Source organism: Acetobacter cerevisiae (assembly GCF_001580535.1).
Taxonomy (GTDB): domain Bacteria; phylum Pseudomonadota; class Alphaproteobacteria; order Acetobacterales; family Acetobacteraceae; genus Acetobacter; species Acetobacter cerevisiae.
In genome coordinates, this window is the sequence record NZ_LHZA01000157.1 from 1 (window position 1) to 57,671 (window position 57,671).

Consider the following 57,671-nt stretch of genomic DNA (forward strand, 5'->3'; position numbering starts at 1 on the left):
GGCCGGAGGTTTTGCAGGGGCTGGCGGCGGTGCGGGAAGGGGGGCAACCAGCATGCTGACGGGCACCAACGTAATCCCGACATTAGCCAGATGCGGAATCCACGCCTTGAGGCAGGAAAGGGCCACGGGGCGCAATGGGCCGATAACGCCAATGGCGCGCCCGTTTTTGCGGGCAAGCTGCTGGAGCCTGAGAAGCTGAATGTCGATCGTGACGATATCGGCATCAGTATTAATGGCGACATCAGCCGTGCCAATCAGCCCCGGCCCGTCGGACGTGGTTGCGGGTGTGGCGTTCAGATAGAACAGGCCGCGCTGATGCACGGCTGAGAGAATGGGTTTGAACGCTGGAGAATGCGGATATTCCCCGCCATTCTGGCCGGAAAACGCATTTGTCACCCCGGCATAGCCCGCGAGATGAGAGAGCGTTTCGTTCAGGTTCTCAATGTTTTTTCGCTCAGGCAGAGAGGCTTGCAGGGCATTCGGCAAAGCCTCTTCACCCGCGGCCTTGCCATCGGCAGGGCTGTCCTGCATCGGCAGAGAAAGTAGTGTTTCATGGTTATGCGTTCTGGCGCGGTCCATCAGGCTGCTCGGGTCCGACGCATACGGGGAAATAGCCAGAGAAACCGGGCCGGGTAGATTATCGATGGCCTGATTACTCAGTTCATCATCCGACTGCCCGATGCCATCAATCAGTAGGGCGACCTGTGCATTGCCTGCGGGAACCGGCACTTCCGGTGCTGCATACACCTGCCGGGGTAGGAGGCCATGCGGACCGACTTTGGGCAGGGCAAAGCCCCCGGGGCCAAGGTCGCTTGTCAGCAGATCCCCCATGGGGGCGGGAATGTCCGTTTTGCTGGCTAATGCTGCAATGGCGGCGGGGGAGGTGGTGCCAACATCAATATCGTCCCCGCTTACCTCAGCATAAGGCGGCCCCATGATCTGCAGGGTGAGGGCAACAACCCCCGCCAGCGCCGTGCATCCGCCCCAGAAGTAGATAAAAGCGCGGCCAGATGCAGGCATCTTCTGCCACAGAGAAGCCCCGGAGGGCTTCCCGGGCGTGCCAGGAGATGGGCTGGACATAAGGGCGTTGGCTCCGGTTCGGGTTAGTGGTGCGCGTGGTCATCCTTAGCCGCCGGGGCCGGAGGCTTGGCGGCGGGCAGGGAGGCTGACGGGTCCGGCGCAGGCAGCCCGGCCATGGAGCGCACAACGCGCAGGCCCTGCTGGAGCTGGAAGTCCGTTGCAGGCTTGGTGTAGTCAAACTCCGGCCAGTTTGCCGGCGGTTCGCCCGGAATATCCTTGGCAATGGCGGGCAGGTCCGTGCGCGGAGAGGACTTGGTCTGGTTCCCGCCCTGATTTTTCAGGATATGTTCAAGGTCTGCTTCATGCAGGCTGAAGCCGGGGTCTTCCCGCGTTTCCTTCACGGCGATATCGGGCGTGATGCCCAGCCCCTGAATGGAACGGCCGGAGGGGGTGTAATACCGCGCTGTTGTCAGGCGGATGGCCCCGTTCCCCGGAATAGGCATGATGGACTGCACAGACCCCTTACCAAAGGATTTGGTGCCCAGCAGCACGGCGCGGTGATGGTCCTGCAGGGCGCCGGAGACAATTTCAGACGCGGAGGCAGAGCCACCGTTGATCAGCACCACAACCGGCAGACCATCGGTAATGTCCGTGCCGTGCGCATCCCAGCGCTGGCTGTCCTTAGGGTGGCGGGCGCGAGTGGAAACAATCTCGCCCGAGCGGATGAAGCTGGAGGAGACATCAATAGCCTGATTCAGCAGGCCGCCGGGGTCATTCCGCAGGTCCACCACCAGCCCGGCCAGCTTGCCGCCAGCCTGCTGCTTGAGCTGGTTATAGGCCTTGAGCAGACCTTTTTCCGTTTCCTCATTAAACTGGGCAATGCGGATATAGCCAATCCGGTCATACAGTGCGGATTTGATGACCTCGATATGGATGTTCTCACGCGTCAGCGTCAGGATAATCGGCTTGGGGGTTTTCTCGCGCACCAGCGTGAGGGTGATTTTGGTGTTCGGCTTGCCGCGCATTTTCTTCACGGCTTCATCCAGCGGGGTGCCGTCTACCGGATGGCCGTCCACGGCAATAATGTAATCACCCGGCTTGATGCCTGCGCGGAAGCCCGGCGTGCCATCGACGGGGGAAACCACGCGGATGTGCCCGTCCTGCTGCTGGAGCTCCAGACCAAGGCCGCCGAATTCGCCCTTCATCTGCACCATCATGTCCGCATACTGTTTTTCGGTCATGTAGGAGCTGTGGGGGTCAAGGCCTGTCAGCATGCCGTTGAGGGCATTGGTGATGAGGTCTTTATCAGAAACCGGCTCAACATAATCCGCCCGCACAAGGTCCAGCACGGTGCCGAACAGGGTGAGCAGGCGATAGGTTTCGGCATGGTTGCTGGTGGGAGAGGCGTCTGGAGCCTTTTCCGCCATGGCGGGGGAGGCGAGCATGCCTGCGCCGGGCAGCACTCCGGGGTGGGAGGCCAGGGCAAGGCCTGCCAGGAAAGTGGCGCCAAGCATCAGACCTGTGCGGAACTTCATGCGATCTCGTCTCCTGTCGCCGGGTGCAAAACCCGTGCGGTCGTGTCCTGTCGAATGTTACAGCGTATGGCTAACTTTGCCTTGTAGCGCAAAGCCCTGCCTGTGTCCGCCATGCAGTTGGGCGAGATTAGCCGCTTCCGCCGGGCAGGCAAACTGTCTGTCCGCTTTTCCTTACAGGAAAGGTGCCGGATTGACGGGTTTTTGCCCATGCCGGAGCTGAATGAACAGCGTGCCCGAACTGCCGGAAGAGCCCATATGCCCGATGGGCGCGCCTTTGGATAAGCCTTGCCCGGTCGCCACATCCAGCCCGGAAAACCCTGCCATTACAAAGCGATAATGCTGCCCGCAATTCAGAATGACCATCTGCCCGTAGGTGCGGAACGGCCCTGCAAAATCAACGCGGCCGGAACAGGGGGTGCGCACGCTGGCGCCGGGCGCGGTGCGATAGGTGATGCCCGTGGCTGGGCCAGATTCGGTCGCGGAGCCCCATGTGCTGACCAGTGTTCCGACCACCGGGCGCGTGCCGCCGCCTGCGGGCGGATGGTCTGACAGGCCGGGGCCTGCGGCAGAGGCCATGGCGGCCATTTTGCGCCGGGCGGCGTCGGCCCGTTCCTGCGCACGGCGTCTGGCGGCTTCATCCCGCGCGGCCTGATGGGCTTTTTCTGCTGCGGCAATTTCTTTTTGCAGGGCAGATTCTGCATCAGCTTGCAGGGCATCCAGTCGGGAGACGGCATCCTGCAGGCTGGAGGCCTTCTGTGTAGCACTTTGCAGGCGCACGGCAGCGGCACGGGCAGCGGCATTGGCCTGCTGCTGGGCTGCGCGGGCTTTTAAAGCCTGCTGTCGGACCTGATCGCGCTGGCGGCTCTGAGTTTCCTGCAACTGGCCGAGTGCTGCGAGTTTCGCGGTAAGGTCAGCATCCAGTGCGGTCAGCTTTTCCTGCCGGGCGCGCATGTCCTCCGCCTGATGTTCCAGCCCGCGAGACAGCCCGCGCAGCACCAGAAAGCCGGTGACGGCCTCACCCTGCGGCACGGGGGCGGCCAGCAGGGTATCGGATGGATACAGGGACAGCCGTTCGGCCAGCGGCAGAACCGGGGCGAGGGCTTTGGCATCTTCCGTCAGGGCTTCGCGCAGGCTGGCTTGCTCCTTACGGAGATCGGCAATGCGGGAATCGAGATCCGCGACCTGCTGTTCCGTGGTCTGAAGCTCAGCGGTAGCGGAGACGGTGGCAGCGGACAGAGCTGAGGCCTTGGCAGCACTCTGCACGGCGACGGCCTGAGCGGCCTCATTTTTAGCGCGGGAGGCCGTGACGGCGGCGGCCTGCTCAGCTTTCTGCTTATCCATGGCGGCTCGCTGGGCCTGCGTGGCAGCGAGGGCGGCCTGTGCCTGCTTGACGGAGCGTTCAGCCTCGGCCTCCGCGCGGGTGGAGGCTGCGCGGGCTGCGGCTGAAGAGGACCGGGTGCCGGAAGAGGACGAGCGCACACGACTTGTGTGACCGGAGGCGCGATGGCTCGTGCTTTTTGTTGCACTATGTGTGGCGTGTGTTGTGTTTTTCTTAGCGCTGGCGGCCTGTGCAGGCGGAACGCAGGCCAGCAAGACGAAGATCCCGACAGGCAGCAGGCGCAAACCCCGCGCCCCATAGCCCCGGTCTCCCCACTCGCATTTTGCGGGCAGGGAATGAGGCAGCAGGGTGGGAGGCGGGGAGAAAAGCATTCAGTCCGTTAGCAGGGAAGTCCCGGTCATGTCATCAGGTTTGGGTAAACCCATCATGTCCAGCAGGGTGGGGGCGAGGTCGGCCAGTCTTCCGTCTTTCAGCGTCTTGTTGCCAACCCCAAAGGCTACCAGCGGAACCACGTTCAGCGTATGGGCTGTGTGCGGCACGCCGGTCTCCGGGTCTTTCATGGTCTCACAATTGCCGTGGTCGGCGGTGACCAGCAGAGAGCCGTCCTGTTTTTTGAGGGCCTCGATAATGCGGCCCGTGCCCGCATCCACCGTTTCAACCGCTTTGATGGCGGCTTTCAGGACCCCGGTATGGCCCACCATATCCGGGTTGGCGAAGTTCAGGACAATCAGGTCGTACTGCCCGCTTTCAATGGCGGCAACGGCTTTGTCTGTCAGTTCCGGTGCAGACATTTCCGGCTGAAGATCATAGGTGGCGACCTTGGGGGACGGCACCATGATGCGGTCTTCACCTTCAAATAGCTTTTCGCGCCCGCCATTGAGGAAGTAGGTGACGTGCGGGTATTTTTCCGTCTCGGCCATGCGCAGCTGGGTGCGGCCTGCGCGGGAGACGACTTCCCCCAGAATGTTTTCCAGCGAGTCCGGCGGGAACAGCACCGTCAGGCGCTCGGCCAGCGTGTCGCTATAATGCGTCATGCCCAGAACGGTGGAGAATTTCACAATTTTATGGCGGGCAAAGCCGTCAAAGTCCGGCTCCAGCATGGCGTCCAGAAGCTGGCGGATGCGGTCGGCCCGGAAGTTGAAGGAGAGCAGGCCGTCTCCATCTTTCATGCCGGTATAGCCGTTCAGCACGGTCGGTTCGATAAATTCGTCCGAGATATCGGCCTGATAGGCTTTGGTGATGACATCCTGCGCCGTCGCGGCTTTCGGGCCTTCTGCGCTGACCATCACGTTGTAGGCTTTTTCCACCCGGTCCCAGCGTTTGTCGCGGTCCATGGCGTAATAGCGACCAGAAACGGTGGCGATCTTCATGCTGTCCGGCAGGGCGGCGCGGAGGGTTTCCAGATAGCCCTGTGCGGAACGGGGCGGGGTATCACGCCCATCGGTGAACACATGGAACGCCACCGGCACGCCAGCCTCTGCCACCATGCGGGCGAGGGCTGCGGCATGATCCTGATGCGCATGCACGCCACCGGGAGAGACAAGGCCAAGCAGATGGCAGGTGCCGCCGGTTTTTTTCAGGGTGTTGATAAAGCTGGTCATGGCGGAACTGCGGGCCACGCTGCCATCCTGAATGGCGGTGGTGATGCGTGGCAGTTCCTGCATGACGACGCGGCCTGCGCCGATATTCAGGTGGCCGACTTCGGAATTGCCCATCTGGCCATTGGGGAGACCAACGTCTTCCCCGCTGGTGCGCAGGAAGCTGCGGGGACCATTTTTCCAAAGCGCATCAAAAACCGGGGTGTGGGCCTGCCGGACTGCGTTATCTGACGAGTCTTCTCTCCAGCCGAAGCCATCAAGAATAACCAGCATAACAGGGCGTTTCGTCTGGGAAGGTGCTGAAGCACTCATAGAACCATGCCTTCTTATTGTTTTATGGCGTGACTATGCCACTAAAACAGCTGGACACAAAATGCCCGGCAGGCATGGTTCCTAAGTGTTAGGCGCGGCGAACGATGTAGTGTTCGCCCAGTGCTTTGGTAATCAGGGCTGCGTGTTCCGGGTCCCGCGCTTCAATCATCACTTCAAGTTCAGCCGCCTGCACGGAGGGGGCTGCAAACAGGCGCTGATGAGAGACTTCGATGATGTTGCCGCCTGCTTCCCCAATGCTTCTGGAAATATCAGCCAGCACGCCGGGGCGGTCGGGAATTTCCATAATCAGGCGCAGGATACGGCCATCCCGCAGCATGGCGCGCAGAAGGGTGTTGGCCAGAATGCGGCTGTCGATATTCCCGCCAGAGATGGGCAGGGCGACCTTCTTGTCCCGGAACAGTTCCGGGTAGGTCATGACGGCAGCAAGACCGGCAGCGCCAGCCCCTTCGCTCACCTGCTTGGCGCCTTCAGCCAGCAGGGTAATGGCGGTTTCCACTGCGCATTCCGGCACCACCAGCACTTTGGAAACCAGCTTGCGGATAATTTCATCCGGGCGCTGGCCGATCTGCATGACGGCAATGCCCTCGGCAATGGTCGAACCACCCGAAGGATGCGTGGCCGGGCCGGGGAAGGCGGAGAGCGAATTGTAGCTTTCCACCTGCACGCCAATCAGTTCCACCTCCGGACGCATGGCTTTGGCTGCAACAGAGCAGCCGCCCAGCAGGCCGCCGCCGCCAATGGGGGCAACCAGCATGTCCAGCGGGCCTGCATCTTCAAACAGTTCCAGCGCACAGGTGCCCTGACCGGCCATGATCGCGGGATCATCATACGGATGGATGAAGGTGCGGCCTTCACGCGCCTGAAGGTCCTGCGCAAACAGCAGGGCTTCCGCAAAGCTTTCGCCTTCCAGAATAACCCGCGCGCCCCAGTTGCGGGTGCGCACCACTTTGGCGGCTGGCGTGAATTTAGGCATGACGATAACAGCATCAATACCCAGCAGGCTGGCATGGCGGGCAACGCCCTGCGCATGGTTGCCAGCCGAGACGGCAATCACGCCGCGCTTGCGCTCATCTTCGGAGAGCAGCGCGAGTTTGTTGGCCGCTCCGCGCTCCTTGAACGAGCCGACAGCCTGAAGATTTTCCAGCTTCAGGGTAATGTCGGCGCCGGTCGCTTTCGAGAGAGACTGAGAGGAAATCGTGGGGGTGCGGAGTACATTGCCGTTGATCCGCGCCGCCGCGGCGGTGATATCCTCAAACTTCAGCATCTCAGATGAATTTCACAGACAGGATCTCATACGTCCGGTCACCACCGGGGGCGGGGACGGAAACGGTATCGCCTTCGTGCTTGCCAATCAGGGATTTGGCGAGCGGGGAGGAGATGGACAGCAGGTTCAGTTTGATGTCCGCTTCATGCACACCAACAATCTGGTAGGTGGCTTCCTTGTCTGTATCTTCATCAACTACGGTGACAGTTGCACCGAACTTGACCTGATCACCAGACAGGGTTGTGGGGTCAATCACCTCAGCCGTGGAGATGATGCTCTCCAGCTCAAGAACGCGGCCTTCGGTAAAGGACTGCCGTTCACGCGCGGCGTGATATTCCGCGTTTTCCGAAAGATCGCCGTGGCTGCGGGCTTCCGCAATGGCGCGGATGATGGCCGGACGCTCTACAGATTTCAGATTACGCAGTTCGTCTTCGAGCCGCCGTAAACCTTTTTCCGTCATCGGAGTTTTCTGCAAGACATGTCCCCAGAATAAATCTGCCGGACGATCTGGCCGGCATGGAAGTTATAAAAAAACACGGGTACAGGCGGCCATGCCCTCAGGCAGGCCGCTTGCCCCGCGGAACGTGGAAGGCAGGCCCGAAGGCCCGCCCTCCTGTTCAGAACGATCCACTAAAGTATGACTGAAGCGGCGCAACTTCAAGCGGTCCTTCACGCATTGCCGCAATTGCATAGGTTGCAGCCCGTGCGCCGGCCATGGTGGTGTAGTGCGGAATGCCCAGCACAAGGGCAGAGCGGCGGATGTCAAAACTGTCCGCCACGGACTGTGCGCCACGGGCAGTGTTGATGACCATCTGCACTTCACCCGAGCGGATGGCGTCCACACAATGCGGGCGGCCTTCCAGCACCTTGTTCACCACATCGACCTCAATCCCGGCATCACGCAGCTTTTTGGCTGTGCCGCGTGTGGCCAGAATTTTCAGGCCCATGCTGGCGAGCTGGCGGCCAAGAGCGGGCAGATGCGGCTTGTCACTTTCCCGCACGGACAGAAAGACCGTGCCGGAGGTGGGCAGGCGCACCCCGGCACCCAGCTGAGACTTGGCAAAAGCGCGCTCAAAGGACGTATCCAGCCCCATGACTTCACCCGTGGAGCGCATTTCCGGCCCCAGAATGATGTCCACTTCCGCAAAGCGGTTGAAGGGGAAGACAGCTTCCTTCACGGCCACATGTGGCACCACGGCGCGGTCATCCAGATTAAAGCTGCTCAGCTTGGCGCCAGCCATGACGCGGGCACCAATCTTGGCCACCGGAACGCCCGTTGCTTTCGCCACGAACGGCACGGTGCGGGAGGCACGCGGGTTGACCTCAAGGACAAAAATTTCCTGATCCTTGATGGCGTACTGCACGTTCATCAGCCCGACGATACCCAGCTCACGCGCCATGGCTTCGGTCTGTGCTTTCAGTTCCGTCACAATGGCAGGGGAGAGGGTGTAGGGCGGCAGGGCGCAGGCGCTGTCACCGGAATGAATGCCAGCTTCTTCAATATGCTCCATCACGCCAGCCACATACACGTCCGTGCCGTCTGCAATGCAGTCCACGTCGGCTTCAATGGCTTCGTTCAGGTAGTGGTCAATCAGCACCGGGCCGGAGGCAATGTCATGCCCGGCAAGCTGAAGGGCACCGCGCATATAGCGCTGGAGGCCTGCACGGTCATACACGATTTCCATGGCCCGACCGCCCAGCACGTAGGACGGACGTACTACAACCGGGTAGCCAATGCGTTCTGCAATATCCTCAGCTTCTGCCGGGGAGCGGGCAATGCCGTTGGCAGGCTGAAGCAGGCCGAGCTTGTGCAGCAGCGCCTGGAAGCGTTCGCGGTCTTCCGCACGGTCAATGGCGTCTGCCGGGGTGCCCAGCAGGGGGATGCCCGCTTTTTCCAGCGCGTGAGACAGCTTGAGCGGCGTCTGACCGCCATACTGCACAATGCAGCCTTTAACGGTGCCGTTCTGCTGTTCCTTGCGGATCAGCGCGACCACATCTTCTGCCGTCAGCGGCTCGAAATACAGACGGTCGGATGTGTCATAGTCGGTGGAGACCGTCTCCGGGTTGCAGTTGACCATAATGGTCTCAAACCCGGCTTCACGCAGCGCATAGGCGGCGTGCACACAGCAGTAATCGAACTCGATGCCCTGACCAATCCGGTTCGGGCCGCCGCCGAGAATGACAATCTTCTCGCGGTCGGTCGGCTCGGATTCACAGGCGGGAGGGGCAAACACGCCTTCATACGTGGAATACATATAGGGCGTGCTGGAAGCGAACTCACCGGCACAGGTATCAATGCGCTTGTAGACGGCATTGACGCCGACCTGATCCCGTAGGGCGGACACTTCATCTTCCTGCAGGCCGGACAGGCGGGCCAGCTGGATATCGGAAAAGCCCATGGCTTTCAGGCGGCGCAGGCCCTGTGCATCACGCGGCAGTCCGTGGTTCTGGATAGCGCGTTCAGCGTGGACGATTTTTTCCAGCTCACGCAGGAACCACGGCTCAAAGCGGCAGGCTTCGTTAATGGCTTCAACAGACAGGCCAGCACGCAGAGCCTGAGCGGCCATCAGAATACGTTCCGGGCGCGGCTGGGAGAGTGCTGCGCGGAAGGCGTCTTCGCCGCCATCGCCGGGTATCTCCACCGGGTCCAGCCCATGCAGGCCGGTTTCCATGGAGCGCAGGCCCTTTTGCAGAGCTTCCGTGAAGGAGCGGCCAATGGCCATAGCTTCACCAACGGACTTCATGGAGGTTGAGAGCAGGGCCGGTGCGCCGGGGAACTTCTCGAACGTAAAGCGCGGGATTTTGACGACCACATAGTCAATGGTCGGCTCGAAGGACGCCGGGGTGGACCCGGTAATGTCGTTCTTCAGTTCATCCAGCGTGTAGCCTACAGCCAGCTTGGCGGCGATCTTGGCGATCGGGAAGCCGGTGGCTTTGGACGCCAGTGCGGAAGAACGGGACACGCGGGGGTTCATTTCAATGACCACCATGCGCCCGTCTTTCGGGTTCACGCCGAACTGCACGTTCGAGCCACCCGTTTCCACGCCAATGGCGCGCAGGCAGGCAATGGAGGCGTCACGCATCCGCTGGAACTCTTTGTCCGTCAGCGTCAGGGACGGGGCGACGGTAATGGAGTCCCCGGTGTGCACACCCATCGGGTCGATGTTTTCAATGGAGCAGACGATGATGCAGTTGTCCGCTTTGTCGCGCACAACTTCCATTTCGTACTCTTTCCACCCCAGCAGAGATTCTTCAATCAGCACTTCCGTGGTGGGGGAGGCATCCAGACCGGAGGCGACAATCTGCTCAAACTCTTCACGGTTGTAAGCAATACCGCCGCCGGAACCGCCCATGGTGAAGGACGGACGGATGATGGTGGGGAAGCCGATTTTTTTGAAGGCTTCCCGGGCTTCTTCCATGCTGTGAGCAATGAAGCTGCGGGGGCTTTCAATGCCGATGGCATCCATGGCTTCACGGAATTTCTGACGGTCTTCCGCGCGGTCGATCACGTCGGCCTTGGCACCAATCAGTTCCACGCCATGCTTCTGCAGGAAGCCGGAAGCATCCAGCGCCATGGCGGTGTTCAGCGCCGTCTGGCCGCCCATGGTGGGCAGAATGGCGTCCGGCTTTTCTTTCAGAATAATGCGTTCAACGCAGTCCGGCGTGATGGGCTCCACATAGGTGGCGTCCGCAAGGCCGGGGTCCGTCATGATGGTGGCGGGGTTGGAGTTCACCAGAATGACCCGGTAGCCTTCTTCCCGCAGGGCCTTACAGGCCTGTGCGCCGGAATAGTCGAACTCGCAGGCCTGCCCGATGACAATGGGACCAGCGCCAATAATGAGGATGGAGCGGATATCTGTCCGTTTTGGCATGATGCGTTAGTCCTTGCTGCCGTGCGCATCAATCAGCGCGACAAACCGTTCAAAAAGATAAAAGCTGTCAGACGGGCCGGGGCTGGCTTCCGGGTGATACTGCACGGAAAAAGCCGGGAAGCGGTCAGACGCCAGACCTTCGTTTGAGCCATCAAACAGGCTGACATGCGTGACGTGGGCGTCGCCCGGGAGGCTGTCCGCATCCACCGCAAAACCGTGGTTCTGGCTGGTGATTTCCACGCGGCCTGTTCCCAGGTCCTTCACCGGCTGGTTCGCGCCGCGGTGGCCACGGGCCAGCTTGTAGGTCTTGCCCCCCAGAGCGCGGGCCAGAAGCTGATGCCCAAGACAGATGCCAAACAGCGGCAGGCCAGCATTCAGAACACCCTGAATGGCAGGCACGGCATACTCAGCAGTCGCAGCCGGGTCCCCGGGGCCGTTGGAGAGGAAGACGCCAGCGGGCTTGAGGGCCAGAATTTCTTCCGCCGTCGTGGTGGCGGGCACAACGGTTACGTCACAGCCCGCAGCGACCAGACAGCGCAGGATGTTGCGTTTCGCGCCGTAATCCACAGCTACAACCTTGCGGCGGTTTTCCGGGGCGGGGCGGGTGCCTTTCGGCCATTCCCACACGCTTTCGCTCCAGGTGTAAGGCGCTTTGCAGGTTACGGTCTTGGCCAGATCCATGCCTTCCAGCCCCGGCCATGCGCGGGTGGCATCCTGCAGGGCGGCCAGATCAAACTGCCCGTTTTCCGGGAAATACAGAGCCGCCGTCTGCGCGCCGTGGTCACGGATCTTCAGGGTGAGGGAGCGGGTATCAATCCCGGCAATGCCCGGAACGCCCTGTGCCTTCAGCCATGCGTCCAGACTTTCCGTGGCGCGCCAGTTGGCCGGTTCTGTCAGATCTTCCTTGGTGACGAGGCCAAGGGCCGCAATGCGGGAGGCTTCATCATCTTCCGGCGTGGTGCCCACGTTTCCGATATGCGGGAAGGTGAAGGTGATGATCTGGCCCGCGAAGGACGGATCCGTCAGTGTTTCCTGATAGCCGGTCATGCCGGTGGAAAAGCAGATTTCACCAAGGGCAGGTTTCTGCGTGAAGGCGCCAAAGCCTTTCCCCCACAGAATGGTTCCGTCTGCAAGAACAAGGGCGGCGGTTGCGCCGTCCGGGCGGGCGTCTGGCATGGGTATTCCTGTTGTGCTGCCTCCCGGTGCCGGGGAGGATTGGTCTGGGGATGTGGGGCTGGCGGGGTCCAGATCTGTCAGCGAAAGACCTGTGGCGCGTGCTATGACGGGCCAGTGGCGGGATGGAATGGCCTGAGCCTGCCGCCATTTGCGGATAGCTTCTGTGCCAACGCCGGTCAGGCGTGCTGTTGCGTCCGGCCCGCCAAGTCGGGCAATGATGGTATCGATTGAAATGGGCATAAGGTAGACTGTGCCTCCCGTTCCGCATGGTTTAGCAGTCTGTGGAGTGGGTGGGAAGAAATTTCCCACCGGCTTGGGCGGGTTTTAATCCGGGGTGGGAAATTTCTTCCCATCTGATGATTTTATGCCACGCCTGTGCGGTGTGGCCTCTGATGTACATGATATGGAGTATGAGTGGTTATGTCCCTGCGTGAACGCCTGATGGCTGATCTCAAGACGGCAATGAAAGCCGGAGAAAGTGCGCGTGTGGGCACGATCCGCATGATTACGGCCAAACTCAAGGATGTTGAGATTGCGGGCCGCGCCAAGGGTGGCGAAGGGCTGAGCGAGGATGAAGGCCTGTCCGCCCTGCGCGGCATGGTCAAAACCCGCACCGAATCGGCCACCATGTATCGGGATGCCGGTCGCCCGGAACTGGCTGAGAAGGAAGAGGCGGAAATTGCCGTGATCCGTGGCTACCTGCCGCCGGAAATGGATGATGCCGCTCTGGAAGCTGCCGTGAAAGAAGCGCTTGCCGCGACGGGTGCCGAAACCATGAAGGATATGGGTAAGGTCATGGGCGCACTGAAAGCCAAGTTCGGCGCGGGCCTCGATATGGGTCGTGCGAATGCGGTGGTGAAAGCCAGCCTGAGCTAACGGCTTCTCTGTGTGGCGCCGCGGCTTCGGGTCGTGTCGCCACACAGAGCGAAAGCCGTCACTCAGACACATCACGACCTGTCTCAGTGAGCCAAAATCAGGACGCCGCGGCCTCAGTCAACGGTCCTTCAACCCTTCTGGGTAACGGCATCCAATATCGTTTCTTATATCTGTCGATACATATAGGTCGTCGCGTGTCGCGCGCGTCCATCGGGATTCCAGGCATAGTCCGGGATGCGTCCCGCAATCTCGAAACCGAGCTTGGCATATAGCGGCTCGGCAACGTCCCCGCTTCGCGTATCCAATGTTACAAGAGTCTTGTCGAGCTCTCTGGCGCGGTCAAGTGCATGCGTCATGAGGAGATGCCCGACCCCTAATCGTCGAAAGTCGGGATGGACGATCATTTTGGCAATTTCGCATCGATGTGACTGGTTAGGGGGCATCGCAGTAATAAGCTGCACGGTGCCGACGACTTGCCCTTCACGCACTCCTGCAAAAAGCACTCGTCGTCCAGCCACGACCTCTGGCAGAACGTCGTTTGACCAGTAACAAGCGGCCTCCTGTTGGGAGAATGGAGCCATGAAGCTTATAGCTGCTCCGCCGTTGACGCTCCTGGCGAGAATGCAGGACAATGCTTCGACATTGCTTTCTATGTCCTGTGTGCCGAGTTCGATGACATGCATTTTCATCAGAAATTCCTTAGGCCATGGCGATGATGTAGCGGGCAGGCAACTCAGAGGTCTCAAAGGACGACGCGCCGCGTAACTGATAGCGCAGGCAATCTCCCGAACGTAGATCGTAAGAGGCACCATCGACGGTGATGGTCAGGGATCCGGCCAGCATAAGCAGGTGATGTTCATGTCCCGGAAAGGCTGGTCTGTCATAAGCGATGTGCTGATAAGGCTCGATTGAACACTCGATGATCTCGAGTTTGAGTTGTCGGCTTGGTGGTGAAACAACGCGGCGAGAGAACTTCTTCTCCGGGTCTGACCAGACGTTCTGCTTGTCGCGTCGGGCTAAGGGAGGGAAGCTTGGTTCCAGCGGGGCAAGGAGTTGGGAAAGCGGCAGCGCAAATGCGGCTGCAAGACGGCCGAGAGTTTCTGCCGTCGGACTGACATCAGCGTTCTCAATGCGAGACAGAGTGGCACGACTTACGCCACTCTTTTCAGCGAGCGCTTGTAAGCTTAGGCCGAGGTCAAGCCGCAGCGTTTTGAGGTGCTCGGCTAAGGTCGGGCAGGATTGATTATCTTTGTCCATATATGAGATATAATCCCTGATATGAGACATTTCAAGACTGCAAAGAGAAATGGTCTGATCCGTTCGGACAGGCGCGCGGTGTGTTCTGCTGGTTGTCTCGTATGGAAATCTCAGGGTTCAATCCATTGGGGGAATTAAAAAATATTTGGCGTCAGAAGGAGGATGTCTTCTTTTTAAACTCTGCTCACAATGTCAGCAAAAAACCCTGAATGCCGTTGTTAGTCTTTTTCGTATGAGCCTCACCATTCTTTCATTCGTGCGGCGGAGTGTGTGTTGAAATCAGACGCAAAATGATATCACCCGCCTATGGCAATTGAGGCAGGCTTTCTGGATGAACTCCGTGCCCGCACGCCGCTGTTTTCAGTGGTGGGGCGGAGGGTTAAGCTCGCCCGGTCCGGCAGGAACTGGAAGGGCTGCTGCCCGTTCCATGGTGAAAAAACGCCCTCTTTCTACGTATATGACGATCACTTTCACTGCTTTGGCTGCGGTGTGCATGGGGATGTCATCTCCTTTGTCATGCAGATGGAAGGCAAAAGCTTTCCGGAGGCGGTGGAAGAACTGGCCTCTGCGGCCGGGCTGGATGTTCCCAAAGATACGCGGCGCTCTCAGGAAGAGGTGGCGCACACCCGGTCTCTGGGGGAAGTGCTGGAGCTTGTGCAGGAGATGTGGTCGTCCGCGCTGTATTCGCCCTCAGGGCGGGCCGGACTGGACTATCTGCTCGGGCGCGGGCTGACGCGGGAGACCATTGAGACCTTCGGGCTGGGCTGGGCCGGAGACGGGCGCGGGAGCCTGACGACGGCGCTGGCGGCCAAAGGGGTAACGCCTCAGATGATGGCGGAAGCCGGGCTGATGCGTCTGGATGAGGACGGACGCCCCAAGGGTGAACTGTTCTGGGGGCGGGTGACGTTCCCCATCCGCGACCGCAAAGGGCGGCTGGTGTCCTTTGGTGGGCGTATTCTGGGGGATGGTCAGCCTAAATATCTGAATGGCCCGGAAACGGCGCTGTTTTCCAAGCGGCGCCTGCTGTTCGGGCTGGATCGGGCGCGGGTTGCGGTGCGGGCTCCCCGGCCTAAAGGAACGCCTGCGACGGATCTGGTTGTGGTTGAAGGGTATATGGACGTCATTGCCCTACATCAGGCCGGGTTTGGTGGCGCAGTCGCCCCGCTGGGGACTGCGCTGACGCCAGAGCAGCTTGAAGTGCTGTGGCAGGTTGATCGCGCACCGGTGCTGTGTTTTGACGGGGACTCTGCTGGCCGTCGTGCCGCGGCGCGGGCGGCGGAGACGGCTCTGCCGCTGTTGAAGGAAGAGCGCTCGCTCCGCCTTTGCCTGCTGCCGGAAGGGGAAGATCCGGATAGTCTGGTGCGCTCACGTGGGGCGCAGGCGGTGGGCGATCTGTTCGCCTCCGCCAGCCCGCTGTCTGATGTGCTGTTTGATCTGCTGGCGGGAGGGGTGAGTAATCCGGGCCCGGAAGAGCGGGCGGCCCTGCGGCGCAAGCTGGTGGAAGCGGCGGCGCTGATACCTGAAAAAAATCTGGCGGCAGAATATCGCTCCACGCTGCTGGATCGGTTTTTTGAAACCTTCCGGCGGAAAAAGGGTGGCGGCTCTTTTGGGAAGGGGAATTCTGCCTCTGGTGGCAGTGGAAGTCGCGTGCCGCAGGATATGCAGCCGTCCCGCGTGGACCCTGTGCGGGAGCGGCAGCGTATTCTTCTGGCCCTTCTGCTGCGTTACCCGGAACTAGTGACGGAGGTGGAGGAAGCCCTTTGTCGCCTGAGCCTGCCGGAGGATTATTCCGAACTGCGTGCGCTGCTGCTGGACATGTCCGCAGAGGGTCTGCTGCCCGAAGATGGCAAGACGCTGCTGGACGAACTGGCTGGCCGGGAGGAGGAAGCGCTGGTCCAATCCGTACTCACGGAAGGCCCTTTGCCGTTGAATCTGGAAGAAAAAGACACCTCGCTTGCTGTGGCCATAAGAACACAGTGGTGGCATTTTTACGGTTTATTGAATTTTGGTCAGTTTCGAAAAGAAGTTGAGCAGGAGGTTGCGCGCTTCGCACAGGATGGGGCAGATATGGCGGAATGGAAGCGGCTACAGCCAAGGCTGGAGGCTTTGGCGGCGCTGCGGCGTGGGGAGATAGACGAGTAGTTTTTACGAGGCGTGGGGAATGTTCGGCCCGCGTTCCTCTTGACTTCGGGGGCAGTATATCCCACGTCCTGCCCGCCCTGGAAAACTGAACAATTTGTGTTGAGCTGGTCGTTCTGCAACTTGTCAGAATGCAGCGGGGGGAGGAGCAGGTCTGGCATGGCAACAAAGACAGCATCGGGTAACGGAGCGCACTCAGCGGAGCAGGATGGTGACACCACCACTCTGGATACGCAGTCTGCCGCGGTCAAAAAGCTGATCGCGAAGGGGCGTGAGCGCGGGTACATCACGTTTGACGAGCTGAATGCTGTGCTGCCTCAGGACAAGATGTCCTCCGAGCAGATTGAGGACATCATGGCGATGTTGTCCGAAATGGGTATTCAGGTCGTCGAGAACGAAGAGAACGAAGAGACCGAGTCTCAGAAGACAGAAAAAGCTGAGGGCGAAGAGGCGGAGGAAGCTGAAGAGGCTGAAACCGAAACCGCCTCCGGCAACGTCAACGCAGAAAATCTTGGCCGCACGGATGACCCTGTGCGCATGTATCTGCGCGAAATGGGCACGGTTGAGCTGCTCTCCCGCGAGGGCGAGATTGCCATTGCCAAGCGCATTGAGGCTGGCCGTGATGAAATGATCGGCGGTCTGTGCGAAAGCCCGCTGACCTTCCGTGCCATCATCTCCTGGCATGAGAAGATCCGTAACAATGAAATGCTGCTGCGTGACATTGTGGATCTGGAAGCCATGCAGGCTGCCACTAACCCGATGGGGGAAGTAGGCTCCGGCGATGCGTTTGAAAACGCAGAAGGTGAGAGCGAAGAGGGCGATGAGCCGGAAAATGAAGCTGAAGGCGAAGTTGAGGGGGAAGGCAGTGGCCTGTCTCTTTCCGCGCTGGAAGAAAAGCTGAAGCCGGAAATCCTCGCGCATTTTGAAGAAATTGAGCCGCTGTACGAAAAGCTGCGCAAGCTTCAGGTCAAGCGCATTGATGTGCTGACCACCGGTGAGGAAGTGCAGGATCGCTCTGAGAAGATCTATGCCGCCCTGCGTGATGAGCTGGTGGGCAAGGTTGAGCAGGTGCATCTGCACAACAACCGGATTGAAGATCTGGTCATCCAGCTGAAAGAGCTGTTCCGCAGCCTGAACGTGCTGGAAGGCCGCATGCTGCGTCTGGCGGAAAGCTGCCGCGTATCGCGTGAAGACTTTCTGCTGAAATACCGTGGCCGTGAACTGGACCCGGCATGGATGGACATGGTTTCCGCACTGCCGGGCAAGTCCTGGAAGAACTTTGTCGCCAAACATTCTGAAACCGTGATTGGTCTGCGGAATCAGGTTGCTGAGCTGGCTCAGGATACAGGGCTGCCGATTGGTGAATTTCGCCGCGTTTACGCAACCGTTGCGCGCGGTGAGCGCGATTCCGCTCGCGCCAAGAAGGAAATGATTGAGGCCAATCTGCGCCTCGTGATTTCCATTGCGAAGAAATACACCAACCGTGGTTTGCAGTTCCTCGATCTGATTCAGGAAGGCAATATCGGCCTGATGAAGGCCGTGGATAAGTTTGAATACCGCCGCGGCTACAAGTTTTCCACCTATGCAACCTGGTGGATCCGGCAGGCGATTACACGGTCCATTGCGGATCAGGCGCGGACCATTCGTATTCCGGTCCATATGATCGAGACCATCAACAAGCTGGTGCGGACCTCCCGCCAGATGCTGCATGAGATCGGTCGTGAACCGGCACCGGAAGAACTGGCTGAAAAGCTGGGGATGCCGCTGGAAAAAGTTCGGAAAGTTCTCAAGATCGCCAAAGAGCCGATTTCTCTCGAAACCCCGATCGGGGATGAGGAAGATAGCCATCTGGGTGACTTCATTGAGGATAAGACGGCGATTATCCCGCTGGATGCCGCTATTCAGACCAACCTGCGTGAAGCCACGACCCGCGTGCTCGCCTCGCTCACACCGCGTGAAGAACGCGTGCTGCGCATGCGCTTCGGGATCGGGATGAACACGGACCACACGCTGGAAGAAGTCGGCCAGCAGTTCAACGTGACCCGTGAACGTATCCGTCAGATTGAAGCCAAGGCTCTGCGTAAGCTCAAACACCCCAGCCGCAGCCGCAAGCTCCGGTCCTTCCTGGATGATAACTGAGGTTCTCATCCGGCAGGCTGAGCCTGTCACACGCATGAAGGTTGATGTGACCTTCATGCGGATGCTGCGCCCCCCTGAGGGGGAAGGGCTTGCTCTGCCGGAAGGCTGGTCCGTTGAGACCAATGTCCGGCCAGATGTGGCCGGATACCGCCTGCTGCAGGACAAGGTTGGGCGGGATTATTGCTGGTGGATGCGTCAGGCTGCGTCTGATCGCGATTTGCAGCATTTTCTGGAAGAAGGGCCTGCCAGTATTGCGTTGCTCCGCCAGGGGCAGGCGATCCGTGGCTTTTATGAGCTCAATCTGTTTAATCCTCAGGATATCAACCTGTCTTATTTTGGCCTCTTCCCGGAAGCCATTGGGCACGGGGTAGGGCGCGCTTTTCTGGACATGGCTGTGCGCCATGCCTGGGCGCTTGGCCCGCTGTGTGTGCGGGTTAATACCTGCTCGGCTGATCATCCACGCGCGTTGCCGCTGTATAAGCAGGCAGGTTTTGAGGCTGTGCGCACGGTGGAAGAAACGTGGGACGTGCCGAACAGGCTCGGCTTAAAGATTCCTGAGAGATTTCTGGTCTGAACTCTTGCTTTCTGGCAGGAAATGTGGTTGACACGCCATCTTCCCTGCCGGGTGCGCGGCATCGCTCCGGCTATACCCAATGCTCTGCTTGTGCAGGGCGCTGTTTGCCGGAACGGTCTGGCGCAGTTGGGTTGATACGATCCGAAGGGAGTACCCATGCCACTTTACGAGACCGTGCTTATTGCACGTAATGACATTTCCCAGCAGCAGGTCGATGCGATCATCGACGGCATCATTGCTCAGGTCGAAGCCGACGGCGGCTCCGTCAAGAAGCGCGAATACTGGGGTCTGCGCACGCTCGCTTACCGTATCAAGAAAAACCGCAAGGGCCACTACGTCCTGCTGGGTCTTGATATGAAAGCCGAGATGCTCAAGGAAATCGAGCGTCAGCTCGCCATCAATGAAGACGTTCTGCGTCTGCTGGCGCTGCGCGTTGATGAAATTGATGAAGCTCCGTCCCCGGTTCTGTCCCGCAAGGGTGATGACCGCGGTGACCGTGGTTTCCGTGGCCCGAAGCCGGCCGGACGCTTTGAAAGCGGCCGTGGTGGCCGTCGTTCTTCCGAAGATCGTGAAGAATATCGCGCCCGTGATGAAAAGCCGGCTGAAGCAGCCAGCACTGAAGCGGAGTGAGCAGCATGTCTGAAACGACCGAAATCAATCCCGCCGCACGTCGCCCTGCTGTAGGTGCCCGTCGTCCGTTCTACCGTCGTCGTAAGTCCTGCCCGTTCTCCGGCCCGAATGCGCCGAAGATCGACTACAAGGACGTACGTCTGCTGAGCCGTTTCCTGTCCGAACGTGGCAAGATCGTGCCGAGCCGTATTACGGCGGTTTCCGCAAAGAAGCAGCGTGAGCTGGCTCAGGCTATCAAGCGTGCCCGCTTCCTTGCTCTGCTTCCCTACGTGATGAGCTGAGAGGGCGATCATGGCTGCTACAGAAGTGATCCTGCTTCAGCGCGTTGAACATCTGGGTCAGATGGGCGATGTGGTGAAGGTTCGTCCGGGTTATGCCCGTAACTTCCTGCTGCCGCAGGGCAAGGCTATTCGTGCAAACGAAGCCAACCGTTCACGCTTCGACCGTGAACGCGCCCAGCTTGAGGCACAGAACATCAAACGTCGTGAAGAAGCCGAGCGTCTCTCCGAGCGCATGGACGGTCTGGCCGTTGTGCTGATCCGTCAGGCTGGTGACAGCGGCAGCCTGTATGGCTCCGTGTCCACCCGTGACGTTGCTCAGGTTGTGACCGAAGCTGGTTTCACCATCTCCCGTCAGCAGGTCTTCCTGGCTCATCCGATCAAGTCTCTTGGTCTGTATGAAGTCAAGATTGCTCTGCACCCGGAAGTTGTTGTGCCGGTTGTGGTCAACGTTGCCCGCTCTGCTGAAGAAGCTGAGCGTCAGGCACGCGGTGAAGCCGTGAGCGTTGAAGAAGAAGCAGAAATGGCTGGTGATGAAGCCGAGATCGAAGGCGAAATTGTCGCTGACGACGCGGAAGCACCGGCAGCAGAAGAAAACAAAGCCGACGCCTGATCGTCGTCTTTTTTCTGCTATGCTTTCAAAAGGGTCCGGAAAGTATTTCCGGGCCCTTTTTTGTGTTTTATCATCACGTATTTTCATGGCCATGACGGAGTAAGTGCATGAACCGCATTCTGGACCGGATATTACGGCACTTCATTTCCTCGGGGCTGCTGCATGTTGCCTGGCCCGATGGAAGCCTGACGCATTATCGTGGCAGCAAGCCGGGTCCTGAGGCCGGGATGAAGCTGGTGGATAATGCCAGTGCGCGCGCTCTGGCCATGAACCCCGGTCTGGCCTTTGGCGAAGGCTATATGAATGGTGGCATCCAGCCGATGGATTGCACGCTGTATCAGCTGCTGGACCTGCTGATGCTCAATGCCATGTCTCCCGGCCATTTGCCGGAGCAGATTGCCAGTACGTTTCGCTATGCCTGCCGGAACTGGATCCAGTTCAACCCGATCAAACGTGCCCGTCAGAACGTGGCGCATCATTATGATCTGGATAGCCGTCTATATGACCTGTTTCTGGACAAGGATAAGCAGTATTCCTGCGCATATTTTCGCCGGGGTGATGAAACGCTGGATGAGGCGCAGGAAGCCAAGAAAAAGCATATTGCCTCCAAGCTACTGCTGAACAAGCCGGGGCTGGAAGTTCTGGATATTGGCTGCGGCTGGGGCGGTATGGCGCTGACACTGGCGCGGGATTACGGTGCGATTGTGACCGGCATTACGCTTTCAGAAGAGCAGCTGACCATTGCCCGCCGCCGTGCGAAGGAAGAGGGCTTAGAAGGGCGTGTGCGCTTTGAAATGCTCGATTACCGCAATCTTAACCGGCGGTTTGACCGGATTGTCTCTGTTGGCATGTTCGAGCATGTGGGCGTGCATCACTACCACCAGTTTTTCGAAATTCTGAAAAACAACCTGACAGATGATGGCGTGGCCCTTGTGCATTCCATCGGGCGGAATGACGGCCCCGGCACGACCAACCCGTGGATCAACAAATATATCTTCCCCGGTGGGTATTCACCGTCTCTGAGTGAAGCCTTTGCAGCCGTGGAGCGGTCTGGCCTGTGGGTGACGGATTGCGAAATTCTGCGGCTACACTACGCCAAGACCATCGCTATCTGGAGGGAGCGCTTTGCGGCCAACCGTGCCAAAGCTGTAGCGCTGTATGATGAACGGTTTGCGCGGATGTTTGAGTTTTATCTGGACGCCGCAGAACTGTCCTTCCACGTGCAGGGGCACATGAACTTCCAGATGCAGATTGCCCGCTCCATTAATGCGGTGCCGCTGACGCGGGATTATATGGCAGAGGCGGAAAAATAAACTTCGGACTATTCGTGAAGGAATAAAAAAGCCTGCCGGACAAAATCCGGCAGGCTTTTTATTCGGCTTTTTACAGTTTGCCGTCCTGTGCAGCGCTGCACAGGGTTTTGACATCGTCATCACCTGTGGCCAGACAACGTACCATGAGGCCAGCCGTGCCAGCTTTGCTGTCTTGTTCTTTGGTGACCTTGATGCGGTATGCATACATCTCATCGTCATGAAAACGGGTCTGGATGTCTTCATACGTTGCCAGAGCCTGCGGATATTGCTTCCTCTGGGCAAGAGAGGCGGCATACAGTTTGGCAATATCTTCTGTAACGTCCGGGCGGTCATAGGCCTTCTTCAGCAGAGGGACGTATTTAGCGCCCTGACCCTCTGCTACGGAGGCCGCCATTTTCAGATAAAACGCATACTGGCTGTTGATTGCGGCCGGGGATCGGAGAGTTTTCAATTCCATCAGTTCTTCCTTGGCGGAAGCGGCATGAGACGGATCTGTTTTTTGTGCCAGTTCCTGCGTCTGAACGGTATTCAGCACCCCGACGTCAGCAATCAGATGCTGATAGGCCGGATTGCTGATAAATTTCTGGAAAGGGGCCTGCGTAATCTGCGCGTCCTGATCGTCATATTCACGGTTGATGTAAGAACGGGCTTTTTTAAGCCGTTTAGCACCAGAGGGGTGCGTATCTGCCAGATCGTTAATGCCGTTTTTTACGTTGCGGCCAATCCAGCCCAGTCCTTGCTGAATGAAACCGTTGACCGGGTCTGCCATCTCGCCAACATTTTTAAAAAAATTATGGTCGGCTTCAAGCTGTTTGTCGTGAGCGGCCTGCTCCTGCTGTTTGAAAATTTCAAGAACAGTAAGGGCTTTATCAACAGAATATCCGGCTTTTGCCATCAGGTCGATTGCAAGCGTATCGGCCTGAACTTCCTGATCTCGCTGCCAGATGGGGAAGACGTATTCCTGCGTCATGTCCACAAGACCGGTATCTGCCAGATAGGCCAGAGAGGCCTGCTGATTAACGGACTTGGCAACACGGGCAACCGTCGCCATGACTTGAAGGGCGCCATTGGTACGGTTCATGGCGCTTTTGGAATGACGAATGTCCGTCGGGTGATTCAGCAGCACATGGGCCAGTTCATGCGCGACGACAAAAGCCAGGCAGTCTTCTGACTGGAAATCGGGGTGGGTTGCCAGAAAGTCCAGCATGCCGGTTGTAAAAACCAGAGCGCCGCCTGCCGTGGCATCACTGTTAAACTGGCTGCTGGGCTGGATATAAACATCCAGTCGCGGTCTGGTATAGGGCCAGCCTGCCAGAAGTTTTTCTGTAATGCTTTTCAGGTAACCAACGGTATAGGGATCTGAAATGACGCCCATAACATATTTGTTGTTGGGATCCAGAAGTTCCGGACCTTCATCAACTGTTTCATACGTCACATCGTCTTTCAGGACAGCCAGATACGTCCCTTTTGAGGGAATGTCAGGGGCCGCCAGAGCGGTGCCAGACAGCAGAAAACCTGAAAAGATGCTGAGCAATAAGGCTGTTTTTAAAGAGCGCATGCTTAAATAAATCCTGATGACTTAACGGCAGCCTGAAGCCAGGCCGGGAGTTTCATTGTTGGCGGCTCGTGAGGAGGGGCTTAGCAGAGCGCAATTCGTGGTCTTGGGAGTGGCGACTTTTCCACTGGTCCCAACTTTGCTGGGTTTGACCAGAACGACACCCTGATCTGTCTGGACCTGAAGCCAGCCATCTGTCGGGTCAACACCCAGCACAGGATGGTTAAGTAATGCTGATGCTGGAATTTCCACCGCGTTATCATGCGCCGCGTGTTTTACTTTGACTGGGTCACTGAACACATCCGTGACAACATTGGGGGTATCCGCACAAAATGCTTTTGTAAAAGCGCCTGTTGTCCCGGCAATGCTGACAGTGCAGAAAAGGAGGAAGGATGCTTTTTTCATTTTCGTAAAAATTCTCTCTAAAGATTAAAAAAATGCTCTCATCTCTGCTTTTTCAGGCAAGGAAATTTTTCAGAGATGAATTTATCCGTCGATTTTACGAAGCTGTTTTCTTCATTCACTTCGGGGACGGTGAACCAGAGCAGGGCGAGCCCAATCCAGTCTGCATTGGGCAGATGCAGGAACAGTTCATTGACGCAATAAACCAGAGAACACACGCAGAGTGTCTGGCGGATCTTCATAGTATATGTCTGTGTTTCAAATTCCACGGGCATGCAGATCATGGTCAGGAACAGCAGGACGTAGAAGATCAGAACTGTGAGCGAGAAGTAACCCCTGCAAAAACTGTCATACAAAAAGCCAGAGACAGCCAACGCCGCAGCGACAAGATATTTGATACGGATTTTTTTGAGCCCGGAGAGAGGGCTGGGTGCGGTCTGGGGCTGGGCGCTTTCAGGCTGCTGCGGAAAAGCCGCTTTCCTTTCGTCATGCGTTGGCGTGCCAGAATGCTCTGCCCCTTGCTGTGTGTCGGACAGAGAGGCACGCACAAGAACGAGGCTGAGAAGCATCCAGATCCCAAGTTCCAGCGCTTCGGCATTGTCCAGTTCAATGGCATGGCCAAAAATGTGGAATTCGCCAAATCTGGATGCTTCATGAAAATAACCAGCGCCATAGGTTATGAGGTTATCAAACGCCATGGCATGCAACTGCACGGCCGGAACCTGACCAATGGCAGGTGCTGTGGTTACATCATGGATAGCTTGCAGATCTCCGCCAAAAAAGACGGCTCTGTTGCGCAGCATATCAGTGTAAGGCTGCTTGGTAAGCGGGGAGAGCGCATCCAGCCTGGCTGCATCCAGCGTGAGGGCATAGAAGCACCGATTATCTTCCGGCGGTTCCCATTTGCCGCTCAGGGCATGCGCGCCGGTATTTACAGCGCGGAACAGACGAGCCAGACCGCCTGCATGGGAATCGCGACACTCCCCGCTTTCTCCATCAAAGGCAATTTTTTGAAGCGGGTCGGTATAAACACCCCATCTGACAAAGAGAGGTTCTTCAAATTCTTCGCCCGCTTTACAGGCATTTTTCCATGCGCCCTCGCATAGGGTGGAATACATGGCAAAAGCTGGGGTGGGATATTTTTTTCCTTTATCCTGCGGTGCGGAAACCAGCAGCGGATACATATTGCTTTTTTCGGTCTCCCAGCCGGAATAGACCTGATAGGGCGCAAGAACCGGAGGCAGATCATGAGCCAGTTCTGTCGCCATGCCGCGCACGAAAAAAATGGGAATACCAAGCTCTTTGGCTTCAGCTAAAACGCTGTCAAAAGCATGCAGGCTGTCACCCTGTCGCTCACCGTCAAAATAGATGTCGACCAGTACGGCGGCAGGGTGGGCTTCAATAATATGACGGAGCCAGTATGCTTCACGATGATAGGAAACAGGCCATGTTTCCTGTTCGGCTTTCAGCGTTTCATCAGAAATTTCGACAACGGCAACATGGGACTGCGTCCGATCGCCCTGCCCATAGCCATAAAATGGTTCTGTAATAGCTGAAAAAAACTGAGACGATGCACTTTTTGTGGCGTTTTCCAGACCTATTGGATCGTAATATTTAAAAACAAACCAGTAAACTAAAAGTATTATGAAATACAAAGTTCCAAGAATTATCTTTTTTGATGATATATTATTTTTTTCTTCTTTGGTTAATATGTTATTATTGAATTGATATGCCAAAATAGAATCTTTCTGGAATATAACGATAAATTTATTTTTTTTTCTAATTGATTGTGATGAAGAGGCAAGTTACCCCAATAGGGTATGTGTCATACTCTGGGTGCATGGCAGGGTATTGGGCAGAGTGCCCTGCGTTTTACTTTTAGTTTTTGGCAGAAAGAACCAGATGCGTGCGGGCGAGGCTGTCAAATTCCGCGATGGTAAGCGTTTCGGCCCGGCGGGTGCCGTCAATGCCGGTTTCAGCCAGCAGGCGCTCACCGTGCAGCCCTTTCAGGGAGCCACGCAGCATTTTGCGGCGCTGCCCAAAGGCGGCGGCGGTGACCCGTTCCATGGCCTTGAACAGGGCAGGTTCAGGCTGCTGGGCATGGGGCGTGATGCTGACAACAGCAGACCAGACCGCAGGCGGCGGAGAAAACGCCCCCGGCGGCAGCTTCATGACAATTGCACATTGCGCACACCACTGGGCCAGAACACCCAGCCGCCCGTAATGGGATGAGCCTGGCTGCGCGCAAATTCGCTCGACAACTTCGAGCTGGAACATGAGGGTGAGGCGTTCCCACGCGCTCCCCTGTCGCAGCCAGCCGACCAGCAGGGGCGTAGCGACATTATAAGGCAGGTTGGCGACAATATGCCGGGGAGCAGGGCACAGGGTTGTCAGATCCTGTTTGAGAGCGTCTGCTTCCACCAGTTTCAGGCGGTCGGGGTAGAAGGCGATGAGTTCGCGGATAATTTCGGCGGCACGCGGATCAACTTCCACGGCTGTGACGAAGGCCGCTTTGGTGCCCAGTAGCGCACGCGTCAGGCCACCGGGGCCGGGGCCCACTTCCACCACATGCCGCCCGTCCAGCGTGCCTGCCAGAGCGGCAATGCGGTTGGTGATATCAGGATCAAGCAGAAAGTGCTGACCAAGCGCCTTACGGGCGTCCAGCCCGTGGCGGCTGATAACGTCCTTTAAGCTTTCAAGACCGGAGAGGGACGTCATACGCCCTTCAGCTTGATACGCATGTCGATCATGGCTTTGCGGTGCAGATCACTGTCCAGCTGGCGAGCTGTCTGCTCCACGCGTTCATTCATCAGCTGGTCAGCAATTTCGCTGGGTGAGCGGTCGGCAAAGTTCTTCTCTTTTTTGGAGCAGACCATGATCAGGTCAATCCCATCCGTGGAAACCAGAGGGCGGGAGACCTTGTTCAGTGGCAGGGATTCCAGCAGGCCGCGCATCTGCGGGTTCATGCGTTCCAGCTGGAGCTCACCGGGGTCAGACGGTCTTCTTTCCCCATTCTGCTGGTTGATGGCGGCCACTTCGTCACAGGAATGCACAGTCTGCGCAATTTTGACGGCTTTTTGCAGGGTCTGCTGCTGCTGGGGCGTAATGTGTTCCGGGTTGAGCTCGGCATCAAACGGCAGGAAAGCCTGACGAATGGAAATGACATGTCCCGGCTGGTGGCCGATAATCCGCTTGCCATTAACCGTGATAATCACAAACCCGCCGGGCACCTTGATGGGGTTGGAGATAGCGCCAGCGCCCACCGGCATCTGTTTGATCATGTCGATCACAGCCGGGTCCAGCTCATCTTCCTGCACCCAGCCCATGGAACCGCCATCCAGAGCCGTCTGGCTCTGGGAGAACTGGGCCGCCACAATCGGGAAAGGCGCGCCTTTGCGCAGTTCCTGGATAACGGTGTTGGTAAAGGCCAGCTCTTCTTCCGCGTGGCGCGGATCTTCCACCTTCACGAAGATTTCGCTCAGGTTATATTCTGTCCGGCCATCCTGCCGCTTCAGAGCATCTTCACGCTGAGCAATTTCTTTTGCGGAGACGCGGCCACGCGCCCCAAGCTCCTGCCGCAGCACCTGCACCCAGCCAATCTGGACCCGGATCTGGTCGATCAGGGTCGTCAGGGAGACACCGTCCTGCGCCAGTCGATCACGCAGGGCGTTTTCCGGCATACCGTTGCGGCGTTCAATCCCGGCAATGGCGGCGGCAATCTGTTCGGGCGGCGTGTTGATATGGCGGGAGAGAATTTCCTGCGTGCGCAGGCGTTCATCAATCAGCTGGCGGATAATCTGCGGGCGCAGGCGCTGCATCAGCTCATCATTAACCGGCAGACCGGTTGAGAGCGCGAACAGCTTGCCGCGATTGTTCACATCACGCGTGGTCAGCGGAATGCTGTTGACCACGGCAATAATGGTGTCGTCCGGGAGGGGCGCTTTGGCCTGGGTTGAGGAGGCGGACGCCGCCTGTGTCTGCCCGGTATGGGTATGGGGGGCAGCATTGGCAACGGAGGCCAGTGTCAGAGCCGTAAGGGAGCAGGCCAGTGTAAGAGAGCGCAGACGCATGCAGGACAGTCTTTCAGCTTTCCGCTGGAGAACGGGAATAATCTTGAATACCGGAGACGACGGGTTTTTTGAAGCACTGATCATTTGAGACCAAACGCCCCCAGCGTTTTGAAGCTGACAGTGAACAGATAAGTCGAGTTACGCTGCTGACCACCGATGGACGTGTATTGTTTGAGATACATGAAATCAAGGCCGAAGCAGTCATTGTTATAGCCGATATCGCCGCCCAGAGAGACAAATTCCTTACGGGAGAGACTGCGGCGGGCAAAGCCGGACAGGTGCCAGTTGGCCCAGTCGGTGGAGAAGCCGCCGCTCAGCTCGCTGGTGCGTACGTAATAGAGCTGCGTCGGGCCGGAAGAGCGGTAATCGGTTGCGTAATAGTAGTACGGGGTGACCGGCTCATAGATATACCCGCCCCGGACGCGGAAGTGCGGCACCCCGGCGCTGAACAGCGCATCCCCGAAGTCAAACTTGGACGTGTAGGGGTTCAGCCGCATACGCGCCGTGAAGTCGAAATACTGATTGGGGACAACGCGCGCGCGGGCCACGATGTCAGACACATGGTGGTCCAGCCCGGAATAGGGCAGGCGGTCCTGCGTAATATGCTCCTGGAAACTGGCGCCGCCCAGCAGGTCGATTTCATGACCGTCCCACGTCCAGTTGGCATGCATGCCAACATTGCCACGCAGCCCGCCATCCAGCCTGTCCGTGCCCTGATAGCGGTTGAGCGAGAACAGGGTTGAATCCGTAAATTCGTAGGCCAGACTGTCTTCGTTCGGAATGTTGTCGTTTGTGCCGGCCCCGGTGTTGGGGGCGTAAATGGCCTGCACGATCGGTTCCAGAATCTGCGTGCCGTGGCCATGTTCAAACGTGCGGATGAACGGCCAGTTGGTCTTCAGCGCGATGGTCGGCAGAACCTGCCCGCTGACGGAGGTTGCGCCGGTTTTGTAGAAGTTGGGCTGCTGGTAAAGCTTGCGGGCCCGGTAGACCATGGAATCCAGATGCAGGGTCAGCAGGAACTTCTGGCCCAGACGGTTGGTAAACGGGCGATCCCAGTTCAGCGCAAGCTGGCCGCGCATGTCGGAGGTGCCGTTGTCACGCCGGACGTTGAAGTCCGTGGTGGATACCCCAAAACGGCCGCCCCACGCATCGGGCTGCCCGAGGTAGCTATAGGTATAGCGCGGCAGCACGAACGGCAGGTCCGAGTTGCGGATAACACCCTGGTTCAGGCCCTGATAATACTGGGCGTCCACGCGGCTGTAAGCGCCGGTGCCAAAGCCTTCCAGATAGGCGTTGGAGTTCAGGGTGTCCGAACCATAACCCTGCACACGGTAATCGCGCATATAGTCCGCGGATGTGGCCAGATTAATATTGGCCCCGGCGCGCCAGTATTTGTTGATGGAGAACTGGCCATTGGCAAAAATATAGCCCTGCATACCATGGCCGTTACCCCGGCCGACAGGTTCCCCGAAGTTGTTGGTGTAGCTGCTGGAGCGGTGGGTATCGTAAGCGATACCTCCCTGCACATTCAGCATGCCGAAGTTGAAGAGCTTTCTGTACTGCGCGCTGAGCTGCGGGCCTGTTTTGGTAGAGAACAGCCCCTGCACCGTGACGTCGGACGTATCATCCAGCACCCAGTAATAGGGGATGGTGAAGTAGGTGCCCAGATAGCGGTCATGCGGGGTCACGCCCGGCATGAGGAAGCCGCTATGCCGTTTGGAGGAGGGGTCCGTCATGGAGAAGTAGGGCAGATAGATGACGGGGATACCGAAAATATCGATAAACGTATCCCGGAAATCAATCCGCTCGTGCTGAAGATCCTGCGTGGCGTCATAGGCGCGGAACTGCCAGAACGGCGCGCGCGTCTTGTCTTTTTCGCAGATTTCGCAGGCCGTATAGACCGCGCGGCTCATGACGTTGACCTTGCCGCCGGTCCGACGCAGGCCGTTGGCGGCCAGCTTGGCGTTTTCCGGCAGGCGCGCATTGACGTGCAGCATAATGCCGTCGCGCATATTGCCGGTCAGTTCCGCATAATTGGCGTACATGACTGAGCCATCCGGCTGGATGGTGGCCACGTTGCCACGTGCGGCGACAATGCCGGTATCCCGGTCAAAAACAATCTTGTCCGCGCGCAGCACATGGTCGCCCTGCCAGACCTGCACATTGCCAGTCCAGGTGACCGTGTTAGCGTGGTCATCATAGTCCACGCTGTCAGACTGGAAGGTGGCCGGTTCATCAGGGGACGTTTTGGCGCCGGTGTTCAGGTGCATCGGTTGCGGCCTGAACTGGGCGTGCGCCTCCTTGGGCGTTACGACCAGAATGCACGCGGTCATGCCTCCCAGCGCCGTGGCGGCGGCAAGCGTGCGCCGGCGGTGCAGAAGCCGGAAACGGGAAGGCCGAGAGGCCACGGTCAATCAGCCATCCTCCAGATGAAGAAGCAGTGAGATAGCGAGGCAAAGCCCGGCAACAGTAGGAGCCCATGCCGCCAGAACGGGGGGAAGGGCGCCGGAGTTACCAAACTGCTCCGCAACTTTTGATACTGTGAAAAGCAGAAATCCTGCCGCAACGCCAGACCCGATCATCTGAGCTACGCCGCCGCGCCGTGTTGGACGCATGGAAAACCCTGCTGCCACAAGAGCCATAGTGCCTGCCAGCATAGGGAGCGCGAGCAGAGACTGGAAGTGAATCCGGTGGCGGATGGAAGAAAATCCGGAGCGGTCCAGCAACGCGATAAAGCTCGGAAGAGCCCAGACAGAGAGGGTTTCCGGCGAGGAAAAACTTTCCTGCACACGGGCGACTGTCAGATCAGTCGGCAGATTCATCTGGCCGAGGGGATGAAGAATTTCATTCGGGCGGACGGTCTGCGCGCTTTTCAGTTCCCAGACGCGGTCCCCCAGAATGCCATCAGGCGATTCGATTCTCATGACCAGCTTGTCGTTCCGGTCCAGCCGGAAAACGCTGACATCATGAATGTGCAGAATCCCTTTCTCCAGCTGCACACCACGGGCATGCAGGATCGCCACGCCTTTTGGGTCATACTGGCTGTCTGCCTGCCGCAGCCACAGGGAGCCGCTGGACAGGCTGAGAGGGCCGCCGCCGGTGCGCAGATATTGCTGGTCCAGCTCTTCCGCCCGGCGATACATGGCGGAGGAGAGCGGGGAGATCAGGGCTGTTGCGATGGTGCCGATCAGCATGGCGCAGGCCAGAGGGCCGGCCAGAAACTGCCATGCGGAAATACCGGCGGCACGGGCCACAATCAACTCTGAAGAGCGGGTCAGCCGCCAGAAGCAGATAATGCCCCCCAGCAGAATACCGAACGGCAGGATTTCCACAGAAAAATAGGGGACGTGCAGGGCTGCAATTTCTGTCACCACATTGGTGGAAACGTCCGGCCGGGTCGCAACGCGGCGCAGCAGATCGATAAAGTCGAACAGGCAGACAATGCCGGTCAGTGACGCAATCATGGCCACGACGGAAAAGACGAACTGGCGCGCGATGTAGAGCGAGAGGGTGACGGAGACAACCATAAGGGGCGCGTTCTTCCTCAGACCGTGCGGGTGCTGGAGCGGAGGCGCAGCTCCGGCACAAACAGGATGGCCGCACACGCTAAGCCGGGCAGCAGGGCCACCAGCGGGATAAGCGGAATGAGCGCCATATTCCGGCTGGCAAGATTTTGCAGCAGCAGGTTGAACGCCAGCAATCCGACCACGCTGAGCACAGCAGCCAGTGGGCGCTTGATGTTACCGTGGCGCGAGAACACCCCGCGCAGCACAGCAAACAGGCCGACCATGGCAAAGGAGAAGCAGGTGAGTGGGGAGGTTAGCCTGCGCCAGCCCTCCACCTTGAACTTGCCGGTATCACGCGGGGCGACCTCTTTTGGGTCCGGGTTCAGCAGTTCATGCAGGGACATTTCCGCCGCATCGCGGAAGCGGGAGTCTTCCTGATGTGTGGAGGAGAGATCCATGGAATCCTGTTGAAAAACCAGCATATCCAGACGCCCCGTTTTATGGTCGATCACCTGACGGGAGCCGTCATACAGGATGACGCGGGGTGTGTCGTTGACAATCATCATGGTGCCGCGATTGGCCAGAATTGTGGCGCGGCTGTTGGGCTGGCGGTCATCCTCCACCACAATGCCGTGCAGCGTGCCGTCATGGCTGCGCTCACGGATATAGACCGTCATCACGTCTGAAACTTTGGTGAAGACGCCTTCCTGCAGCATGAAAGCCGCCATCTTGTTCCGGATCTGGAATTCAAACTGCCGGAAGTGATGGTAGGAGACGGGCACGACCCACAGATTGAGCAAAAACCCGATAAATGTCGCCATCAGGGCGCAGGTCAGGCCGGGGCGCGCCAGAGCAATGGGCGAAAGCCCTGCGGCGCGCATCACCGTCAGTTCCCGGTCTCCTGCCAGCCGTTGATAGACAAACAGGCTGACCACAAACGTGGTGATGGGCAGCACAACGGCGACAAAAGAGGGAATAAGCAGGCTGGTCAGCTCGATAAAGACCCGCAGGGACAATCCGCGATCGACCACCAGCGAGACAAAGCGCAGCGATTGCATCAGCCAGATAAGCGCCGCCAGCCCCCCGGTGGTGGCCAGAAGGGCAATCAGAAGCTGATGAAACACGTAGCGGTCCAGCGTGGAGACGCGTGCTTTCAGCCATGATGGAAATGAACGGACGGTCATATCTGTCTTATCTACCCGCTCCCTCTCTCAGAGCAACACCCCCTTGTGACAGAATAATGAGGGCGGGAGAGGAAGAGTGGTTCCGGCTTGCGGCTTTATGAGGGCGAAGAGCGCCGCCACAGGCCGGATTACGCCCGTCAGACGGTCAGACGCGTGCTGCCTGACGTGTATAAAAATTATTCTTCTATGTGGGTATCCGGGTCACCGCCCAGACGGTTTCCGGCTTCCAGCCCCGCAATGGCGGCAAGATCGCCTTCGTCCAGCGTGAAGTTGAAGATATCCAGATTGGCCCGCATCCGGTCTGTATTGCTGGATTTGGGGATGGGGATGATGTCGTTCTGGGTAAACCAGCGCAGCATGATCTGGGCCGGGGTGCGGTTGTGTTTGTCCGCAAGTTCCACAATCACGGGGTTATCCATCAGCCCCTTGCCAAGCGGCCGCCAGCCTTCCGTCAGAATGCCATGTTTGGCATTGAAGCGGCGCATGTCGGCCTGCTGGAAGTCGGCATGGATTTCAATCTGGTTGACGGCAGGCACGACGCCCGTTTCCTGAATGAGGCGTTCCAGATGCGCGGGTTTGAAGTTCGAGACGCCGATGGAGCGGATCTTACCGTCCTTCTGTGCGGCAATCATCGCCTTCCAGCTTTCCACATACAGGTTTTTTTCCGGCAGGGGCCAGTGGATGAGGTAGAGGTCCACATAGTCCACATTCAGCCGCTGGAGGCTGCCATCCAGCCCTTTGAGCGCAGCATCATAGCCCTGATCCGTCCCGCGCAGTTTGGTGGCGAGAAAGATGTCTTTTCTTTCAACTTCAGAGTCTTGCAGCGCGTGGCCAACACCCGTTTCGTTCCCATAGCTGGCAGCGGTGTCAATCAGGCGATAGCCGGTGAGCAGGGCGGCCTGCACGGCGGCTTCCACTTCCTGATCATTCATGGGGTAGGTGCCAAACCCCATGCCGGGAATTTTGTGGCCGTCATTCAGAGTAAGAAGGGGAGCTGAGGGCATGGGGCGCAATCCTTGAATGTCTTGTCAGAACGTCAGAGGCGCAACCCAGCCTCCGTGCGGCACAGGGCCGGGAGGCGGGGCGCGGCTTTCTTTCTTAACGTTTCGGGGTGGGGATGGTTCAGAAAAACCAGCCGCCCTCAGAACAGCAGGATGACGCCGGCGGAGGCGGAGTTATCGCTTTCCTTGTTCGGGCCGTGGGCGGCAGATTCCGTGTGGGCGTATTCCGCTACAAGGTTCAGCCAGTCGGTCAGGCTATAGAAGGCCGCGCCGACTTCGGACTGGTTGCGACGCACCAGCAGAGAGCTGTTTTCGCCCGGAGCCTGATAGAGATTACTCACACCATAACTGCCGACCAGCTTGAACTTCTTGGTGAAGTTATACATGGCCTGCACGTAATAGCCTTCCGACGCCCGTTTGCGGCCATTGTTGGCAATGCCGTCAAAGAACAGGCCGGTCGTGCCCAGTCCGCTGCCCCGGTAGTAATAGGCCACACCCTGAAAGCCTTTGTAGGTAATCTTGGTGCCGATTTCTCCCGCTTCCACCATTGCACCGCGGCGGCTGCTGGCATCCAGATCCGGGCTGGTCAGGCCCTGCTGATGCTGCACAAGGAAGCTGGCCCAGATACGGGTCTGCACGCCACCAATCGTAAAGTCGTAGGTGCCTTTACCCTGTATCATGGGGGAGGAATGCTGAGTTGATGAGGCAGAGAGCGCGCGGCCTGACGCATCGCCCCCGGCAAAGTTGAATTCATCAAGCGGCTGGAAGACGCCGACAGAGCCCTGCAGGCCGTGATATTTGGGGGAGACGTAGGAAATCTGCGGGATCCAGTCGGCATAGACATAACCGACACCGATACGTCCCAGCGACGTATTGCCCGGTGCAGCATTGCTGCCGGTGGACCCCACACTGAGCAGAGTGGCATCGTTCAGGATGGCGTCGCTGCCGAAAATGGCGAGGTCACGCCCGAACTTGAACGTCCCGACTGCCTTGGTGCCGACGGTTACGTAAACCTGTCGCAGATCGATCCCGGCGGTGCCCAGCCCGACGGGGCTGCCGCCTGTGTTGGCGTTGAAGGCCCCGTTCTTGGCGTTGTCCACGCCCGGATACATGCCCAGCACGGCGGACATATCAATGCCCGACTGGGTGGTGCTGAGCTTGAGGATAAAGCCTGCGGGCAGCAGGCCGTTACGCACGGAAGAGGAATCAAACCCGCTGGAGCCGGTGGAGACGCCACCCGCCACCGGGCGACCGCCTGCGGGGCTGTTATAGGTGTAGAACCCGTTCACGAAGCCGGAGAAGTTGATGTCGATCGGACCGGCCTTGAAGGTCAGGCCCTTGCCGGGAACGTATTTGGCCACGCGGACGATGCTGTTGCTGTTCAGGGCCTCATTGGTGGAGCGCATTGCTTCCTGCGCGGAGCGAGCACTGGCTTCGGCCCGGTTGGCTGCCAGTTCTGCGCGGCTGGAGGCTTCATCCGGCGCGCCCGGATCAAACCGGATGCCATCTTCATAACCCGAACCGAGGGTGTGCGCAGCCGGACCGGCATGATGCGGGGCAGACGCGGTGGCCGTGCGGACGGGGCGGGCTGTACGCGCCGGGGCTGTGTGCTGCGTTGTGCCTGCGGTGTGGCTCAGATGTTTGGCCAGAAGGGTATCGTGCTCATGCCTGGTCAGGCTGCCTTTGAGCTGAAGAATATCCAGCAGGTCACTATAGTCGTCAGCCAGTGCAGATGGCGCAGTCATAAATGGCGCGCAGGCAACAGATGTTACCACAACAGGTAATAGAAGTGCCCGTTTTCTCGATGCCATAAAAGTCTGCTCCCTCACGTCGTTTGCTATCTCTGAGAGATTGGACTTCCCTCCGTCAACACCCTGATAAGAAGAGTTTCCTGCCAGTACAAAGGCCTAAACGGCAAGGAAACAGGGCGGAGGCAAAGGGACCGGAAGAGGCAGTGCCGCCCCTGAGCTGTGAGGCTTTCAAGGGGCTCTTATGCAGCGCAAGCGGGCTGGATTATGCGGCATTTTGAGGGTTTTTGTTTGTTGTCAAAATGTTATGCGGATTTGTTCGGGGACGCGGAACGATTTTAAATTGAAACAAAATCGCTAAAGCACGCTTCCTCGCACGCTTGTGGCGGAGGGGTGCTATGCGGGAATAGAACTTGTCCGGCTTAAGAGAACGGAAAAACCCTTGGTGTTATAACGAAAAATACCAAGGGAATACGGACGCAGGTCACGCAGTTGTTACGCCTCCGGCAGCGTCGGGCTGACCCGATGCTGCACAACTTCGCCAATAATGATCAGGGCAGGGCTGGTCACATTTTCAGCAACAGCCTGTTCAGGCAGCGTGGCGAGGGTGCCGGTAATCACGCGCTGCTGCGGCGTTGTGCCACGTTCCACAAGGGCGGCGGGCCAGTCGGCGGGCAGACCATGTTCCATGAGTTGCGCGCTGAGTTGCGGCAGCATGGTCAGGCCCATATAGATCACCACCGTCTGGCTGCGCAGGGCGATGGTTTCCCACGCCAGATCCAGCGTGCCATCGGCCTTGGCGTGGCCGGTAATAAACAGGCAGGCCTGTGCGCAGTCCCGGTGCGTCAGCGGAATACCGGCATAGGCCGCGCAGCCATTGGCGGCGGAAATGCCCGGAATAATGCGGAAGGGCACGCCTGCTTCTGTCAGTGTTTCGATTTCTTCCCCGCCACGGCCAAAAATAAACGGGTCTCCGCCCTTCAGGCGCAGGACGCGTTCACCGGCTTTGGCACGGCGGACCAGTTCGGCATTAATGCCTTCCTGCGGCAGGGTGTGCCGGTTGCGCTGTTTGCCAACAAAAATCAGCTCGGCATCCCGCCGGACATAATTGAGGATGTCCGGGCCAATCAGATTGTCATACAGAACCGTATCCGCATCCTGCATCAGGCGCAGGGCGGCGAGGGTGAGCAAGTTCGGGTCTCCCGGGCCAGCGCCGACCAGCCAGACTTCGCCTTGCCGGGTGTGACCGTCCAGCAGGTTATCCAGTTCCCGGCTGGCGGCTTCTGTCTGGCCGCTCATGGCCAGATTGCCGCCGGAGCCATCAAGAAACCGTTCCCAGACCTGCCGCCTGTCAGACGGGTCGGGCAGGCGTGCGCGCAGAGGCAGGCGGGCGTTCTGCATAAAGTCCGCCAGCAGATGCAGGCCAGCGGGCAGAATTTCTTCAATTTTGGCGCGCAGGCGGCGGGCGAGCACCGGCGCCGCCCCACCTGTGGAGACGGCGACCTGCACCGCGCCGCGCGTGCTCAGCGCCGGGGTGATGAAGCTGGAATTACCCGGATCATCCACCGCGCAGACCGGCACGTTCTGCTGCTGGCACAAAGCGGCAAGGCTGCGATTCAGCGTGGTATCATTGGTGGCGATATAAACCAGACGGCAGCCGGGCAAGCGGGCGCGCACGTCGTCTTCCGACACCAGACCCGGCACATGCGTCAGAACGCCGTCATCCGCCAGACGCTGCAATTCGGGGCAGAGCGTGGGGGAGAGGAGTTCAATCCGCGCGCCGGTGGGCACCAGAAGGCGCACCTTGTTGGCGGCGATATTCCCGCCACCAATGACAAGGACACGAGCTTCGTCGAGGCGAAGCATGATGGGGAACCAGCTGGTTTTTTCAGAAGACGACTGCATAACACCCTCAGCAAGCAGGCTTGTGCGCGGGACGCAAGGGTTCTGATGCGTTGAGCGCACAAAAAAGCTTTTTTAATCTTTCTGCGTTTCAGTGGCCTGTTGCCATGATAGCGCCGTCTTCCCAAGTGAGAGGACACAAAAAGTGTGCCGCAACGCAGGCTTCACCATCACAAAGAGGGCAGAATGGCAGGAACGGTCACACAGTCTGGCATGCAGAGTAATCAGACCGATAAAACCATTGTGGTGCCGGACCGCGAACTGCATGTGTATGCCGGGCGGCCCGTGGCTTTTCTGCTGCGCTACATGCGCAACCGGGCGATGGCGCATGTGATGGTGTTTGGCTCGGTCGGGCTGGCGATTGGCTGCGCGGTTCTGTCCTCCTACGCCATCCGGCATCTGGTGGATGTGATGACGGCCACGGCGCATAATGGCCCGGTGGAAGCCGTCTGGCAGGCGGTGGCCATTCTGGCGGTGCTGATTGCCACAGATAATATGGGCTGGCGTATTGCAGGCTGGTTTGCCTCCCGCACCTTTATTGAAATGACCGGAGATATCCGGCGCGATCTGTTCCGGTTTCTGACAGGCCATTCCCCGGCATATTTTTCCGAGCGGATGCCAACCTCTCTTGCGGCGCGGATTACCACGGCGGGTAATGTCTGCTTCACCCTCGAAAATCTTCTGGCATGGAGCGTCCTGCCGCCTGCTCTGAATGTGGTGCTTTCTGTCACGCTCATGCTGTCCGTGAGCTGGCTTATGGGAGGCGTGACGGTGGTTCTGGCAGCGGCTCTGTGCCTGCTGATGTTCCGTCTGGCGGTGCGCGGGCGCACATTGCACGGAGAATACGCTGCGGCTGCTGCCGGGCTTGAGGGCGAGACGCTGGATGTGATGGGCAATATCGCGCTGGTGCGCGCCTTTGGGATGCGAACGCAGGAACGTCAGCGCTTTAATACATTGGCGGGCAGGGAGATGGGCGAGCGTCTGCGTTCCCTGCGTTACATGGAAAAGCTGCGCATGGTGCATGCCGTGCTGACGGCTGTGCTGACGGCGGGTCTGCTGATCTGGGCGGTGCTGCTCTGGCAACATGGCGAGGCCAGTGTGGGGGAGGTGGTGATGGTCATCACCCTCGGTTTTGCCATTCTGCACGGCACGCGGGATCTGGCGATGGCGCTGGTGGAGACCATTCAGCACAATGCGCGGCTTTCTGAAGTGCTGTCTGCCTTGCTGGTGCCGCACGATATGCCCGACCGGGATGACGCCGTGCCGCACCCCGGCCCGGTGCGCGGCGAGATTGTGTTTGAGGATGTCGGCTTTGCCTATCCCGGCGGGGCAAAGGTGCTGGATGGCTTTAACCTGCATATTGCCGCAGGTGCCCGCGTGGGGCTGGTGGGGCGCTCCGGTTCCGGCAAGAGCACGGTTTTGGCGCTGTTGCAGCGGCTCCGCTTTGTGCAGGCAGGCCGTATTCTGATTGACGGGCAGGATATTTGCAGCCTGACGGATGATGGCTTGCGGGCCTGCCTCTCCATTGTGCCGCAGGATGTCTCTCTGCTGCATCGCACCGTGATGGAAAATATTCGCTATGGCCGTCCCGATGCGACGGATGAAGTCGTGCGCGCCGCAGCGGCGGCCGCTGGGTGTGCGGACTTTATCGAGGCCATGCCGGAGGGGTTTGGGACGCTGGTGGGGGATAGGGGCGTAAAGCTGTCCGGCGGCCAGAGGCAGCGGATTGCTATTGCCCGGGCCTTCCTGCGCAACGCGCCTATCCTCATTCTGGATGAAGCGACCAGTGCGCTGGACACGGAAAGTGAAGCGCATGTGCAAAAGGCGCTGGAGCGGCTAATGGTGGGCCGGACTGTGATTGCGGTGGCACACCGGCTTTCAACTTTGCGCAACTTTGATAGAATTGTTGTGATGCAGGACGGCAGGATTGTGGAGGACGGCTCTCCCACCCTGCTGGAACAGCAGGACGGCCCGTATAAGAATTTTTTGAACCAGCAGGTGACCCATACGAATGATGTTGCATGACGATGCGCCCGCTCTGGACTCTGATCGTCCGGCGGCAGCTAAAGGGGCTCTTGCCGCTTACGCTTATCAGCAGATCAGAGAACGCCTGATCCTGAGCACTTATAAGGGTGGTGAAAGGCTGGTTCTGCGTCCGCTGGCGGCGTCTCTTAACCTCAGCCCGACCCCGGTGCGGGAGGCCCTGCTGCGGCTGGTGTCCGAACAGGCTCTGGAACTGGATGACCGCAATACTGCCCGCGTGCCCGCTCTCTCGCGGGAGGTGTTTCAGGAAGTGCATCCTCTGCGCGGGGACCTGGAAGAGCGCCTGACGCGCAATGTGGCGGGGCGGATAACCCCGGAGCAGATTGGCGTGCTGGAAACCTGCCATCAGTCCTTTATTGATGGCTATCTGGCCGGAGACCCGCATCAGGCGGCTGTCGGGAATGCCGCCTTCCATAGTGCGATTGCTGACTTTTCCAGCATGACCATTACCGCCGGTATTATGCAGCGCCTGTGGGCGCGGATTGGCCCGTTTTATGCTGGCACCAATGGTTTGCCGCCAGCCAGTCCGGTGGAGGCTAATCATCCGCACATGCTGCTGCTTGAAGCCTTCCGGCGGCATGATGCGGAAGCGGCCGTGGCGGCAATCCGGCAGGATTTCCAGCAGGCCCGCAGCTGGCTGGAACCGCTTTTGCCGGCCTGACCCTGTTTGAGAGTGTTCGGGCAAAGAAAAACCCGGTCCGCTGCAAGAGCGGGCCGGGTTTTTTTATACCGTGATGGCGGTAAGCCTCAGGCTTTTTTGGCCTGAGGAGCAGCCTTGGCAGCCTGAATAGCGGGCTTTTCACTCGGTTTGACGTCCGTCAGGCCGGGCACTTCTACGTCAATTTCCAGCGTGGAGCAGTGGGCACCGCGATCCAGCTTGATCTGCACTTTGTCCTGATCCACGGCGACGTGCCGTTTGATCACTTCCATGATTTCCCGGTGCAACTGGGCGAGCAGATCATCTTTGCCTTCCCCACCGGAAATCCGTTCATGAGCGAGGAGAATCTGCAAACGGTCGCGCGCGACGGGTGCCGAGGAGCGGCGTTTGAAGATATTGGAGAGGAAGGTCATGAGACTCTCCGTTTAAACAGCCAGTCAAACAGGCCTTTGCGTTCCGTGGGAATAGTGACTTCCAGCTTCTCGCCTGCCAGACGCCGCGCCGCATCGTTATAGGCGCGCGCCGCTGCACTTTCAGGCTCAGCTATCGTAACCGGGGCTCCCACGTTTGAGGCCCGCAGTACGTCGCCGCTTTCCGGGATGATGCCCAGAAGCGGAATGGACAGGATTTCCAGCACATCGTCTGTCCCCAGCATGTCACCCCGGGAGGCGCGCTGCGGGTCATACCGGGTGAGGAGGAGGTGTTTTTCCAGCTTCTCACCTTTTTTGGCTTTTTCCGTTGTGCTGTCCAGCATGCCGATAATGCGGTCACTGTCACGCACGGAAGAGACTTCCGGGTTGGTGACAATCACGGCCATATCGGCGTGATACATGGCCATCTGTGCGCCGCGCTCAATCCCGGCAGGGCTGTCACAGATCACCCAGTCAAACTTCTTGCGCAGTTCCGCAATCACCTTGGCCACGCCTTCAGACGTCAGGGCATCCTTGTCCCGCGTCTGGGAGGCAGGCAGCAGGGAGAGGGAGGGGACGCGCTTATCCTTGATGAGCGCCTGCGCCAGATTGGCATCACCCTGAATCACGTTGATCAGGTCAAACACCACGCGGCGTTCTGCGCCCATTACCAGATCAAGGTTCCGCAGGCCGACATCGAAATCAACCAGCACAACGCTCTGACCATTTTGTGCCAGCGCTGCGCCTAAGGCTGCGGTGGTGGTGGTCTTACCCACGCCACCTTTGCCGGACGTGACGACCAGAACCTTTGACATCCGTGTTATTCCTCTTTGGTCTTTAAGGCTGCTTTGCCGTCAGCTTAGTACGACAGCCGTGTAGGAACGCAACCTTACAATCTGTCATCAAAAATGGAACGCAGAATATTCGCCTTAAGCGAAGTCTTTTGCGTAAAAGTGTTACGTGAGAGGAAGGAAAGTGAGTGTTTCCCCGGAAAGTGCAACCTGAGCCGGTTTACTTGTCTGGTCCGCATTCATTTCTTCCGCGGTGGCGTAAAAACCGTCAATCGCCACCAGTTCGGCTTCCAGCGCACGGGTGAAGATGCGGGCTTCCCCATTGCCGCCAATGCCTGCAATGGCCCGGCCACGCAGGGGGCCGTAGACGTGGATGGAGCCGCCGGCTGAGACTTCCGCCCCAGAGGCGACGGAGCCGAGAATGATCACATCACCATCCGGCCACACGACCTGCTGGCCGGAGCGGATGGGGCTCTCAAGAATAAGCGTGCGCGGGCCGGGGGCTTCGGGTACGTCATCTTCCGGGATATCGATCTCGGCAGAGGCACGGCCACCGGCAAAGTTCTCCGGCCATTCCCAGTCCGCCAGCGCAGGCCAGGAGCGGTCCCCGCCTTCAATGCCCATCACGCGGATGCCGCGTTCCTTCAGGGCAGGCAGCAGATCAGCCAGATGCTGTGTTTCAGCATCCAGCATCCCGAGGTCCAGAATAATGGGCTTGCCGGCAAAGAACCCGGCAGAGCGGGCAATCTGGTGATCCAGCGCGCTTAGCCAGTCTTCCAGCGGGGCTTCCGGGGTGAGCGTGAGCGCCAGAAAAGACCGGCCGGAGATACGGATGCGGGGCAGGGGGGATGTCGTGGCGGACAAGGACGTGAGATCTCGCTTGCGTAGGATCGGACGGGAAAGTGCAGCAGTGGTACACGCTGCAAGGGTTGTCTGTCGAGCATCTGTGCAGAACGCGCAGGGACCCTGTGCATTATTTGATGCCCGCAGGCCCGATTACCCTCTGGCGCGCTGGCAGACAATGTCATAAATCTTGCGCATGCGTACCCTGTATCATCTCCCCCTCTCCCCCTACTGCCGGAAGATCCGGCTTGTGCTGGGTGAAAAACGTCTGCCGTTTGAAGTCATCGTGGAACGGGTGTGGGAAGAACGCCCGGAATTCTACGCCATGAACCCGGCAGGTGAAGTGCCGGTTCTGGTGGAAGATAACGGGCTGGTTGTGCCGGATTCCTCCGTGATCTGTGAGTATCTGGAAGAAGCCTATTCCGATACGCCGCTGCTGGGCCGCACGCTGGCTGAGCGCGTGGAAGTGCGGCGTCTGGTGGCGTGGTTTGACCAGCGCTTTGCGCGCGATGTGTCTCGCCGTTTTATTGGCGAGCGCGTCATGAAGCGCATTAGTGGCCGCGGTAACCCGGATGGCACCATTCTGCGGGAAGGGTATGCGGCCATGAAGCCGCATCTGAAATACATCAACTTCCTTGCGGAAAACCGGAACTGGCTGGCTGGTAACTTCCTCTCTCTGGCGGATTTTGCGGCAGCAGCCCATCTCTCCAGCCTTGATTTTATTGGGGATATTGACTGGTCCAAAGCGCCTGCGGTGCGGGACTGGTACGCCCGCATGAAGTCTCGCCCCTGTTTCCGCCCCCTGCTGGGTGACCGCGTATCTGGCATTACCCCGCCGGACTATTACGCCAATCTGGATTTCTGAAGAGCGTGACCTTTCATAATGGCGGCGACGCAGCGCGTCGTGCGCCCGATGTGCTGATTATTGGTGCCGGTGCTGCCGGGCTGATGGCGGCGTTTACAGCAGCCCGGCGTGGTCGGCGCGTTGTGGTGCTGGACCATGCGCCGGAGGTTGGGCGTAAAATCCTGATTTCTGGTGGTGGACGCTGTAATTTTACCAATACCGAAATGCGGGCCGAACGCTTTATTTCCCAAAATAAGCATTTTGCCCGCTCAGCCCTCAGCCGGTACACGCCTGCGCAGTTTCTGGAACTGCTGGCTAAGCACAAAATCCCCTGGCACGAGAAAAAGCTGGGACAGTTGTTCTGTGACAATTCCGCGCGGGACATTGTGCAGATGCTGCTGGCGGAATGTAAGGCCGCCAATGTGACCATTCTTACGGATGTGCGCATTACCGATGTCACCAGGCCGCAGGATTTCCGGGTGCAGACCTCTGCCGGAACCTTCACCAGCAAGGCGCTTGTGCTGGCGACGGGTGGCCTCTCCATCCCCAAACTCGGCGCGACCAGCTTCAGCTATAATATTGCCCGCTATTTTGGTTTGTCGGTTGTCTCGCCGGAGCCGGCTCTTGTGCCGCTGGTGTTTGGGCAGCCTGACGAAAGCTGGGTGCAGTCTCTGGCTGGCGTCTCTCTGCCGGTGCGGGCGTCCTGCGGGAAAATCGGGTTTGATGAATCGCTGCTGTTCACGCATCGGGGTCTCTCCGGCCCGGCGTTGCTGCAGATTTCGTCTTACTGGGAGCCGGGGCAGGCGGTGCGGATTAATCTGCTGCCCGGTGAAGATCTGAACGCACTTCTGACTGAACTGAAAAAAGCCAAAGGGCAGATGAAAGGCCCGGCAGCATTGGGTCGCTGGTTGCCGCATCGTCTGGCGCAGGAACTGGCTCGCCAGAGTGCGCCGGAAGAGCGGCCTGTTGTGGAATGGCCGGACCGCACGCTGCGCGCTCTGGCTGACCGCATTCATCGTCTGGACCTGCACCCCACCGGTACGGAAGGCTTTGCGAAGGCGGAAGTCACGCGCGGCGGGGTTGATACCCGGAAACTGTCTTCCAAAACCATGGAAGCGCAGACTGTGCCCAATCTCTATGTGATTGGTGAGGCGGTGGACGTGACCGGCTGGCTGGGTGGCTATAATTTCCACTGGGCATGGGCCAGCGGGCATGCGGCAGGGGAAGCACTTGGAGAAAGTGCTGCCTCCTGAGGCGATTTAGTCCGAGCTGTTTTTAAGTTCCGCAGCTAGTTCCAGCGCACGGGCGTAAACCGTGCGGCGGGGCAGGCCGATGGCGGTGGCGGCTAGAGCAGCGGCGTCTTTGACGGAATGAGTGCTCAGCAGGGTGCGCAGGGTCGTATCCAGATCATCCGCGCTGCTTTCTTCCGCTTCTGCCGGGCCGAGAAGCAGGGTGATTTCCCCGCGCGGCGCTGTTTCCGCATAGAAGGCAGCAAGGGTGCCTACCGGCCCCCGTTTGACTTCCTCAAAGCGCTTCGTGAGTTCCCGTCCCACGGCGCAGGGGCGGTCTTCCCCAAAAACTTCGGTCATGTCAGCCAGCGTATCCGCCAGCCGGTGCGGGGCTTCATGCCAGATCAGGGTGGCGCTCAGGCCCGCCCGTTCAGCGGCGCGCAGTTTGGCGAAGGCTTCCTTACGGGCGGCAGAGCGCGGGGGCGGGAAGCCGATGAACATGAAGGGGTGCGGCGGCAGGCCGGATAATACCAGCGCCGTCAGGGCCGCATTAGGGCCGGGGATGACGGTTAGCGAGAGATCGGCCTCAATCACTGCCCGCACCAGCCGGAAGCCGGGGTCGGACATCAGCGGCATGCCGGCGTCGGACACCAGCGCCATGCGGGTGCCGTTCTGCATCCGCTCAATGAGGGCCGGAACGCGCTGGCGTTCATTATGCTCGTGCAGGGCTTCCGTGCGGGTCGTAATATTCCGGTCAGACAGCAGGCGGGCTGTCATGCGGGTATCTTCACACAAAATCAGGTCGGCTTCGGCCAGAGCTTCCGCGCCACGCAGGCTGAAATCTCCCAGATTTCCTATGGGAGTCGCAACCAGAGTGAGGCCTGCCGCACCACCGGAGGAAGAGAAGGCATGACGAGAGGCCTTTCCTTCGCTATGGAGTGTGGAAGTCCGGTCATAAGCTTCATCAGGCCGGTTGTTTGCGGAGGACGATCTGGATGATGACGCGCACATATTCTTTCCTGTCAAAGGCATCCACGCGAGGTCTGGCTGGAAATGGCGCAGGACGCAAGGCCGGAATGGTTGTTTTGGGTACAGTTGGTCTTGCAATGGCGGGATGTGCGGATCAGTCCGGCCCCGGTGCAGCCACTGGCCCGCAGGCCCCAAAGGCCGCGACCAGCCACAAGATTGGCGTTCTGCTGCCGTTGACCGGGCCGAATGCCGCCCTCGGGCATGAGCTTCTGGCCGGGGCGCAGCTTGCTCTTGCAGAAAATGGAACCTCCACGACGCAGGGGCAGGCCTCTGCCCTGCAAATGGATGTGCATGACACGGCAGCCGTCGGGGGCGCCTCCGCTGCGGCCACGGCGGCGGCAGAAGCTGGCGATGGCATTATCCTTGGCCCGCTGACGGCGGTGGATACCGCAGCAGCGGCCCCTGCCGCGCAGTCTGCCAGCATGCCGGTTCTGGCTTTTACCAGTGATGTTGGTCAGGCCCGGAATGGTGTGTGGGTGATGGGCATTACGCCGGAAGATCAGGTGGAACGTCTGGTCGCCACGGCGCGTCAGGAAGGGCGGCATCGTTTTGCAGCCTTCCTGCCGGATAACCCGCTGGGCCATGCGCTGGGGAATGGTCTTCTGGCGTCCTGCCGGGATCAGGGCCTGATGTCCCCCACCATTGTTTATCATACCGGCTCTCAGGCCAGCATTACGCAGATGATGCGGGAGCTGTCCTCCTACGATACGCGCCGCGCAGAAGCGCAGCCGGATGGCAATGCTGCGCCTCCTGCAAGCACGCCTGCGGCACCGGCTACGGGCAGCACGGACACAGCAGATAAGGCGCTGCCGTCTGATCTGGCCGCAGCGCTCAAAGGTGGGTCTGATACGTCTGCAACTGCTTCGGCTGATGGCGCAGCGCAAACCTCGGCAGTGCCCAAACTTGCGCCGCCGCCGTTTGATGCGCTGCTGCTGGGCGATACAGGCCTCGGCCTGAAAAACGTGATTGGCGCACTGGCAGATAGTCAGGTGTCCTCCGCGAATGTGCGGATTATGGGGCCGGGCCTGTGGGCGGCTTTTGCAACCAAGCTAGGTGCCCTGAAGGGTGCATGGTATGCGGCGCCGGATCCGTCATCCCGCCAGAGCTTTGCCAGCCGCTTTATGGCGCGCAACCACCACATGCCGCGTCCGCTGGCGGATCTGTCCTATGATGCCGCGAAGGTTGCCACCACCGTGGCGCGCGTGGCGCCCAATGGTTACCCGGCTGATGTGCTGACCCGTTCGGAAGGGTTTGCCGGGGTGGATGGTCCGTTCACACTGCTGCCGGATGGCCGCACGCGCCGTGCGCTGGGTGTGTTTGAAGTGCTGGATAATGGTGGCGGTGCAAAGCTGCTGGTTCCGGCCACCACCAAAAGCGCTGTTTCAGGCTGATCTGAACACGGCTTGAAAAAGCAAACGGGGCACCGGGAAGAAATTCCCGGTGCCCCGTTTTTGTTTCAGGCGTAGTCCGCTGTGTCAGGCGCGATAGGCGGCCATCACGCGAAGGCGTTCTGCGACCTTTTTCACCACATCATCCCATCTGCGGGGTGTGGTCTGGCGGGTGATGTGCATGGTTGGGTACCACGGGCTGGTGTCCTGTCCATGCAGCCAGCGCCAGCAATTGTCATACCGATCCATCATGATGACCGGCTTACCCAGTCCCCCGGCCAGATGGACAGATGAGGTATCGACAGAGACAATCACATCCAGTGACATCATGAGCGAGGCTGTATCGTCCATGGTATGCAGGTCATCCGTAGGGTCATATAGCGTCATGTTGCGGGGCGGGTCCAGCATCTGGTCCGCATAGGGGCCTTTTTGCAGGCTGATGAGATTGATGCCCGGAATAGCGCTGAGCGGTTCCAGTGTTTTCAGGCTCATGGAACGTCTGCGGTCCACCATATGCGGGCCAATCAGATTAGGCCGTGGCGCACCACCCCAGATGACGCCGACATTCAGCTTGTGATTGTCCGGCAGGAGTTCGGCAAACTCTTTTACCTTGTTGGGGTCGGCTTTCAGATACGGGCCGGGTGCGCCCATGGCATCCGGCGTAGCGGAAAAAACGCGGGGCAGGCTGATAAAGGGACAATGCCAGTCATACGGCGGCACCTCGCCCCCGACCTGCACGGTGCCAACGCCTTCAAGACGGCGGCAGAGATCTTCCAGCGTATCCGGCACCCAGAGGTGAACATGCGCGCCCCGGCGGGCCAGCGGTTCCACATAGCGCAGATACATGAGCGTATCGCCGAGACCTTCTTCCTGCGTGACCAGAACGCGCTGGCCGGTCAGATCTGTGTCCGGGCCGAGGGAGGGGAGCAGGCGGTCCTGCGGCAGGCTGCTGTGGCCCGGCAGCTTCAGTCGCCATTCATGCTCTGCCCAGCCCTGCGCATAGCGTCCGGCCTTGAGCAGAGTGATGGAATGGTTCAGGCGGATCTGGGCATCGGTGGGGCGGAGGGTAATGGCGCGGCGGTAGGCGTTCAGTGCCTCTTCAAACCGGCCTTCACCGGCCAGAATGCAGCCGATGTTGGAGAGAGTGCCGGCATGGTCCGGGTTTTCAGCCAGCACGCCTTCCAGCACGCTCAGCGCCTCAGCCATATCTCCGCGCTCCGTGAGTGCCATGGCCAGCATGTTGTAGGAATAGGTGGCATTGGGGCGGAGGGCGATGGAGTGGCGAAGGGTTTCAACGGCCTCGTCAAACAGGCCCATCTGGGTCAGCACGCCGCCCAGCACGTCATAAATACGGGCATCCTGCGGGGTGACCTTCAGCGCGGCGCGGCAGGTCGCAACGGCATCCGGCCTGCGGTCCAGCTCGGCCATGATGTCGCTCAGGTCCTGCAGGGGGTGAACGGTGGTGGGGCTTTTCCGCGCAACGCGGCACAGAAGTTCCGCAGCCTGTTCCGGCTTATGGGTTCCTGCCAGACAGAAGGCGCGTAATATATCAACGGAATTCTCCCCACTGCTGGCGTAGGGACTGAGGGCCTTCAGAGTGCTTTCAAAGTGCCCGGCTTTGATCTCACTCAGCGCCCGGCGCAGAATGGCAGGATCAGGGGCCGCAGAATGTGCGGGGGAGGAGGCTTTGCGCGTCATGGCCGCCAGCCTACTGCGCTCATGCAGTGCTGAAAAGAGGAAGCGCACCCGCCATCAAAAAACCCGGTCAGGCACTGGGCCGGACCGGGTTTTTGCGTCAGATCTGGAGCAGGAAGCTCAGGCTGCTTTCATCACAGCCGTGAGGGAGTCCAGAACTTCCGTGGGGTCTTTTTTCTCAAGAACAGCGACTTCCGCCACAAAACGTTCCTGAGCGGCTTCAAACAGCTTCCGTTCACTAAAGCTGCCGTCCAGACTATCCACATTGCGGCGCAGGTCACGCAGGACTTCGGCAATCTGAACCAGATCCCCAGAGTTGATCTTTTCCTGATACGCAACAGCGCGGCGGGCCCACATGCCTTTGCTGACATGCGGTTTGCCCTTGATGATCGCCATGGCTTTGTCCACAATCTCGCGCGAGACGATTTTGCGAAGGCCAGCCTTGCGGGCTTTTGTCAGCGGGATGCGCAGGGTCATCTGGTTGCCGGGGAAGGAGATCTGAATCACTTCCAGCTTGGTCCCGGCAATCTCGTCAACACCGATGCGGTCTACACGGCCCACGCCATGGGCGGCATAGACAATGGCGTCACCTTCCTGGAAGGGGTCGTCATCTTTAATTTTGGTTTTGGCCTGCGCTGCGGTTGTTGCGGCGGCAGTGCGTGCCATTGCGTCTGTCACGCCGCCTTTCGGAGTTGTTCTGAATGTGCTCATAACCAAACCTTATACCACAATTTCGGTGGCCTGTCTTCCAAAACGGCAGACAGGCCCGTATGGCAGATGGAGCCGCAGATCAGGGCTGAATGCCGTTTACTGCGGTAATGGGGGGTGGCAGGGGCAGGCCTGTGGGCTGGACCACATCAATTTCAATCGTGCGGGCCATGGCGGCCATAGGGAGCGCATGCGGCGTGCTGGCAAACGGCTCCTGCAGGTCATTCGCACTTTTATCGAGCACCAGAAACAGAATACCCACCAGAGATGAGCCCAGCGGCGTAATCCATTCCAGCGTCTGCACCATGGACAGGGGCAGAAGGATGCAGAAGACGTTCACCAGCGCACGGGGCAGGGCGGAAAACTGCATGGGCAACGGCGTGTTGCGAATACGCTCAAGGCCACCCTGTGCATTGGCGAGGTCCGAGAGGATGCGGTCAATCTGGCCATGCACTGCGCCATCAATGCCCTTTTTGGCGACTTCATCACTCACGCCCAGCCCGAGCTGATAGAGAATGGCGTTAGGCTGGTTGCGCCAGCCTGCAATGGCCCGCGCCATTTCCGGCGGGAGCAGGCGGTTGACGTCGGCAGAGACATCCACATTCCCCAGCGCGCCACGCAGGGCGTGCGGGTAGGCGGCCATGCCCATCATCAGGTCTGGCCGGTCTTTAAGCAGAGTGCCGACCTGCCGGCCGAAGGAGCGGCTGTTATTGGTAATAGCCCCCCACAGGGTGCGGGCCTCCCACCAGCGGGCATACGCACTATTGCTGCGAAAGCCCATGAACAGGGCCAGCGCTGAGCCAATGAGCGAAGTGGGCAGACTTGGCTGCTCCATCCATTCCTGATGGAATACCTGGAACAGGATAACCACGATGAAATCCCACGCCGCCATAAGAAGGATAACACCAAAAATTTCTTTCGTGATGATGCGCAGGCCGATCCGCTGGTCAACGATCATCCATTAAATCTCCATTTTCTCTGATGTCAGGCACCGGGGCCGGACCATAAAAAGCAATGTTGCTTAACAGCTTAGCCCCCAAAGGGTTTCCCTGGATGCAATGCTGTATCGCGCAGAACGGGACAATAGCATGGTCTGGCGCGTGTGTGGGGGGGGTGGGGAGGGCTTTTTAAAAAAATCGTCATGATTTTCTTGTGACCCCGGACGCGAGAACAGCTCTGGCCCGTCCGTTAAAAAGCGGATTATCGTGGCCGTATTGCGTCAGGGCGGCAGAGCATTTGCGCTGTGGCTTGGGGAAAATAAGGAGTGTCGGGCTGATGACGACCAGCAGCATGCTGAAAACCAGATCGGAACACCTGTGCCACGAGGGACGCGTTGGCTTTTACAGCCATCAGTCCGACGTGCTGGGGCTGGAAGCCCGCTTTGCCGTGTTTGTGCCGCCCGGTGCCTCGGCGGCGCGGCCTGTGCCGGTGGTGCATGTGCTGGCGGGGCTGACCTGCACCGAGGAAACCTTCTTTATTAAAGCGAATGCGCTGGCCGAAGCCGCCCGATTGGGGATTGCGCTGGTGGCGACGGATACCTCGCCACGCGGAGCGCAGGTGCCGGGTGAGGAGGAAAGCTGGGATTTTGGCACGGGAGCCGGGTTCTATCTGGACGCGACGCAGGAACCGTGGAGCCGCCATTACCGCATGGGCAGCTACATTGCGCAGGAATTGCCTGCCTTAACAGAACAGCTCTTCCCGCTGGACGGCACACGCCGCGGCATTATGGGGCATTCCATGGGCGGCCACGGCGCGCTGGTGCATGGGCTGCGGGCACCGGAGTTCTGGAAATCCGTCTCAGCCTTTGCCCCCATTGTGCATCCGGCAGCCGTGCCGTGGGGTGAGAAAGCCTTTACCGGCTACCTGGGGCCAGACCGGCAGACATGGCGACGGGAAGATGCCGTCTGCCTGCTGGAAGATGGCTACCGTCACCCGGCGGATATTCTGATTGATCAGGGCGAGGCCGACCAGTTTCTGGAACGCGAACTGAAACCGGAACTACTGGAAGAGGCTGCACGCAAAGCAGGCCAGTCCCTCCGCCTCCGCCGACATGCGGGCTATGACCATTCTTACTGGTTTGTGCAGAGCTTTGCTGCGGATCATGTTCGGCATCATGCGGGGGTGTTGAGGGGGGTGTGAGGGAATTTTCAACATTGGGCGAAAATGATTGGTCTGCTTTCGCCCTCATGCCGGACATACAGGCTCCCAGATCAGTGTCCGCATAGCGGACATCACAATTAGGGTAAGGATAGTTCAAGAACCAACTCAATATTGACCCAGAATGACAGACTTTCATTAATGATGATTTGGCTATTCACTGATGTGTTGGTGCAGACGGCTACTATTTGCGTGGTAGCGACTACGTGCTTCCGCACAACGTAGCAATTGGAAATCGACAACGTCCGTCGCTGGTTGACGGAATAATGGTATGATGGCGCCTAAAATTTTACCTGCACCTTCGGTCGACCGATCATTTCGGCTCTTATGGACGAACTGCTAGAGTGTTATTTTTACTCACTATCCAATCCGAAGCACCAAAGCCGCTTCGCTAAGAATAATATTTAATGCCGCAGGAGCCCGGACCGCAATGCGCCTTAGGATGTGCAACCAGTCTCGCGGCCTTGGCGAGTTGACGATTACGTTCTATCAAAAGCCGGGGGCGCCGTGAAACGAGCATGAATTACCGTAGACATCTTCTCGCTTTAGACGATGACGAACTCGAGCAGTTTGTCCTTCGATGGGCTAAGGTGATGGCAGCCCCGAAGTATCACCATGTGGAAAGATTTTCCGGTTCAGGAGATATGGGCCGCGATGTCGTCGGGTTTCTGACAGATCAACTCCATGACGGGCAGTGGCACAACTATCAGTGCAAGCAGTACGGCCGCAATCTAAGCGTTGGCTCTGCCCTTCTTGAACTGGGGAAGATTATTCATTTTAGCCATCAGGGCGCGTTCACCCTGCCGGTAGAATATACCTTTGTCGCGCCCAAAGGTCTTAGCCGTCCGTTGGAGGAACTCATTTTAGCCCCAACAAGCTTAGGCAGGCACTAATTGACAATTGGGACGCGAATTGTGCGAGGAAGATTACGAAAGGCAAGACTATCCCTCTGGATGCAGGTCTCCGCGCCCATCTCAATACCTTCGCTTTCAATCTGGTTCGACGAACATCTATTGATCATATCCTTGCGGACGACGCCGCAAAGCCAGCGATGGCCGCGATGTTTGGCACTGATCCCGGAAAGCCACCGGAAGGCGTGGTTCCACTAGCGGTAGCGCAAAGGGAAGCCCGTTATGCAATCGAACTTTTCTTGGCCTATGGCGAGAAGGATGGCTGCACCTATTCCGAGGACGATGTTGTCGTCCACACAGTTCATGGACCACATTTCTCTGAACAACGTGAGCGCTTCTACACAGCAGATGAATTCAGACGGCACTACCGGGATAATACCTTAGGAGCCGAGATGGCGGCCCTCGAAGATGAGGTTTACCATGGCATTATCCAGAAGCATCGCGAAAAATATGCAACGGCCCTCGACCGTGTCGAAGCTGTCATGGGGCATGCAGCTGTGATTTCCCCTACCGGCCCGCTTGCAGTTCATGCGCGGGTGCAGGTCCGTCAGGGGATTTGCCACCATCTTGTTAACGATGAGCGCATCAAGTCATGGAAATAACCGGTGAAGGGCGTCCACCGCTCTACAACAGTCATCTCGAGACCGGCACTAGGGCCATTGTCATCCTTGAAGCGGCGTATCCGCGCGCTCTTGATTTGGCACGCCTGACTTGGTTTGATCATCTTGTTGTCCACACCAAAGACATTGGAGGCCCCGACAGCTTACACCCTGCTCTTCCTGGAAGGACAGGGGAACTACTAATTCGACGGCGTCTTGTCGAAGAAAGCTTGTCCTTTATGCGGCGTCTACATTTGATCGATGTGACCCATGACGAAACCGGTATCGCGTACCGCGCTGGCGACGATGCGTCAGCCTTCGTGAACCTCCTAACAACGAATTACGCCCTAGGGTTAAAGGAGCGGGCGCGATGGCTAATTGCTGAGCTTGGCGATCTTGACGCAGCGCACCTCACGAAGCGCGTTGCTGATCAGATTGGCCGGTGGTCTGTTGAATTCCAAGGCGAAGATAGCCTCCCGAGGCAACGTTCGTGACAAGTCGGCTCATCCTCAATCGGCTTGCCTTCACTGGGCCGAAGACACCGCGCGTTGAGCTCACGTTCGAGGATCGGCTCAACGTTGTATTCGGCGCTTCAAATACAGGAAAATCCTTTGCATCCAAAGCCATCGACTTTGGTTTGGGTTCTGGCGGTCTCCTGCCGGACATTGATCAGCGCCGCCCATACGACAAACTTTGGCTGTCTCTCGCTTGCGATGACCAACTAGCGACACTTTCAAGGAGCATGGCCGGAGGAAATCTGAACGTTGTTGAAGGAATTACCGACCAGCTTCCCCAGAACGCGCGCATCCTCGGACAAAAGAACGATGCGTCCAATGAAAACAATGTTTCCCAGTTCCTCCTCAGTCTAATTGGCCTTCGGGGCAGACAGCTAGCAACGAACGTCTCTGGCACGAAGCGCCCCTTGAGTTTCCGGGATCTTGTCCGATTCTGTATTGTTGATGAGACCGCGATTCTGAGCGAATCTTCGCCTGCCTTATCGGGGCAGCGTCATAGCGCAACGGTCGAGCGTAGCGTTTTCAGACTTCTTCTAACAGGTCTGGATGACAGTGCTGTCGTACCTGTCATGGATCCGAAGTCTTTCCGTACCTCCAAGGCTGCGAAACTCGAAATGCTGGAAGAATTGCTATCTTCCGTGCAGGCAGACATTGAGGCAGAGTTCCCAGACATCAGCGATATTCAAGAGCAAGAGGGGAAGCTCGAAGATTCCTTGATCGCTGCACAAGCCGACATAGCTGCTGCTCAACAAGCAGTGCAGGTGCTGCTCTTAGATCGCCGCACGGCAACTCTTGAGTACGCGCGCGCTGAAGCACGCATGTCAGAAATAGAGATGAATCTTCGACGATTTGCGCGCCTTCAAGAGGTCTATGATTCCGACATCGAACGTCTCGAATCGATCGAGGAAGCTGGTTTCATTCTTACTATTGGCGGTGATCGTGACTGTCCTTTATGCGGGGCATCACCGGACGCCCAACAACATGAGCACGCCCTCGGCGATATTGGACGTATCCGAGCAGCGGCTATGGCAGAGATAGCAAAAATCAAACGACAGCAGGTGGACCTCAACGCAACTGTGCAGCAGATCCTCGGAGTAGGGCGAGCGCTTCGGAATGCTTTACCCGACTTTGCCAAACGTCTGGAGGCCGTCGAAAGCCAAATTTCGGCGGCTACACCAGAGGTTTCAGCGTCGCGAACTAAGCTGGCCACGATCATGGCCGCGCGGGACCGGGTAAAGCGCGGGCTATCGCTGCTCGAGCAACGCGATGGACTCATCGTGCGGAGATCTGCTTTGGAGCTAGAGAAGGCAACTCGTGTTGGAGAACGGCCAAACCAAGGTATTAACTCAACAGCGACATACGATTTTGCGCAAGAGGTTAGTCGAGTACTCACGGCTTGGAGGTTTCCTGGAAACAGGCATGTCATCTGGGATGACGCTACCTTCGACCTAAAGATCGATGGCAAGCTCCGCCGTGATAATGGCAAAGGCGTACGCGCGATCACGCACGCAGCCTTCAAGGTTGCCCTTCTCTTGTTCTGCCGCGAACGTGGGCTTCCGCATCCCGGATTTCTTCTGCTCGACACTCCGCTACTGACTTATCGGGACCCGATCACGTCAAAGCACGGCGAGCTTAGTAGCGACGAGCAGGCATTTGCCCAGCTCCCGCTTCGCGACCACTTTTTCGAGCACCTGGCAGCTGAAGCAAGCGGAGCCCAGTTCATTGTCCTTGAGAATGTCGATCTGCCACCGAATATCGGTTCTCTGGCCAGAGTTGAAGTGTTTTACGGTGAGAAGGGCGGCGGAAGGTCCGGGCTCTTTCCTACCGTCTGAGTTGCGAGGCGGGTATATCAATAGATGGCATTGGTAAGAGTTTCCTAGGACCAACTAAGTAGGAATTCAGCCAATTTTCGTAATGGCCGGACGAGACGATAGTCCATCTTCGATGCCGTCAATCAGCACTTCAAGCATCCACAATTATGCCCGTGATACCGCTTCACGATTAGCCGCATTGTAGCATTCTTCGTGGGCCGTGACATTCCGGACGTTCGTGCCAGAAACCCAGTAAGCTCATGGCATGAGACTGTTCTAACCGACCGTTTCTCTTCTGCTTTCGGAATCGCTGAAATAAGCCAACAACGATCGAAATTGGGCGCAAAGTTATCATGGACGTTAAAGGCACGAATGGCTACTTGTCTAATTTTCCGCCCAATGGCCGACCTTCCGTTCCCCCCCACTAATCAGACATTCCCTTAATTCTCCACAGTCACCCCGCAACACGCGACGGGTTATGCGCAAAACCCGCTAGTGCGCCGAGCCATTTTGCAAATTCTCTTAGGAGGAGTTGCATGGTTGATGTTTCGAGTGGATGTTCGAGTGCTGGGGGGATAACCGGGTAGGGGTAGAGGGTGACACCCGGCAGGGTACGGCGGAGTTCTACCAGAGCGCGGCGCATGTGGTAGCCTGCCGTGACGACGGTAAGCGTGTGGACATGGTTGTCCACCACCCATGCGGCTGTCTCACTCGCATTTTCAATAGTGGAGCGGGCCAGATAGCCGAGGGTTACGCGGTCCTTCAGGCTTTCGGGCAGGTGGGGCGGCAGCAGGTCCTGCTGGGTGGCTTGCGGGTCCACTCCGGAAATCAGCAGCTTATCGCCTCGGTTTTGCATAAGCAGGCGTAGGGATGTGTCCACGCGGCCTTGCCCGCCTGTTAGGGCCACAATGCCATCGGTGTGCGGCATGTTATCTGGGGCAGGCTTGAGCGCATCATACACAAACCAGCCAAAGGCCCCGCAGAGCGCCAGACTGGCCAGCAACCCCATTTTAACCCACCAGAAGATGAAGCGAGACAGGCGTGAGGGGCGATGAGGACGATCGGCCTCGTGTCTCATGGGAGCCGTCGGAGCCAGACGCGGACCATAAACTGTGTCGTCACCCAGCCAATAAAGGCGGCCACAAACGGCAGGGCGGCGAGCCCCACCAGCATATCACCGGGCAGAAGGTCCGGCAGGGTGCGCCAGTCCGGCATGGTGGTGCTGGCGGCTTGCAGCGTGGAGGCCGCAAACGGGGCGGCCATTCTGAATAGCAGGAGCAGCGGGGCCATGGCCAGCAGAGTGCCCAGCAGGCCACCGCCAAGCGCCAGCCCACCCGTGCGCCATGCAAAGCGCCCGGCAATATAGCTGTCTGTCGCCCCCAGCCCGTGCAGGATTTCAATAATATCGCGGCGCGTGGACAGGCCCGCTTTTGTGGCCAGAGCGGTGATCATGGTGGCAATGCCGCCAACTGTGGCGAGCGCCAGAGCAGCGCAGGCCAGTAGGCTTTGGGCCAGAGCCCGCAGGCGGGTGCTCCATTCTGCATTATGTTCCACCACCGTGCCGGGCACATGTGCGTCCAGCGTCTGTTCCAGATTGGCCGGAGCTTCCTGCCCCTCGGCCAGACGCACTTCAATAACGGCAGGTAGCGGAAGAGCCGTTTTGCCCGCATCACCCAGCCAGGGGGTGAGCAGTCTGGCCAGTTCTTCCTGCGTCAGCCGATGGACCTGCGTGCCTGTGGGCAGGGTCGCGAGGTCCGCCAGCACGGCATCGGCGCGGGTTGGCTGGGCTGTTTTGTCGGCTTTGCTGGTTGCGGCAAGGGGCTGGTCGGGTTCGGAAACCTGAATGGTCAGCAACTGCGCGGCACCGCCTGCCCAACGGGTGGAGAGGGTGCGCGCACCGGTGGCACCCGTCAGCGTCAGGGCAGCCAGAAAGCTCATCATGGCGACCAGAATAAACAGGCTTCTGTCAGGCAGCGCTTCGGAGAGGGAGAGGCCGTCTTTACGGCCAGAAAAGGGAAGGGCCACGGCTCAGGCTCCGTCCTGCACAAGGCGACCGCGTTCCAGCACTAAGGCCGGTCGGGACAGGCGGCGGACCAGTGCCTCATTATGGGTGGCGACAATCACGGTGGTGCCCATGCTGCTTAGCTCACTGAACATATCCAGCAGTTTGTGGGCCTGCGGTTCTTCCAGCGCGTTAGTGGGTTCATCCGCCAAAATCAGGCCGGGGCGATGCACAATGGCGCGGGCAATGGCTGTTCTCTGCTGCTCACCGCCAGACAGGCGGGAGGCGCGGACGCCGAGCCGGTCGCCCAGACCCACCCATTTCAGGATGGACTGAACTTCATCCGTAATTTCATCTTCCGGCCTGTGTTGCAGGCGCATGGGCAGCGCCACGTTATCGGCCACGGAGAGGTCGGGCATCAGCCGGAAATCCTGATGCACCATGCCGATTCTTTGCCGCAGGCGGACCAGAACGGAGCGGTGCGTGTGGGCTGTTACATCCTTGTCCAGTAGGCACAGCGTACCATCGGAGGGCAGGCTTTCCACATGCAGCAGGCTGAGCAGGCTGGTCTTGCCCGCGCCAGAGGGACCAAGCAGCCAGCGGAAGCCGCCCTGAGGCACCTCAAAAGACAGGTTGGAGAGCACGGGGGTGCTGGCCTTGCGCTCCCTGCGCCATGAGACGTTGGTGAGACGAATCATGGAGAAAGCACGGTTC

General features: G+C 58.8%; 49 protein-coding genes. 18 read left to right on the forward strand and 31 right to left on the reverse strand.

Translation table 11 applies throughout. From position 1 onward, the window contains the following. The 8 genes from AD928_RS12910 to carA all read right to left on the reverse strand — a co-directional run. Nucleotides 1-1,080: divergent polysaccharide deacetylase family protein (locus AD928_RS12910; protein WP_062250985.1), on the reverse strand; the 1,080-nt coding region annotated here is incomplete at its 3' end. Nucleotides 1,081-1,103: 23 nt separating this feature from the next. Then, on the reverse strand, nucleotides 1,104-2,555 hold the full coding sequence (locus AD928_RS12915) for a S41 family peptidase (RefSeq protein ID WP_062250986.1): 1,452 nt from the start codon (nucleotides 2,553-2,555) through the stop codon (nucleotides 1,104-1,106). A 171-nt stretch (nucleotides 2,556-2,726) separates the two neighbouring features. Next, entirely contained in the window at nucleotides 2,727-4,265 is a 1,539-nt protein-coding gene (locus AD928_RS12920; RefSeq protein WP_062250987.1) for a murein hydrolase activator EnvC family protein, read from the reverse strand. Continuing rightward, complete coding sequence (gene gpmI, locus AD928_RS12925; RefSeq protein WP_062250988.1) at nucleotides 4,266-5,804, reverse strand: 2,3-bisphosphoglycerate-independent phosphoglycerate mutase; 1,539 nt, start codon at nucleotides 5,802-5,804, stop codon at nucleotides 4,266-4,268. It abuts the gene before it with no gap. Nucleotides 5,805-5,892: 88 nt separating this feature from the next. Then, on the reverse strand, nucleotides 5,893-7,089 hold the full coding sequence (locus AD928_RS12930; protein ID WP_062250989.1) for a threonine ammonia-lyase: 1,197 nt from the start codon (nucleotides 7,087-7,089) through the stop codon (nucleotides 5,893-5,895). Between the two features lies 1 nt (nucleotide 7,090). Continuing rightward, nucleotides 7,091-7,564 (reverse strand): transcription elongation factor GreA, encoded by a 474-nt coding sequence (greA, locus tag AD928_RS12935; RefSeq protein WP_062142243.1) that lies wholly within the window; start codon nucleotides 7,562-7,564, stop codon nucleotides 7,091-7,093. Between the two features lie 142 nt (nucleotides 7,565-7,706). Continuing rightward, on the reverse strand, nucleotides 7,707-10,961 hold the full coding sequence (gene carB / locus AD928_RS12940; protein WP_062250990.1) for a carbamoyl-phosphate synthase large subunit: 3,255 nt from the start codon (nucleotides 10,959-10,961) through the stop codon (nucleotides 7,707-7,709). Between the two features lie 6 nt (nucleotides 10,962-10,967). Then, complete coding sequence (gene carA, locus AD928_RS12945) at nucleotides 10,968-12,377, reverse strand: glutamine-hydrolyzing carbamoyl-phosphate synthase small subunit (protein WP_062250991.1); 1,410 nt, start codon at nucleotides 12,375-12,377, stop codon at nucleotides 10,968-10,970. Between the two features lie 180 nt (nucleotides 12,378-12,557). Between carA and AD928_RS12950 the strand changes: the two genes are divergently transcribed. After that, complete coding sequence (locus AD928_RS12950; RefSeq protein ID WP_062250992.1) at nucleotides 12,558-13,013, forward strand: GatB/YqeY domain-containing protein; 456 nt, start codon at nucleotides 12,558-12,560, stop codon at nucleotides 13,011-13,013. A 164-nt stretch (nucleotides 13,014-13,177) separates the two neighbouring features. Here AD928_RS12950 and AD928_RS12955 read toward each other — a convergent pair whose 3' ends face one another. Together AD928_RS12955 and AD928_RS12960 are read right to left on the reverse strand one after the other, a co-directional pair. Then, a complete protein-coding gene (locus tag AD928_RS12955; protein ID WP_062250993.1) occupies nucleotides 13,178-13,702 on the reverse strand; it encodes a GNAT family N-acetyltransferase in 525 nt (174 codons plus the stop codon). Between the two features lie 10 nt (nucleotides 13,703-13,712). Next, entirely contained in the window at nucleotides 13,713-14,270 is a 558-nt protein-coding gene (locus tag AD928_RS12960) for a helix-turn-helix domain-containing protein (protein ID WP_062250994.1), read from the reverse strand. A gap of 306 nt (nucleotides 14,271-14,576) precedes the next feature. Between AD928_RS12960 and dnaG the strand changes: the two genes are divergently transcribed. The 7 genes from dnaG (at nucleotide 14,577) to AD928_RS12995 (ending at nucleotide 21,956) form a co-directional block, all read left to right on the forward strand. After that, nucleotides 14,577-16,412: a DNA primase gene (dnaG, locus tag AD928_RS12965; protein ID WP_062250995.1), complete on the forward strand. Its 1,836-nt coding sequence runs from the start codon at nucleotides 14,577-14,579 to the stop codon at nucleotides 16,410-16,412. A 156-nt stretch (nucleotides 16,413-16,568) separates the two neighbouring features. Then, complete coding sequence (gene rpoD, locus AD928_RS12970) at nucleotides 16,569-18,548, forward strand: RNA polymerase sigma factor RpoD (RefSeq protein ID WP_062250996.1); 1,980 nt, start codon at nucleotides 16,569-16,571, stop codon at nucleotides 18,546-18,548. Further along, entirely contained in the window at nucleotides 18,538-19,122 is a 585-nt protein-coding gene (locus AD928_RS12975) for a GNAT family N-acetyltransferase (RefSeq protein WP_062250997.1), read from the forward strand. Before rpoD ends, AD928_RS12975 begins: the two co-directional genes overlap by 11 nt. 156 nt (nucleotides 19,123-19,278) lie before the next feature. Next, nucleotides 19,279-19,752, forward strand: coding sequence for a 30S ribosomal protein S6 (gene rpsF, locus AD928_RS12980; protein ID WP_062142236.1), 474 nt, complete (start codon nucleotides 19,279-19,281; stop codon nucleotides 19,750-19,752). Between the two features lie 5 nt (nucleotides 19,753-19,757). After that, entirely contained in the window at nucleotides 19,758-20,033 is a 276-nt protein-coding gene (rpsR, locus tag AD928_RS12985; RefSeq protein ID WP_025827993.1) for a 30S ribosomal protein S18, read from the forward strand. A 10-nt stretch (nucleotides 20,034-20,043) separates the two neighbouring features. Further along, on the forward strand, nucleotides 20,044-20,643 hold the full coding sequence (rplI, locus tag AD928_RS12990) for a 50S ribosomal protein L9 (protein ID WP_062142235.1): 600 nt from the start codon (nucleotides 20,044-20,046) through the stop codon (nucleotides 20,641-20,643). A gap of 107 nt (nucleotides 20,644-20,750) precedes the next feature. Beyond that, nucleotides 20,751-21,956 (forward strand): SAM-dependent methyltransferase, encoded by a 1,206-nt coding sequence (locus AD928_RS12995; RefSeq protein WP_062250998.1) that lies wholly within the window; start codon nucleotides 20,751-20,753, stop codon nucleotides 21,954-21,956. Nucleotides 21,957-22,026: 70 nt separating this feature from the next. Here the strand turns inward: AD928_RS12995 and AD928_RS13000 are convergent, their stop codons facing one another. From AD928_RS13000 to cysG, 11 genes are all read right to left on the reverse strand, one after another. After that, nucleotides 22,027-23,514 (reverse strand): M48 family metallopeptidase, encoded by a 1,488-nt coding sequence (locus AD928_RS13000; RefSeq protein WP_062250999.1) that lies wholly within the window; start codon nucleotides 23,512-23,514, stop codon nucleotides 22,027-22,029. Nucleotides 23,515-23,535: 21 nt separating this feature from the next. Beyond that, entirely contained in the window at nucleotides 23,536-23,916 is a 381-nt protein-coding gene (locus tag AD928_RS13005) for a hypothetical protein (protein WP_062251000.1), read from the reverse strand. Between the two features lie 38 nt (nucleotides 23,917-23,954). Beyond that, on the reverse strand, nucleotides 23,955-25,568 hold the full coding sequence (locus AD928_RS13010) for a CHASE2 domain-containing protein (protein ID WP_062251001.1): 1,614 nt from the start codon (nucleotides 25,566-25,568) through the stop codon (nucleotides 23,955-23,957). Nucleotides 25,569-25,791: 223 nt separating this feature from the next. Further along, nucleotides 25,792-26,631, reverse strand: coding sequence for a 16S rRNA (adenine(1518)-N(6)/adenine(1519)-N(6))-dimethyltransferase RsmA (gene rsmA / locus AD928_RS13015; protein ID WP_062251002.1), 840 nt, complete (start codon nucleotides 26,629-26,631; stop codon nucleotides 25,792-25,794). Beyond that, nucleotides 26,628-27,983, reverse strand: coding sequence for a peptidylprolyl isomerase (locus AD928_RS13020; RefSeq protein WP_062251148.1), 1,356 nt, complete (start codon nucleotides 27,981-27,983; stop codon nucleotides 26,628-26,630). Before AD928_RS13020 ends, rsmA begins: the two co-directional genes overlap by 4 nt. 80 nt (nucleotides 27,984-28,063) lie before the next feature. Beyond that, nucleotides 28,064-30,391 carry an LPS-assembly protein LptD gene (locus tag AD928_RS13025; protein ID WP_062251149.1) on the reverse strand — a complete coding sequence of 776 codons (2,328 nt, stop codon included), beginning with the start codon at nucleotides 30,389-30,391 and terminating at the stop codon, nucleotides 28,064-28,066. Nucleotides 30,392-30,397: 6 nt separating this feature from the next. Further along, on the reverse strand, nucleotides 30,398-31,510 hold the full coding sequence (gene lptG / locus AD928_RS13030) for an LPS export ABC transporter permease LptG (protein ID WP_062251003.1): 1,113 nt from the start codon (nucleotides 31,508-31,510) through the stop codon (nucleotides 30,398-30,400). 17 nt (nucleotides 31,511-31,527) lie between these two features. Next, on the reverse strand, nucleotides 31,528-32,673 hold the full coding sequence (gene lptF, locus AD928_RS13035; protein WP_062251004.1) for an LPS export ABC transporter permease LptF: 1,146 nt from the start codon (nucleotides 32,671-32,673) through the stop codon (nucleotides 31,528-31,530). Nucleotides 32,674-32,849: 176 nt separating this feature from the next. Continuing rightward, the gene (locus AD928_RS13040; protein ID WP_062251005.1) at nucleotides 32,850-33,677 is read right to left on the reverse strand and encodes an aldo/keto reductase; all 828 of its coding nucleotides are present in this window, start codon (nucleotides 33,675-33,677) and stop codon (nucleotides 32,850-32,852) included. A gap of 137 nt (nucleotides 33,678-33,814) precedes the next feature. After that, complete coding sequence (locus AD928_RS13045) at nucleotides 33,815-35,485, reverse strand: porin family protein (RefSeq protein WP_062251006.1); 1,671 nt, start codon at nucleotides 35,483-35,485, stop codon at nucleotides 33,815-33,817. A 432-nt stretch (nucleotides 35,486-35,917) separates the two neighbouring features. Further along, a complete protein-coding gene (gene cysG, locus AD928_RS13050; RefSeq protein WP_062251150.1) occupies nucleotides 35,918-37,327 on the reverse strand; it encodes a siroheme synthase CysG in 1,410 nt (469 codons plus the stop codon). A gap of 183 nt (nucleotides 37,328-37,510) precedes the next feature. Here cysG and AD928_RS13055 point away from each other — a divergent pair, with 183 nt between their 5' ends. Next, complete coding sequence (locus AD928_RS13055; RefSeq protein ID WP_082779894.1) at nucleotides 37,511-39,349, forward strand: ABC transporter ATP-binding protein; 1,839 nt, start codon at nucleotides 37,511-37,513, stop codon at nucleotides 39,347-39,349. Beyond that, a complete protein-coding gene (locus tag AD928_RS13060; RefSeq protein WP_082779895.1) occupies nucleotides 39,336-40,028 on the forward strand; it encodes a GntR family transcriptional regulator in 693 nt (230 codons plus the stop codon). Before AD928_RS13055 ends, AD928_RS13060 begins: the two co-directional genes overlap by 14 nt. Nucleotides 40,029-40,114: 86 nt before the next feature. On the opposite strand, the gene minE is transcribed toward AD928_RS13060, so the two are convergent. The 3 genes from minE to minC all read right to left on the reverse strand — a co-directional run bounded on the left by minE (nucleotide 40,115) and on the right by minC (nucleotide 42,090). Then, the gene (gene minE, locus AD928_RS13065) at nucleotides 40,115-40,438 is read right to left on the reverse strand and encodes a cell division topological specificity factor MinE (RefSeq protein WP_062251007.1); all 324 of its coding nucleotides are present in this window, start codon (nucleotides 40,436-40,438) and stop codon (nucleotides 40,115-40,117) included. Next, nucleotides 40,435-41,250, reverse strand: a complete 816-nt coding sequence (gene minD / locus AD928_RS13070) for a septum site-determining protein MinD (RefSeq protein WP_062251008.1) — start codon at nucleotides 41,248-41,250, stop codon at nucleotides 40,435-40,437. The genes minE and minD overlap by 4 nt, the downstream gene beginning before the upstream one ends. Nucleotides 41,251-41,391: 141 nt before the next feature. After that, on the reverse strand, nucleotides 41,392-42,090 hold the full coding sequence (gene minC, locus AD928_RS13075) for a septum site-determining protein MinC (protein ID WP_061507064.1): 699 nt from the start codon (nucleotides 42,088-42,090) through the stop codon (nucleotides 41,392-41,394). Nucleotides 42,091-42,265: 175 nt separating this feature from the next. On the opposite strand from minC, the gene AD928_RS13080 reads away from it, so the two are divergent. After that, nucleotides 42,266-42,934, forward strand: coding sequence for a glutathione S-transferase family protein (locus AD928_RS13080; RefSeq protein WP_062251009.1), 669 nt, complete (start codon nucleotides 42,266-42,268; stop codon nucleotides 42,932-42,934). A gap of 5 nt (nucleotides 42,935-42,939) precedes the next feature. Continuing rightward, nucleotides 42,940-44,166: a BaiN/RdsA family NAD(P)/FAD-dependent oxidoreductase gene (locus AD928_RS13085; RefSeq protein WP_062251010.1), complete on the forward strand. Its 1,227-nt coding sequence runs from the start codon at nucleotides 42,940-42,942 to the stop codon at nucleotides 44,164-44,166. A gap of 6 nt (nucleotides 44,167-44,172) precedes the next feature. Here AD928_RS13085 and rsmI read toward each other — a convergent pair whose 3' ends face one another. Beyond that, a complete protein-coding gene (rsmI, locus tag AD928_RS13090; RefSeq protein ID WP_062251011.1) occupies nucleotides 44,173-45,153 on the reverse strand; it encodes a 16S rRNA (cytidine(1402)-2'-O)-methyltransferase in 981 nt (326 codons plus the stop codon). Here rsmI and AD928_RS13095 point away from each other — a divergent pair. Continuing rightward, nucleotides 45,141-46,562 carry a penicillin-binding protein activator gene (locus AD928_RS13095; RefSeq protein ID WP_062251153.1) on the forward strand — a complete coding sequence of 474 codons (1,422 nt, stop codon included), beginning with the start codon at nucleotides 45,141-45,143 and terminating at the stop codon, nucleotides 46,560-46,562. The two genes, rsmI and AD928_RS13095, sit on opposite strands and share 13 nt — an antisense overlap. Before the next feature lie 84 nt (nucleotides 46,563-46,646). Here AD928_RS13095 and AD928_RS13100 read toward each other — a convergent pair whose 3' ends face one another. From AD928_RS13100 to AD928_RS13110, 3 genes are all read right to left on the reverse strand, one after another. Then, nucleotides 46,647-48,257 carry a tetratricopeptide repeat protein gene (locus AD928_RS13100; protein WP_062251012.1) on the reverse strand — a complete coding sequence of 537 codons (1,611 nt, stop codon included), beginning with the start codon at nucleotides 48,255-48,257 and terminating at the stop codon, nucleotides 46,647-46,649. 117 nt (nucleotides 48,258-48,374) lie between these two features. Further along, a complete protein-coding gene (locus AD928_RS13105) occupies nucleotides 48,375-48,965 on the reverse strand; it encodes a CarD family transcriptional regulator (protein WP_043552352.1) in 591 nt (196 codons plus the stop codon). A 79-nt stretch (nucleotides 48,966-49,044) separates the two neighbouring features. Further along, complete coding sequence (locus tag AD928_RS13110; protein ID WP_062251013.1) at nucleotides 49,045-49,920, reverse strand: bestrophin family protein; 876 nt, start codon at nucleotides 49,918-49,920, stop codon at nucleotides 49,045-49,047. A 317-nt stretch (nucleotides 49,921-50,237) separates the two neighbouring features. Here AD928_RS13110 and fghA point away from each other — a divergent pair, with 317 nt between their 5' ends. The 5 genes from fghA (at nucleotide 50,238) to AD928_RS13135 (ending at nucleotide 54,976) form a co-directional block, all read left to right on the forward strand. Beyond that, nucleotides 50,238-51,101 carry an S-formylglutathione hydrolase gene (gene fghA / locus AD928_RS13115; protein ID WP_082779896.1) on the forward strand — a complete coding sequence of 288 codons (864 nt, stop codon included), beginning with the start codon at nucleotides 50,238-50,240 and terminating at the stop codon, nucleotides 51,099-51,101. A gap of 611 nt (nucleotides 51,102-51,712) precedes the next feature. Then, entirely contained in the window at nucleotides 51,713-52,012 is a 300-nt protein-coding gene (locus AD928_RS13120; protein ID WP_167347373.1) for a hypothetical protein, read from the forward strand. A 158-nt stretch (nucleotides 52,013-52,170) separates the two neighbouring features. Next, entirely contained in the window at nucleotides 52,171-52,632 is a 462-nt protein-coding gene (locus AD928_RS13125) for an ABC-three component system protein (RefSeq protein WP_062251015.1), read from the forward strand. Next, nucleotides 52,623-53,123 (forward strand): ABC-three component system middle component 2, encoded by a 501-nt coding sequence (locus AD928_RS13130; RefSeq protein ID WP_062251016.1) that lies wholly within the window; start codon nucleotides 52,623-52,625, stop codon nucleotides 53,121-53,123. Before AD928_RS13125 ends, AD928_RS13130 begins: the two co-directional genes overlap by 10 nt. Beyond that, complete coding sequence (locus tag AD928_RS13135; protein ID WP_062251017.1) at nucleotides 53,120-54,976, forward strand: hypothetical protein; 1,857 nt, start codon at nucleotides 53,120-53,122, stop codon at nucleotides 54,974-54,976. Before AD928_RS13130 ends, AD928_RS13135 begins: the two co-directional genes overlap by 4 nt. 433 nt (nucleotides 54,977-55,409) lie before the next feature. Here the strand turns inward: AD928_RS13135 and AD928_RS13140 are convergent, their stop codons facing one another. From AD928_RS13140 to AD928_RS13150, 3 genes are read right to left on the reverse strand one after another with little or no spacing between them, the layout of a single operon-like run. Further along, a complete protein-coding gene (locus AD928_RS13140) occupies nucleotides 55,410-56,033 on the reverse strand; it encodes a YdcF family protein (protein WP_082779898.1) in 624 nt (207 codons plus the stop codon). Beyond that, the gene (locus AD928_RS13145; protein ID WP_062251018.1) at nucleotides 56,030-56,980 is read right to left on the reverse strand and encodes a cell division protein FtsX; all 951 of its coding nucleotides are present in this window, start codon (nucleotides 56,978-56,980) and stop codon (nucleotides 56,030-56,032) included. The genes AD928_RS13140 and AD928_RS13145 overlap by 4 nt, the downstream gene beginning before the upstream one ends. Nucleotides 56,981-56,983: 3 nt before the next feature. Continuing rightward, nucleotides 56,984-57,655, reverse strand: a complete 672-nt coding sequence (locus AD928_RS13150; RefSeq protein WP_062251019.1) for a cell division ATP-binding protein FtsE — start codon at nucleotides 57,653-57,655, stop codon at nucleotides 56,984-56,986. Nucleotides 57,656-57,671: the final 16 nt, after the last annotated feature.

What these genes read in the sequence shown, in the direction of transcription:
- lptF (WP_062251004.1), bottom strand. Translation starts at nt 32,673, where the DNA reads ATGACCGTCCGTTCATTTCCATCATGGCTGAAAGCACGCGTCTCCACG.
- AD928_RS13100 (WP_062251012.1), bottom strand. Translation starts at nt 48,257, where the DNA reads ATGACGCGCAAAGCCTCCTCCCCCGCACATTCTGCGGCCCCTGATCCT.
- AD928_RS13105 (WP_043552352.1), bottom strand. Translation starts at nt 48,965, where the DNA reads ATGAGCACATTCAGAACAACTCCGAAAGGCGGCGTGACAGACGCAATG.
- AD928_RS13080 (WP_062251009.1), top strand. Translation starts at nt 42,266, where the DNA reads ATGCGTACCCTGTATCATCTCCCCCTCTCCCCCTACTGCCGGAAGATC.
- AD928_RS13060 (WP_082779895.1), top strand. Translation starts at nt 39,336, where the DNA reads ATGATGTTGCATGACGATGCGCCCGCTCTGGACTCTGATCGTCCGGCG.
- AD928_RS13120 (WP_167347373.1), top strand. Translation starts at nt 51,713, where the DNA reads ATGGCAGCCCCGAAGTATCACCATGTGGAAAGATTTTCCGGTTCAGGA.
- minE (WP_062251007.1), bottom strand. Translation starts at nt 40,438, where the DNA reads ATGACCTTCCTCTCCAATATCTTCAAACGCCGCTCCTCGGCACCCGTC.
- minD (WP_062251008.1), bottom strand. Translation starts at nt 41,250, where the DNA reads ATGTCAAAGGTTCTGGTCGTCACGTCCGGCAAAGGTGGCGTGGGTAAG.
- AD928_RS13045 (WP_062251006.1), bottom strand. Translation starts at nt 35,485, where the DNA reads ATGGCATCGAGAAAACGGGCACTTCTATTACCTGTTGTGGTAACATCT.
- AD928_RS13005 (WP_062251000.1), bottom strand. Translation starts at nt 23,916, where the DNA reads ATGAAAAAAGCATCCTTCCTCCTTTTCTGCACTGTCAGCATTGCCGGG.
- AD928_RS13130 (WP_062251016.1), top strand. Translation starts at nt 52,623, where the DNA reads ATGGAAATAACCGGTGAAGGGCGTCCACCGCTCTACAACAGTCATCTC.
- lptG (WP_062251003.1), bottom strand. Translation starts at nt 31,510, where the DNA reads ATGGTTGTCTCCGTCACCCTCTCGCTCTACATCGCGCGCCAGTTCGTC.
- AD928_RS13040 (WP_062251005.1), bottom strand. Translation starts at nt 33,677, where the DNA reads ATGCCCTCAGCTCCCCTTCTTACTCTGAATGACGGCCACAAAATTCCC.
- AD928_RS13110 (WP_062251013.1), bottom strand. Translation starts at nt 49,920, where the DNA reads ATGATCGTTGACCAGCGGATCGGCCTGCGCATCATCACGAAAGAAATT.
- carB (WP_062250990.1), bottom strand. Translation starts at nt 10,961, where the DNA reads ATGCCAAAACGGACAGATATCCGCTCCATCCTCATTATTGGCGCTGGT.
- rpsR (WP_025827993.1), top strand. Translation starts at nt 19,758, where the DNA reads ATGTCTGAAACGACCGAAATCAATCCCGCCGCACGTCGCCCTGCTGTA.
- carA (WP_062250991.1), bottom strand. Translation starts at nt 12,377, where the DNA reads ATGCCCATTTCAATCGATACCATCATTGCCCGACTTGGCGGGCCGGAC.
- rplI (WP_062142235.1), top strand. Translation starts at nt 20,044, where the DNA reads ATGGCTGCTACAGAAGTGATCCTGCTTCAGCGCGTTGAACATCTGGGT.
- AD928_RS13020 (WP_062251148.1), bottom strand. Translation starts at nt 27,983, where the DNA reads ATGCGTCTGCGCTCTCTTACACTGGCCTGCTCCCTTACGGCTCTGACA.
- AD928_RS12920 (WP_062250987.1), bottom strand. Translation starts at nt 4,265, where the DNA reads ATGCTTTTCTCCCCGCCTCCCACCCTGCTGCCTCATTCCCTGCCCGCA.
- rsmA (WP_062251002.1), bottom strand. Translation starts at nt 26,631, where the DNA reads ATGACGTCCCTCTCCGGTCTTGAAAGCTTAAAGGACGTTATCAGCCGC.
- dnaG (WP_062250995.1), top strand. Translation starts at nt 14,577, where the DNA reads ATGGCAATTGAGGCAGGCTTTCTGGATGAACTCCGTGCCCGCACGCCG.
- AD928_RS13150 (WP_062251019.1), bottom strand. Translation starts at nt 57,655, where the DNA reads ATGATTCGTCTCACCAACGTCTCATGGCGCAGGGAGCGCAAGGCCAGC.
- rpoD (WP_062250996.1), top strand. Translation starts at nt 16,569, where the DNA reads ATGGCAACAAAGACAGCATCGGGTAACGGAGCGCACTCAGCGGAGCAG.
- AD928_RS12950 (WP_062250992.1), top strand. Translation starts at nt 12,558, where the DNA reads ATGTCCCTGCGTGAACGCCTGATGGCTGATCTCAAGACGGCAATGAAA.
- AD928_RS12995 (WP_062250998.1), top strand. Translation starts at nt 20,751, where the DNA reads ATGAACCGCATTCTGGACCGGATATTACGGCACTTCATTTCCTCGGGG.
- gpmI (WP_062250988.1), bottom strand. Translation starts at nt 5,804, where the DNA reads ATGAGTGCTTCAGCACCTTCCCAGACGAAACGCCCTGTTATGCTGGTT.
- AD928_RS12955 (WP_062250993.1), bottom strand. Translation starts at nt 13,702, where the DNA reads ATGAAAATGCATGTCATCGAACTCGGCACACAGGACATAGAAAGCAAT.
- AD928_RS13000 (WP_062250999.1), bottom strand. Translation starts at nt 23,514, where the DNA reads ATGCGCTCTTTAAAAACAGCCTTATTGCTCAGCATCTTTTCAGGTTTT.
- rsmI (WP_062251011.1), bottom strand. Translation starts at nt 45,153, where the DNA reads ATGTGCGCGTCATCATCCAGATCGTCCTCCGCAAACAACCGGCCTGAT.
- AD928_RS12915 (WP_062250986.1), bottom strand. Translation starts at nt 2,555, where the DNA reads ATGAAGTTCCGCACAGGTCTGATGCTTGGCGCCACTTTCCTGGCAGGC.
- AD928_RS13095 (WP_062251153.1), top strand. Translation starts at nt 45,141, where the DNA reads ATGACGCGCACATATTCTTTCCTGTCAAAGGCATCCACGCGAGGTCTG.
- AD928_RS12975 (WP_062250997.1), top strand. Translation starts at nt 18,538, where the DNA reads ATGATAACTGAGGTTCTCATCCGGCAGGCTGAGCCTGTCACACGCATG.
- AD928_RS12930 (WP_062250989.1), bottom strand. Translation starts at nt 7,089, where the DNA reads ATGCTGAAGTTTGAGGATATCACCGCCGCGGCGGCGCGGATCAACGGC.
- rpsF (WP_062142236.1), top strand. Translation starts at nt 19,279, where the DNA reads ATGCCACTTTACGAGACCGTGCTTATTGCACGTAATGACATTTCCCAG.
- cysG (WP_062251150.1), bottom strand. Translation starts at nt 37,327, where the DNA reads ATGCAGTCGTCTTCTGAAAAAACCAGCTGGTTCCCCATCATGCTTCGC.
- fghA (WP_082779896.1), top strand. Translation starts at nt 50,238, where the DNA reads ATGACGACCAGCAGCATGCTGAAAACCAGATCGGAACACCTGTGCCAC.
- AD928_RS13125 (WP_062251015.1), top strand. Translation starts at nt 52,171, where the DNA reads ATGGCCGCGATGTTTGGCACTGATCCCGGAAAGCCACCGGAAGGCGTG.
- AD928_RS13140 (WP_082779898.1), bottom strand. Translation starts at nt 56,033, where the DNA reads ATGAGACACGAGGCCGATCGTCCTCATCGCCCCTCACGCCTGTCTCGC.
- AD928_RS12960 (WP_062250994.1), bottom strand. Translation starts at nt 14,270, where the DNA reads ATGGACAAAGATAATCAATCCTGCCCGACCTTAGCCGAGCACCTCAAA.
- AD928_RS13055 (WP_082779894.1), top strand. Translation starts at nt 37,511, where the DNA reads ATGGCAGGAACGGTCACACAGTCTGGCATGCAGAGTAATCAGACCGAT.